We start from the raw sequence: 57020 nt of genomic DNA, 5'->3' as shown, positions 1-57020 counted from the left end.
TGGAATTCGTCGGTCACTTCGGTGCGGTTCTGGATCGAACGGTCGACGTGCGCGTCGCCGAGCACCGCGCGACGCACCTTCATCCCCGCTTCGTAACGTTGCTGGTCGTCCATCGTCGGTGCCTCATGCGGTCAGGAAGTCGAGCAGCGCGCGGTTGAAACCGTCGGTGCACTCGATGTTCGAAATGTGCGCGGCGTCGAATTCGACGTGACGCGCGCCGGGAATCGCGGCGGCCAGCGCACGGCCCTGGTCGGGCGGCGTCGACATGTCCTTCTCACCGGTCACGACGAGCACCGGCAGCGCGATGCCCTTCACTTCCTCGCGCAGGTCGGCCGCGTTCAGCGCGTCGCAGTTCGCCGCGTAACCGTCCTTGTCGGTATGCACGAAGGTGTCGCGGATCGCATCGAACAAACGCGGCTCGCGATCGACGAATGCGTCGGTGAACCAGCGCGGCAGCACGGCGTCTGCCAGCGCGGCCATCCCTTCCGCACGCGCCTTCTGCGCACGCGGCGCCCATACTTCCGGCGAGCCGATCTTCGCGGCGGTGTTCGACAGCACGGCGCGCACGATGCGCGACGGGTAGCGCGCGGCAAGCGCGGCACCGGTCAGGCCGCCCATCGAAATCCCGCAGAAATACGCGCGATCGATGCCGACGTGATCGAGCAGGCCGATCACGTCGCCCGCGAGCTGGTCGATCGTGTACGAGCCGGCCGGCGCTTCGGAATGGCCGTGGCCGCGCGTGTCGTAGCGCAGGATGTTGAAATGCTGCGCGAGCGGGCGAATCTGCGGCGCCCACATCTGCAGGTCGGCGCCGAGCGAGTTCGAGAAGACGAGCCACGGCGCATCGTCGCGCGCGGCACGGTCGATCCGGTAATGCAGTTTCACGCCGTTGACAGTGGCGAAAGGCATCAGTGTTCTCCTGGTTGTGTCGTGCCCGCGTGCAGCGCGAGCACGGCGTCGACGTAGGCCTGCGCCTCGCCGACATAATGTGCGGGATCGAGCAGCCGCGCGAGCGCGTCGCGCGACAGGTGGGCGGATACGGTCGCATCGGCGGCGAGCACGTCGAACAGCGTCGCGCCGGTGCGCACGGCTTCCTTCGACGCCTGCTCGACGACATGATGCGCATCGAGGCGTCCGATCCGGTCGCCGAGCGCGAGCATCACGGCTTCCCCGAGGATCAGCCCGTGCGTCAGGTCGAGGTTCGCGGCGAGGCGCTCGGTGTTCACGTCGAGGCCCGCGACGATCTGCGCGATCTGCGCGAGCGCGCCGCCGGTCAGGCGCGCGAGGTCGGGCAGCGCATCCCATTCGGCCTGCCAGCCGCCGAGCGCGCGCTCATGCTCCTGGACCATCCCGGCAAACACGGTCGCGACGAGGTTCGGCGCGCGCACCGCGGCGGTCAGCACGGCCGCGCAGCCGACGGGGTTGCGCTTGTGCGGCATCGTCGACGAGCCGCCCTTCCCGGCGGCCGCCGGTTCGCCGAGCTCGCCGACTTCGGTCTGCATCTGCAGCGACACGTCGCGCGCGATCTTGCCGAGCGTGCCCGTCAGCATGCCGAAGCACGACGCGGCTTCCGCGATGCGGTCGCGCTGCGTATGCCACGGCACGGCCGGCAACGCGAGCTTCAGGTCGGCCGCGAGCGCCGCGCTCACGCCGGCCGCCTGCTCGCGCAGGCTCGCCAGCGTGCCGGCGGCGCCGCCAAACTGCAGCACCAGCGCGCGCTCGCGCAACTCGGCGAAGCGCGCGCGATGGCGCAGCAGCGCATCGAGCCACTGCGCGAATTTCAGGCCGAGGGTGATCGGCAGCGCCTGCTGCAGCCACGTGCGGCCGATCATCGGCGTCGCGCGATGCGTGCGCGCGAGCGCCGCGAGCGACGTGCACGCTTCATCGAGCAGCGGCTCGAGCACGTCGAGCGTGTCGCGCAGCTGCAGCACGGTCGCGGTATCGATGATGTCCTGGCTCGTCGCGCCCCAGTGCACGAACTTCGCGGCCTCGGGATCGTCGGCCTTCACCTGGGCGGTGAGCTGCTTGACGAGCGGAATCGCGAGATTGCCGCCGAGCGCCGCGCCGCGCGCGAGCGCATCGGCGTCGAGGCGGGCGGCGTCGCACGCGCGTTCGATCGGCGCGACCGCGGCGGCGGGAATCACCTGCCGCGCGGCAAGCGCACGCGCGAGCGCGGCTTCGACGTCGAGCATCCGCTGGATCGTCGCGCGCGGCGACCAGATCCGGTTGAGCGGCTCGGTGCCGCAGATGAGGGAGGTCAGGCGAGCGCTGTCTTCGAGCATGGCATCAGATTGGGGAAACGGCGTGCGCCTATTGTCTACCCAAGCGCGCCGGCGTGCGCTCCATCGCGCCCGCCGGCTCGCTTGCCGTTCAGGCCGCTGCCTTGCGCGTCGCGTCGATCAGCGGCACGCCGGTCAGCTTCTGTAGTTCGTCGAACGACAGGTCGGTGAAGATCTCGCTCACCGCGAGGCCGTCCGCCGTCACGTCGAGCACCGCGAGATCGGTGTAGATACGGCTCACGCACTGCACGCCGGTGACCGGATACGAGCACTGCGCGACGATCTTGCTCTCGCCCTGCTTCGTCAGGTGCTCCATCATCACGAATACCTGCTTCGCGCCGATCGCGAGGTCCATCGCGCCGCCGACGGCCGGAATCGCGTCGGGCGCGCCCGTATGCCAGTTCGCGAGATCGCCGTTCGCCGACACCTGGAACGCGCCGAGCACGCAGTAGTCGAGGTGGCCGCCGCGCATCATCGCGAACGAATCCGAGTGGTGGAAATACGCGCCGCCGGTGAGCAGCGTCACGTGCTGCTTGCCGGCGTTGATCAGCTCGTCGTCTTCCTCGCCGGGCGCGGGCGCCGGGCCCATGCCGAGCAGGCCGTTCTCGCTGTGCAGGAAGATTTCCTTGCTCGGGTCGAGGTGGTTCGCCACCAGCGTCGGCACGCCGATGCCGAGGTTCACGTACGCGCCTTCGGGGATGTCTTGCGCGACGCGCTTGGCCATCTCATCGCGGGTCAGTCGTTTCATTTCGGGTCTCCGGTCTCGGACAAAGTTCGGGCGGTCAGGCGGCTTGCGATGCACGTTCGGCGGCCAGCTCGGCCGCATGCGCGGCCTGCGGCACCTCGACGACGCGCTGCACGAAAATGCCCGGCGTCACGATGTGTTCCGGGTTCAGCCCACCGAGCGGCACGACTTCCGACACCTGCACGATCGCGACCTTCGCGGCGCTGGCCATGATCGGCCCGAAGTTGCGCGCGGTCTTCCGATACACGAGATTGCCCCAGCGATCGCCCTTGTACGCCTTCACCAGCGCGAAATCGGCGTGGATCGGCGTCTCGAAAACGTATGACTTGCCGTCGATCACGCGCGTCTCCTTGCCTTCCGCGAGCTTCGTGCCGAAGCCGGTCGGCGTGAAGAAGCCGCCGATGCCGGCGCCCGCCGCGCGGATCCGCTCCGCGAGGTTGCCCTGCGGGACGAGCTCCAGTTCGATCTCGCCCGCGCGGTACAGCGCGTCGAACACCTGCGAGTCGCTCTGGCGCGGGAACGAGCAGATGATCTTGCGCACCCGCTTCGCCTTGAGCAGCGCCGCAAGACCCGTCTCGCCGTTGCCCGCGTTGTTGTTGACGATCGTCAGGCCGCGCGCGCCCTGCTCGATCAGCGCGTCGATCAGCTCGGACGGCATGCCCGCCGTGCCGAAACCGCCGATCATGATGGTCGCGCCGTCGTGGACGTCCGCGACCGCCGATTGAAGCGATTCGAAAATCTTGTTGACCATGTCTCTTCCTGATACGAACCCGCGGCACGATGCGCGGCCTGTCGAGGGGGCACGCGCGTGTCGCGTGCCGCGTCGAAGGCCGTCGTCGACCTTCGGCATTTGTTCGCTATTCGAACCTTGATTCGATTAGCGAACGATGGCCGATCATAGAGTCGCGCACAGCGCGTTGTCAAGGCGGGATCCTTCGGGGGGCGTCTGGTCGTCGAACGGCAGCCCGACGTAGTTTTCGGCGAGCGACTGCGCGGCGGCCCGCGAGCGGGTCACGTACTTGAGCTCGGCAAACTTCAGGCGATTGACGAACGGCGAGTCCTCCGGCGACGAATGCAGCATGTTCGTCATGAAGTACGAGAAATGCTCGGCGCGCCACACGCGTTCGAGACAGGTCGCCGAGTAGCGCTCGAGCGGCGTCGCGTCGCCGTGGCGATAGCGCGCGCCGAGCGCGCGTGACAGCGCGCGGACGTCGGCCACCGCGAGGTTCATGCCCTTCGCGCCGGTCGGCGGCACGATGTGCGCGGCGTCGCCCGCGAGGAACAGCCGGCCGTGCTGCATCGTCTCCGACACGAAGCTGCGCATCGGCGTCACGCTCTTCTGCGTGATCCGGCCCTCGGTCGGCGTCCAGCCCGTGTCGTTCGAAAAGCGCGTGTGCAGTTCGTCCCAGATCCGCGCGTCGGACCATTCGGCCAGGTCTTCGTCGGGCTTGCACTGCAGGTAGAGGCGCGTGACCGTCGGCGAGCGCATCGAGAACAGCGCGAAGCCGTTGTCGTGATGCGCGTAGACGAGCTCGTCCAGCGACGGCGCCGCATCGGCGAGGATGCCAAGCCATGCGAACGGGTAGACGCGCTCGAACGTGTTCAGGCGCTCGGCGGGAATCGTCTGCCGCGCGATGCCGTGGAAGCCGTCGCAGCCGGCGATGTAGTCGCAATCGATGCGATCGGCGCGGCCGTCCGCGTGCTTGAACGTGACGAACGGGTGCTCGCTTTCGATATCGTGCAGCGCGACATCGCTCACTTCGAAGTGCATCGCGTGACCGTGCTCGACGCCGGCCGCGATCAGGTCGCGCACGACTTCATGCTGGCTATAGACGGTGATCGCGCGCCCGCCGGTGAGCGCGCTCAGATCGATGCGATGCCGCTGGCCGGAGAACAGCAGCTCGATGCCGTGATGTTCGAGCCCTTCGCGGCGCATCCGCTCGCCGAGGCCGGCTTCGTTCAGCGTGTCGACGGTGCCCTGCTCGAGCACGCCGGCGCGAATGCGGTTCTCGCAGTATTCGCGCGAACGCGCTTCGACGAGGATGGAATCGACGCCTTGCAGGCGCAGCAGATGGGAAAGCAAAAGGCCGGACGGACCGGCGCCGATGATGGCGACCTGAGTGCGCATTGTTCGTCTCCTGAACATTGGTTCGAGTAATGGAACACATTTGAGCGCTTTCCCGACTATGCGGCAACGCGATTCAGGAGATATGTTGTATACGTTTTGGAGATACTGGCCCGGCCATGGAAGCGCTCGACCTGAACCTGATTCCCTACCTCGTCGCGCTCGACGACACGCGCAACGTCAGCCGCGCCGGCGACCTGCTCGGCGTGAGCCAGCCGCGCGTGAGCACCGCGCTCGGCCGCCTGCGCGAGTATTTCGGCGATCCGTTGTTCGTGCGCACGTCGCGCGGAATGGAGCCGACGCCGCGCGCGCTCGCGCTGCTGCCGGCCGCGCGCGACGCGCTCGCGCAGATCGAGCGCGGCCTAGTCGCGCCGCACGACTTCGATCCGGCGGCGAGCACGCACACGTTTTCGATCGCGCTGTCGGACGTCGGCGAGATCGTGTTCCTGCCGAAGCTGCTGCAGGCATTCGCGACGCACGCGCCGCATGCGAACCTGCGCTCGGTCTCGCTCTCGCACGATGAAGTCGGCCGCGGCCTCGAAGCCGGGTCGATCGATCTCGCGGTCGGCTACTTCCCCGATCTCGACGGCAACAACTTCTTCCAGCAGCGTCTGTTCACGCACCGCTTCGTCTGCCTGATGCGGCGCGGCCATCCGCTCGAACAGGCACGCCCGTTCACGGCCGAGCAGTTCCTCGCGTGCGGACATGCGGTGGTGCGCGCCGAGGGCCGCAGCCAGGAAGTGCTCGAGAAATACCTCGCGAAGCAACGCATGCAGCGCCGTGCGGTGCTCGAGACGCCGCACTTCATGAGCCTGCCGTTCATCCTGAGCCGCACCGACCTGATCGCGACCGTGCCGCACGCGATCGGCTATGCGTATGCGGCCGAGCATGCGTTCATCGTGCCGGTCGAGCCGCCGTTGCCGCTGCCGCGCTTCGACCTGAAGCAGCACTGGCATCGCAAGTTCCACAACGATCCGCGCACCGCGTGGCTGCGCGGCGTCGTCGCGTCGCTGTTCAACGACGAGCAGGACGAATGGCCGAAGTGACGCGCGGTGTGCGGCAGGCCGCACGCACGACGCGCGAAAGCATGAAACAATGCCCGGATATTCGCGCCGCCGCTGGCGGCCGCATTCGATGGAGCGACCAGATGGGTAAAAAATCCGCGCGGCCCGAGCCGGCCGCATCCCGGCCGAGCCGGGAAGAAGCCGAGGAGGCCGTTCGCGTGCTGCTGCGCTGGGCCGGCGACGATCCGGCCCGCGAAGGGCTGCTCGACACGCCCGCGCGCGTCGTGCGCGCATATGAAGAGTTCTTCGCCGGCTATGCGCTGGAGCCGCGCGACATCCTCGCGCGCACGTTCAGCGAAGTCGACGGCTACGATGAAATGATCGTGCTGAAGGACATCCGCTTCGAGAGCTATTGCGAGCATCACATGGTGCCGATCATCGGTCGCGCGCACGTCGCGTATCTGCCGAATCATCGCGTCGTCGGCATCTCGAAGCTCGCGCGCCTCGTCGACGCGTTCGCGAAGCGCCTGCAGATCCAGGAAAAGATGACGGTGCAGATCGCCGACACGCTGTTCGACGTGCTGCAGCCGAAGGGCGTCGGCGTGATTCTCGAAGCCGCGCATCAGTGCATCTCGACGCGCGGCGTGCACAAGCCGGGCGTCGAGATGGTCACGTCGCGCATGCTCGGCACGTTCCGCACCGATCCGTCGACGCGACGCGAATTCCTGTCGATCGTCGCGAATCCTTCTTCAGTCAACCTGACGAATACGTAATGCAGTCCACGAAGCAAGCGGCTAACGCGCCGGTCGTGCTCGTGACCGGCGCCGCGCGCCGGGCCGGGCGCGCGTTCGCCGAGTATTTCGCCGCGCACGGATATCGCACCGCCGTCCATTACGACCGCTCCGCCGATGCCGCGCAGGCGGCGGCCCGCGCGATCGCCGAACGCGGGCACGATTCGGTCGCGTTGCAGGCCGACCTGTCTGATGCCGGGCAGATCACCGCGCTGATCGACCAGGTGTATGCGCGGTTCGGCCGCCTCGACGTGCTGGTCAACAACGCGTCGGTGTTCTGGCAGGACCATTTCCCGAGCTTCGATCTCGCGGCGTTCGACCAGGCATGGGCCGTCAACTGCCGCGCGCCGATCCTGCTCACGCGCGCATTCTACGAACGGGCACGCGCGGCCGGCACGCAGGGTGTCGTCGTCAACGTGGTCGACCAGAAGATCAAGGAAAACTTCCACCGCGACCATTTCAGCTACACGGTCGCGAAGGCCGCGCTCGGCAACCTCACGCAGATGCTCGCGCTGTCGTCGTCGCCGGTGCTGCGCGTGAACGCGGTGTTCCCCGGGCTGATGCTGCCGAGCGACGACCAGACGCAGGCCGACTTCGAACACGCGAGCCGCGCATCGACGCCGCTCGCGCGCATTGCCGGGCCCGACGACGTCGCAGGCGCGATCCTGTTGCTGACCGGCAGCGCGTACAACGGCGTGGATTTCGTCGTCGACGCGGGGCAGAACCTGATCCGGGTCGACCAGGACGTGCTGTACAAGCATCGCTCGCCAGCCGGCAAGCACTGACCAACGCATGTTGCACGGCATCCGTGTGCGCCGTCGCACATGGATGCGCGGGCATCGACGCATGCTTTCACCCGCGCTGCGCGAACGACGGTCGCGCCGTTCGCGCGACGCCTTACGGCTTCTCGGCGCTGCCGCCTTCGCGGATCTTGCCCTGCGCGACGCTCGTGCCGGGCGGCACGCTGTGCGTGAGCCACACGTTGCCGCCGATCACCGAACCGCGCCCAATCGTCACGCGGCCGAGGATCGTCGCGCCCGCGTAGATGACCACGTCGTCCTCGACGATCGGGTGCCGCGCGTTGCCCTTGACCAGCGCGCCGTCGCCGTCGGACGGGAAGCTCTTCGCACCGAGCGTGACGGCCTGGTACACGCGCACGCGCTCGCCGATGATCGCGGTTTCGCCGATCACGACACCGGTGCCGTGGTCGATGAAGAAGCTCGGGCCGATCTGCGCGCCCGGGTGAATGTCGATGCCGGTGGCCGAGTGCGCGATTTCATTGATGAAACGCGCGAGCAGCGGCACGCCGAGCCGGTGCAGTGCATGCGCGAGCCGATGGTGCATCATCGCGAGCACGCCGGGGTAGCACAGCAAGATCTCGGTGATGTGCTGCGCGGCCGGATCGCCCGCATATGCGGCCTGGATGTCGCTGACCAGCAGCGCGCGAACGGCCGGCAACTGCCGGCCGAACTCGCGCGCGATCTCGAACGCGCGTTCGTCGAGCTCGGCGAACGGCGTATCCGCATGCTCGGGCAGGAACGGCAACGCGCGGCGAATCTGTTCGGACAGGATCCGCAGCGTGCTTTCGAGCGTGTGGCCGACGTAGTAGTCGACGCTTTCGTCGGTCAGGTCCGGCGCGCCGTAATGCGTCGGGAACATCGACGCGCGCAGGCCGGTGACGATCTTGCAGATCGCGTCGCGCGACGGCAGCTCGCGGATGCCGCGCGGATGACGCGTGCGATGAAGTTCCTCGCGCGATTCGCGCAAGCCGGCAACGATTTCTTCGAGGCCCCACTGACGGGCGGGTGATGTCGACATATGCCAATGCGGGCGGCCGCGTTCGATCGCACGGCCGCAAATAAAGTGACGGGTTCCGCAAGATTACCGCGTTTTCGTCCGGCAGCGGCACGACGGGGGATCGGCCGGACGGCCGATGCCGCCACCGCGCGACGGCGTCAGATCGTGATGCTGCTCGCGTCGATCCAGCGCACGGCCCAGTCGCGCGCGTGCGCGATCGCGTCGCCTTCGTCGTTGAACTGGAGCTCGGTCGGAAAAAAGCGGTTCGCGACGAGTTCCCCGTCGCTCGATCGGGAGATCACGACGTAGGGTTTGAACGAACCGTCGCTGGCGCGCGCGGGCGCGCAATTCAACAGATAGCCGCGGTGCGTGAAGGCAGTAGTCGCTTGCATGAGTCCGCCACCTCTAGTCCCTTGATTTGTTGTTCACTACCCGTCTTGAGGGTGCTGCGACGCCCCGGTGCGAGCGGAGGCGGCAAGACCGCATCCCCTGTCGCCGCTTCGCAGGAAAAGAATCATACTCTGTAGAAAACGGGTGTTCTAGCTGAAATAAATCATGACAAATCAGCGCGCGCAACGCGACCGCGGCGATCGATCGCGCGCCGTTTTCCCGTCGTGCCCGGAACGGGATTTGCTTGGATCCGGAGCGCTTCGCCGCGAGGAGAGTCGCGATGAAAACGTCAGCCCACGCGCACGCCGCGCATCCGCGCAGCATCGAACTCGACAACGACGACACGCACGACAGCACCGTCGACACCGACGGCAAGAATCGCGAGGCCGCGCGTCTCGCGAGCGGCGGCGCATTCTCCCCTGATCAGATCACGCGCAGCAACGCATCGCTCGTCAACGCGATGCCCGAGGCCGGCGACGGCTTCGCCGGCTTCGACAGCCGGCCCGGCGGCAATCATCCGGCGCTGGCGCTGCGGGCCGGCTACATGATGATCGAGAAGGGATTCGACGTGCCGCCTCATGCGAGCGACGCGCCGTATGGCCCGGTTCACCGGATGTACGGCAGCGCGTACTGGCCCGGTCATGGACGCCGGCCGGAACGCGTGATCGAAATCACGCCGGTGCCGCGGTGACGCGCGCGGCGTTTGAATCGATCGTTCGATTGGCTGGCGAAGCGTGCCCCACGGCCGACGACCGATGGCGGCGGATCGGCATGCGCGTTCGCGCGCCGGTCCGCCGAATGGGCGCCGCAATCGCTGTCGATGACGGGTTCTGGTTCGGCACCCGGGTTTCGCGATGTCGATGCAGCGACGTTGATCGAAGTCACGCCGTCGCGATACGGATGAGATTCAATGCTCGCTCGCGACGAACGGCACGTCGCTGCAAAGTCCGTGCCGTTCGTTTACCCTGCCTCGCAACGACGCACGGCCTGCCCGGCCGTTCGGCCGACTTCCGTTCAACCCGCCATCTGGAGACACTATGTACAAGCGCATTCTGGTTGCCATCGACGGCAGCGACACCGCCCGCCACGCGTTCGATGCCGCGCTCGCGCTCGCAAAGGAGCACGGTGCGGAACTGCAACCGTTCTACGTCGTCGAAAACGCCGCGATCTACTACAACGTGCCGGGCTACGATCCGTCCGTGCTGCGCGACCAGCTCATCGCCCAGGGCAATGCGCTCGCGGCGGAGTTCAAGACGCTGATGCAGGCGGCGGGTGTGAAGGGCGAAACGCTGACGAGCGAGGCGTCGTCGCTCAACGACGTGTCAACGCTGATCCTCGACGGTGCGAAAGCGTTCGGCGCCGACCTCCTCGTGCTCGGCACGCATGGTCGCCGCGGGTTCCGTCGCCTCGTGCTCGGCAGCATCGCCGAACAGTGCGTGCGGCATGCGACGCTGCCCGTGCTGCTGATCCCGGCCGCCGCGCATACGGACGATCAGGCAGGCTGAGCGGTGCCGGCATCGGGCGGGCGTGCCGCCGCGCGCCCGCGCAGCGGCATGCGTGCGTAAGTGCATGCCACCGCGATGCCCGCGACATGTGCGCACGGTCGCGACGTTTTGTCACCCGCCAGCGGCAACTTGCGGTGGGACAATGATTCGGTCGATTCAATGCCGGAGTAAACAATCATGTTGACGCCCGTCGCCACACGCCCCGCCGCCTCGTCCCATGCAGGCAACTGGGCTCCCCGCCAGGCCCCGCACTGCTCGTCGTGCGCAATGCGGCACCTGTGCATGCCGCAGGGCCTCGCGCCCGAAGCGCTCAGCCGCCTCGAATCGGTCATCTGCGCGGCGCGCCCGGTCAAGCGCGGCGAAGCGCTGTTCCGCGAAGGCGACACCTTCGACAACCTGTACGCCGTGCGCTCGGGTTCGCTGAAAACCGTCGCCACGCGCCACGACGGCCGCGAGCAGGTCACCGGCCTGCACCTGGCCGGCGAAGCACTCGGCCTCGACGGCATCTGCGACGACACGCACCCGCGCACTGCCGTTGCGCTGGAAGACAGTTCGGTCTGCGTGATCCCGTACAGCGCGCTCAAGTCGCTGTGCTCGGAAGCCGGCACGATGCAGCTGCGCATGCACAAGCTGATGAGCGAGCAGATCGTGCGCGAAACGTCGCAAACCATGCTGCTCGGCTCGTTGAATGCGGAAGAGCGCGTCGCCGCGTTCCTGCTCGACGTGTCGTCGCGCTACCTGAAGCGCGGTTACTCGCCGTCGGAATTCAACCTGCGGATGACGCGCGAAGACATCGGCAGCTATCTCGGCATGACGCTCGAAACGGTCAGCCGCACACTGTCGAAGTTCCAGAAGCGCGGCCTGATCGAAATGCACGGCCGCCTCGTACAGATCGTCGACTTCGACGGCCTGCACCACGTCTGACCCCGCGCGGCGTGCAACCTGCGCGCCGCCGCCCGCCCCCCTCCGCCGCGCCCGCTTCGATCAGTCGAGAAACAGCGCGGCGCGCGCCTTCAACGCCGCGCTGAAGTCGTCGAGCCAGCCGATCGACAGGCGCCAGCTCTGCCAATACAGGTCGATATCGACGGTCCGCCCGCGCGACATGTCGATCAGTTCGCCCGCCGCGAGCTGGCGATCGACCATCCGGTCCGGGCACATCCCCCATCCCAGCCCCGTTTCGCACGCACGCAGGTAACCCGCGACGTGCGGGATCCAGTGTTGCGGCGGATCGAGATCCGCGCGAGTCACGCGCCGGATGAAGCGCGCCTGCAAACCGTCCTTCGGATTGAACATCACGCACGGCGCACGGCGCAGCGCGTCGCGTGTGATGCCCGCGCCGAAATAGCGGTCGTAGAACGCCGGCGAGCACACCGCGCGATAGCGGATCCGCCCCAGCCGCGTCGACCGGCATCCCTGGATCGGCTCGGCCTGCGCGGTCACCGCGCCCTGCACGCTGCCGTCGCGAATGCGTGCGGCCGTGTAGTCCTGGTCGTCGATCACGAGATCGAGCAAGGTCTCGCGCTCGGTGCAGAATGGCCCGACCGCGTCGATGAACCAGGTGGCGACGCTGTCGTCGTTGACGGCCACGCGCAACATCGGCCATGCGCTCGCGATCTGACCGGGCAATGCCGGCATCCGGCTGCCCAGTTCGGCTTCGAGCAACTGCACGCGTTCCGTATGCCGGCACAGCAGCGCACCGGAGGTCGTCGCGACGCACGGTTGCCCGCGCTTGACGAGCACGCTGCCGACGCGCTCCTCCAGCAGTTTCACCCGCTGCGATACCGCCGACGGCGTGACGTTCAGCTCCTTGGCCGCCCGTTCGAACGAACCGTGCCGGATCACCGCCGCGAGCGCGTCGAGCAATGCGTAGTCGAGCATTAGATTTCCTTAATCGGCATTAGGTGAATTAGCTTCTCTTATGTCCCAGCTGACCGCAGACTAGCGCCAACCGATTCACTCGTCTACTGCTCCACCATTTCCCATCATGAACTGGATCGCTTTTTCCCACGGCGCCGCCTTGTGCGGGTCGCTCATCGTCACCATCGGCGCGCAGAACGCGTTCGTGCTCCGGCAAGGCATCATGCGGTCGCACGTCGGCAAGATCGTGCTGCTGTGCGCGCTGTCCGACATGATCCTGATCGGTGCGGGCGTCGGCGGCGCATCGGTCCTCGTCGAACGCTATCCGACCTTCGTCCACGTCGTGCTGTACGTCGGCCTCGCGTATCTCGCGTGGTTCGGCATCAACGCGCTGCGCCGCGCGTTCAAGCCGGGACACGAAACGCTCGACGTCCGCGGCGACGCCGCCGCGCCGCCGCCGCAGGGCGCGGTCGCGATCGTGCTGATGACGCTGGCGTTCACGTGGCTGAACCCGCACGTGTATCTCGATACGTTCCTGCTGATCGGCACGGCCGGCGCACGCGAACCCGAAGGCTCGCGGCTTGCGTTCGCGATCGGCGCAATGTCGGTCAGTGTCGTGTGGTTCCTCGGGCTCGGATACGGCGCGCGTCTGCTGGCGCCGTGGTTCCGCAAGGCCGTCGCGTGGCGCGTGCTGGACGGCGCGATCGGCAGCATGGTGCTGTTTCTGGCAGCCGTGCAGTTGCGATAACGGATCGGGGCGCCGATCGATCGCGGGCGGCAATCTTGCCGCCCGTTTTCGTTCCGCTTCGGCGAACGGATGCGATATGCCGATCTCCGCCTGTCTCTGCCGAGTCGCCGAAAATTCAGCTCCAGATCGAACGCAGCCGCACGGATCGACACATCGCGGACGGCGCCTCCGCCACACGCTGCCATTCGTCCGCTGCCACGGCCATGCGCGCGCTGCACGAAATCGCTCGATGGGCGAGAATGTTCCGGCATCCGCGACAACGGCGAAAGCGCTTCCTCCATTCGCCTGCCCGTCGCATTCATCCTGGCCAATCCTGTCGCCCCATCCCGTCATCCCTCAGATTCCGGAGAGCAACATGGCACTACGCACCCTCGGCACATCCGACATCCAGGTTTCCCCGCTCGCCTTCGGCGGCAACGTCTTCGGCTGGACCGTCGACGAGAACGCATCGTTTGCGTTGCTCGACGCGCTCGCCGACACCGGCATCAACTTCATCGACACGGCCGACGTCTATTCGGCCTGGGCCCCCGGCAACAGCGGCGGCGAATCGGAAACGATCATCGGCAAGTGGCTCAAGCGTTCGGGCAAGCGCGACCAGGTCGTGATCGCGACCAAGGTCGGACTGCTCTCGACGCGCGCCGGCCTGACCAAGGACAACATCCTGAAGGCCGCCGACGATTCGCTGCGCCGCCTGCAGACCGACTACATCGACCTGTACTTCTCGCACCGCGATCTCGCCGACACGGCCCCGCTCGAAGAGACGCTCGCCGCCTACCAGACGCTGATCGACGCGGGCAAGGTCCGCATCATCGGCGCGTCGAACTACAGCGGCGCACGCCTGCGCGAAGCCGCCGAGATCAGCAAGCGCCATGGCCTGCCCGCGTATCAGGTGATCCAGCCGGAGTACAACCTGATCGACCGCGCCGAGTACGAGCGCGATCTCGAACCGGTCGTGCGCGAGTTGAAGCTGGGCGTCGTCAACTATTACGCGCTCGCGAGCGGCTTCCTGTCGGGCAAGTACCGCAGCGAGGCCGACCTGAAGAAGAGCGTGCGCGGCGATCGCGTCGCCCGTTATCTCGATGCGCGCGGCCTGCGCATTCTCGCGGCACTCGACGATGTGTCGGCGAAGCACGGCACGCAACCGGCCGCGATCGCGCTCGCATGGCAGATCGCGCGGCCGACGATCACCGCGCCGATTGCAAGCGCGACATCGCTCGCGCAGCTCGCATTGCTCGGCGAAGCGATTCGCGTGCGGCTCGACGACGAAGATATCCGCAAGATCGACGCGGCCAGCGCGGTCTGACGAAGCGGACAACCGCCCGGCGGTCCGAATCGCCGCGTTTTGCGGTTCGTGCTGCCGGCGCATCGCGCGCGTGGCAGCGGCATGCCATCACGCATGTCGGCACGGCGCGGGCGGCTCGACGGCGACGGTTCCGGCGCCGATCAGCGCGCCGCCGGCAGATCAGCCGTGATTCCCGGCTCGGCCACCGGTAGAGGGCGCGTCGCGATTTTCTCCGCCTCCGCGCGTTTCAGTCCCAGCGCCTGCAACACGAGCGCCGCCGCGCGCTCGGGAAATCCTTCATCTTCGATACCCAGCGCTTTCTGTCGCCGCGTGCTCGGCAGGATCGACGCGGCAAAGTGCAATTCGGCTGCAATTGCTGCCAGCACCGTCCCGATGACGGACTGGATGCTCATGAACGGATCGGCGACGACGAATCGCTTCGCCGCGATGCCGCGCCCGCTGTCGCGCAGGAAGCGTTGGCCCAGCCCGCGCTCGAATGCCCGTCTCGAGCAGCCCTCCCGGATCAGGAACTGACCCCACACGCGCTCGCGTCGCGCGCGCATCAGCGTGTGGCGCACCGATACGGCGATCACCTCGGCCGGGTCGGACAACCCGCCGGCAAGGCGGTCGAGCGTATCCGCGAAATCGTCGAAAACCCATTCGATCAATGCGACGACGATCCCCTCCTTCGACTCGAAGTGGTTGTAGAACGACCCGAAGCCGACATCTGCCGCTTCCGTGATTTCGTTGATCGCAACGCCATCCGGGCCTTTCTCGGCCATCAGCCTGAGGGCCGCCTCGAGCATGCGCGTGCGCGTCTCCCGCTTGCGACGCGCGCCGCGCGGTTGACGCGGCTCGCCAGTGCGCGCGGATGCGACGGCGGGTTTCGGATTGCGGGCCACACGGCGCTTGGACGTGTCTTGCATATCGGTAAGTGAGCTCTGCATGGCTCAATTCTAGATCGACCGCTCATACTTGACAACTTTATCAGTTATGAGTTTAATCTCGACTTCGAAAGCGAGCCTGGGCCGAACAGCCTGAAAACAGGGGCACAACCGTGCGTAACAGCAGACAAATCCAGATTCCGAAATCCATTCGCCCATCCGAGTCGAAGCGGATGGACGGGCGCTTCGCCGCGAGGCGCCGGCGCGCCCGGATGGCGGACCGAATCACTGTCGCCCGCGACGGAAGCCGCCTGTCATCGCAGGCGTCAGCAGCCCCGGGCCCTGTCACGGCCCCGGCATGCCGGAACGCCACGACTTCGCAAGCCCTGCTGCTGTGGGGAGGGCACGGCATGCGCTGACAACCGGAAGCCCCGTCAGTTGCCGTCCACATCCCGAAAACGTCGGACTGCTTACTTATCGGATACCGCGGGCTGCTGTTTCACCCGCGACAAAGGTGAATCGTGCGCGGGCGCCGGATGTGCCATCCGCGTCGCACCGTTTCTCAACTCGACCATCACTTGCCCTGGAAAAATCGTGAAACTTCCCGGCCTCAACGCGCGCTCGCCTGCGCGCCCATTTCTGTCACGCATCGCGCACCCGATGAATCGGGCGCCCGTCGTCGCCGCCTGCTGTGCGATCCTGCTCTCGGCCTGCCATTCGCGCGAGCCCGTTGTCGTCGAACCCAAACCCGTCGTCGCGCTGGCGGTCCATCCCGAGGGCGCGCCGTCCGGCAATTCGCTGCCCGGCCAGGTGCAGGCGCGGTATTCCACGCCCCTTTCGTTCCGGGTAGGCGGAAAGATCGTCGAACGGCGCGTGCGAATCGGCGACACCGTCAAGGCCGGTCAGGTCATTGCGCTGCTCGATCCAACCGACCTGCGCAGCAACGTCGCCAATGCCCGCGCACAGCTCGACGAGGCCGAACATCGCGTCGTCTACGCCAAACAACAGCTCGATCGCGATCGCGCGCAGTCCCAGGCGAATCTCATCGCGCCGGCGCAGCTGGAGCAAACCCAGGACGCTTACGCATCGGCGGTTGCGCGGCGCGATTCCGCGCTCGCGCAAATGGCGCTCGCCGGCGACCAGCTCCGGTACGCGTCGCTCGTCGCGGATCACGACGGCGTCATCACGTCGGAAGACGCCGATACCGGGCAGAACGTCCAGGCCGGTCAGGCGGTCTTTCATCTCGACTGGAGCGGCGATCTCGACGTCGTCTGCGACGCGTCGGAGCGCGACCTCCAGGCGTTGGCGGTTGGACGCGGCGCCCGGGTCGTCCTGAGCGCGCTGCCCGGCCAGACCTTCAACGCACGCGTGCGCGAGATCGCCGCCGCTGCCGACCCGCAAAGCCGCACGTGGCGCGTGAAGCTCACATTGATCGCACCGGGCGCGGACGTGCGCGCGGGCATGACCGCCAACATCGCGTTCGACGCCGTCGACGACGGCGCCGCGCAGCGCGCATTCGAACTGCCTGCAACCGCGCTCTTTCATCGCGGCGAGGCGCCGGCCGTCTGGGTCGTACGCAACGGCAGCGACACGCTGGAACTGCGGCCCGTGACCATCGGCCGCTACAACGAAAACTCGATTTCCGTCACCGCCGGACTGCACGACAACGAGCGCGTCGTCGTGCAAGGCGTTCACGCCGTCAGCGCGAATCAGCGCGTGCAGGTTGTCGCGCCGCTTCATCCGGAGGACTTTTCGTCATGAACGCACCCGACCGCGAATCCGCGCACGACCGCGCGCTCGACAAGCCGGCCGATGGCGGCCGCTTCAATCTCTCCGCATGGGCGCTGACCCATCAGCAGCTCGTGATCTTCCTGATCGGGCTGGCGACGCTCTTCGGCGTCATCGGCTATACGCACCTTGCGCAGTCCGAAGACCCGCCGTTCACGTTCCGGACCATGGTGATCCAGACCTATTGGCCGGGCGCGACGGCGCGCGAGGTGAAGGAGCAGATCACCGACCGGATCGGCCGCCAGCTTCAGGCAGCGCCGTACGTCGACAACATCAAGAGCTACTCGCGGCCCGGCGAGTCGATGATCTTCTTCGCGATGAAGGATTCGGCGCCCGTCAAGGAAGTGCCCGAGACCTGGTACCAGGTGCGCAAGAAAGTCGGCGACATCCGGGCGACGCTACCCAAAGGCGTGGTCGGGCCGTTCTTCAACGACGAATTCGGCGACGTCTATACGAACATCTTCGCGCTCGAAGGCGACGGCTATTCGCCCGCGCAACTGCACGACTACGCCGACCGGTTGCGCACCGCGCTGCTCCGGATTCCCGGCGTCGCCAAGGTCGATTACTTCGGCGATCCGGATCAACACATCTTCGTCGAGATATCGAACGCCGAGCTGACGCGGCTCTCGATTACGCCGCAGCAGCTCGCGCAAGCCATCGACGCGCAAAACGCCGTCGCGCCGGTCGGCACCATCACGACCGCGAATGATCGCGTGTTCGTGCGCCCGAGCGGCGCATTCAAGGACGTGCAGGCGCTCTCCGACATGCTGATCACGGTCAACCGGCGCACGTTCCGTCTCGGCGATATCGCGAAGGTCACGCGCGGCTACGACGATCCGCCCGTCACCCAGATGCGTGCGAATGGACAGGCAGTCCTGGGCATCGGCGTGACGATGCAAAAAGGCGGAGACGTGATCGACCTCGGCAAGGCACTCGACGCGAAAGCGGCCGAGCTGCAGGCGACGCTGCCCGCCGGTCTCAAGCTGGCGCCCGTCTCGAGCATGCCGCATGCGGTCAAACATTCGGTCGACGAATTCGTGAGGTCCGTCGGCGAAGCGGTGGCGATCGTGCTGGTCGTGAGCCTCGTGTCGCTTGGCCTGCGGACCGGCATGATCGTCGTGATCACGATTCCGATCGTGCTGGCCGTGACGGCGCTGTGCATGCACCTGTTCGGCATCGGGCTCGACAAGGTTTCGCTCGGCACGCTCGTGCTCGCGCTGGGCCTGCTCGTCGACGATGCGATCATCGCCGTCGAGATGATGGCCGTGAAGCTCGAGCAGGGCTGGAGCCGCATGCGAGCGGCGGCCTTCGCGTATTCGAGCACGGCATTTCCGATGCTGACCGGCACGCTCGTCACGGTGTCGGGCTTCCTGCCGATCGCGCTCGCGAAATCGAGCACGGGCGAATACACGCGCTCGATTTTCGAAGTGTCGGCGATTTCGCTGATCGTTTCTTGGTTCGCAGCCGTCGTGCTCGTTCCGCTGCTCGGCTATCACATGCTGCGCGAGCACAAGCAGCACGATGGCGATGCAAGCCACCACGAGCACGATGTCTACGATACCGGCTTCTATCGCCGCCTGTCCGGCTGGATCATGCGCTGCGTGGAACGCCGCTGGCTCGTTCTCGGCGTCACGGCCGTGCTGTTCGCGATCGCGATGGCGGCCTTCACGCGCGTGCCGCAGCAATTCTTCCCGAACTCGGAACGGCCCGAACTGCTCGTCGATCTCCGGCTGCCGGAAGGCGCGTCGTTCGACGCGACGCTGCGCGAAGCGAAGCGCCTGGAGCAGACGCTCGGCGGTCGCCCCGAGATCGATCATTTTGTCGACTTCGTCGGCACCGGCGCACCGCGCTTCTATCTGCCGCTCGACCAGCAACTTCAACAGCCCAACTTCGCGCAATTCGTCATTACCGCCAAGAATATCGAGGATCGCGAAAAGCTGATGCAGTGGCTCGACGTCAAGCTCGAGAAAACATTCCCCGCCGTGCGCACGCGCGTGGCGCGGCTCGAGAACGGGCCGCCCGTCGGCTTCCCGATCAAGTTCCGCGTGAGCGGCGACGACATCGCCACCGTGCGCGAGATCGCCGGTCAGGTCGCGGAGAAGGTGCGCGCCGACAGCCGCACGAAGAACGTGCAATTCGACTGGGACGAGCCGGCGGAGCGATCGGTTTCGTTCGAGATCGACCAGATGAAGGCGCGCGCGCTCGGCGTGTCGTCGGAAGACGTGTCGAACTTCCTGGCCATGACGCTTTCCGGCTACACGGTCACGCAATATCGTGAGCGCGACAAGCTGATCAACGTCGATCTGCGTGCGCCAAAGAGCGAGCGGATCGATCCGGCAAAGCTCGCGGGCCTCGCCATGCCGACACCGAACGGGCCCGTGCCGCTCGGATCGCTTGGCCACGTGCGCAACACGCTCGAGTACGGCGTGATCTGGGAACGCGACCGCCAGCCGACGATCACGGTGCAGGCCGACGTGCGCGGCAACGCGCCGAGCATCGGCGTCACCCGCGACATCGAGCAAGCGCTCGCCGTGCAACGCGCCAAGCTGCCGGCCGGCTATCGCATCGAAACCGGCGGCTCGATCGAGGAAAGCATGAAGGGCCAGACGTCGATCAACGCGCAGATGCCGCTCATGATCATCGCCGTGCTGACGCTGCTGATGATCCAGCTCAAGAGCTTCTCGCGGACCTTCATCGTCGTGTTGACCGCTCCCCTCGGGTTGATCGGCGTCGTGGCCGCGCTGCTTCTGTTCGGCAAGCCCTTCGGCTTCGTTGCGTTGCTCGGCGTGATTGCGATGTTCGGCATCATCATGCGCAACTCCGTGATTCTCGTCGACCAGATCGATCAGGACATCGCAGCGGGCCATCGGCGTGTCGATGCGATCGTCGGCGCGACCGTAAGGCGATTCCGGCCAATCATGCTGACGGCCGCCGCCGCCGTGCTCGCGTTGATTCCGCTCTTGCGCTCGGGCTTCTTCGGTCCGATGGCGACCGCGCTGATGGGCGGCATCACGATCGCCACCGTACTGACCGTCTTCTTCCTGCCGGCCCTCTACGCGACGTGCTTCAGGGTCCGGCTCGACGAACGTGGTTCGACCGCGACCGACCTCGCCCACTCGGAGAAATGCTCATGAAACTTGCCCGTATGACACTCGTGTCGGCCGCGACCACGGCATTCGTCCTCTCCGGCTGTTCGCTCGCACCCGGCGGCACGCCGCCGGAGATGCCGTCCCCCGCCCACTACGGCGCCACGGCGCAGCCGCTGAAGACCGTCGAAGCGGCCGGCGTCGCACAGCAGTTCGACGTCGGCGCGGCACCGGTTCCGCAATGGTGGCGGCTCTACCGTTCCGATGCGCTCGATGCGCTGGTCGACGAAGGGCTGCGCAACAACCCGACGCTCGCGGCCGCCGAAAAAACGCTCGCCGCCGCGCAACAGGAACTGCGCGCGCAGATCGGCGCATCGACGCTGCCGTCGATCGACGCGAATGCACAGGCCGCGCGTACGCGCACACCCGACATCTCGAGCGCCGGCGCACAAACGCTGCGCTACAACGTGTTCGTCGGACAGCTTCAGGCGAACTACACGTTCGATCTGTTCGGCACGACGCGCTACGCCAATTCGGCAAGCCGCGCACGCGTGGACGTGCAGGGCTGCGAGCTGGAGGCCGCCCGACGCGCGCTCGCGGCCAATATCGTCGGCACGGCGATCAACGCGGCGGCGCTCGATCGGCAGATCGCATTGAGCGAGCGGCTCGTCGCCACCGCCAATGCCGCCGCGCGCGACAGCCAGCAGCGCTACGCGCTCGGCGCCGTCTCGCACGTGGAGTCGCTCGCGTCGGTACAGAACGCCGCGTCGCTCGCGGCCCAGTTGCCGCAGTTGCGCCAGCAGCGCGCCACGGCGGTCCATGCGCTCGCGATCCTGATCGGTCGCACGCCGGACGCCGCGCCGCCGATACCCGACTTCGACAGCCTGTCGCTGCCCGAACACGTGCCCGTCGCGGTGCCGTCGGACCTGCTGAGCGCGCGCCCCGACATCCGCGCCGCCAGCGCCGCCGTGAAGGCGGCCTCGGCCGACGTCGGCGAGGCGACGGCGCAATTGTTCCCGAGCCTGTCGCTGACCGCGTCGATGGGACGCGCCGGCTTCAGCTGGCCCGCGTTGCTGTCGGGCGCCGGCGGAATGTGGGCGATCGGAGCGGGTCTTTCCCAGCCGATCTTCCATGGTGGCGCGTTGCTCGCCCATCGCCGCGCAACGCTCGACCGGTACGACGCCGCCGTTCTTCACTACAAATCGGTCGTCCTGGCCGCGTTCGAGAACGTCGCGAACACGCTCGCCGCCCTGGACAACGACGCGCAGGCGCTCGCGTCCACCGACGTCGCTGCGCAAGCGGCGCATGCCGCATTCGACGAAACCGCGTCGCGCCGCCGAATGGGCGCGCTTCCGGTATCGACGGAGCAGGCGAGCGAGCAGCAATACCTGAATGCGCAGCTCGATGCCGTGCGGGCGGCCAGCCGCCGGATGACCGATACCGCCGCGCTGTTCCAGGCGATGGGCGAATTGCCCGCCGACGCGCAGCAGACTGTCGCGCGGAAGTGACCACCAGCATCGCCGGGCCGGCACGGCACGACTCGCGCACGTCGCGCGGGCCGCTGCCGGCCCGGCGGTTCGTCATGCACGATGCGCGACCGATCGGCGGCCTGCCGGCGCCGAATCATCGATATCGAAACGCCTTTCAGTTTGCCGGATGGAATACGAGAACCTGATTGCCTGCCACGAATGCGACCTGCTGTTTCGCCGGCCGCCGCGCCTTCACCGGCTTGTCGCACACTGTTCGCGCTGCGGCGCGCGCCTCGCGGGCGTACCTCAAAGCCGGCCGACGCTCGATCGCACCTGCGCGATGACCGTCGCGGCGCTGGTCACTTTCCTGATCGCCCAAAGCTTCCCGATCATGGCGCTCGACGCGAACGGCATGACGTCGCACGCCACGCTGTTCGACGCCGTCGCCGGTTTGTGGGCGAACCACCTGTACAGCGTCGCCGCGATCGTATTTTGCTCGACGACGCTGTTTCCTCTGATGGAGCTCGTTGCGCTGCTCTACCTGCTGATTCCGCTGCGCCTCGGTCGCGCGCCGCGTCGCTTCGGCCCGGTACTCCGGTTCGTGCAGCAATTGCGGCCGTGGGGAATGATCGAGGTATTCATGCTCGGCGTATTCGTGACGATCGTGAAAATGGCGAGCCTCGCCCATGTCATCCCCGGAACGGCGCTGTTCGCGTTCGCGGCGTTGACGCTGATGCTGGTCGCCGTGACATCGTTCGATGCCGTTGCCCTCTGGGAAGCGCACAACGAGATCACGACGCACCGCATTTCCGGCGTGGTTCATGCGAAACCGCGCACCGGGCACGGCGCGGCGCGCGTGACGCCGGATTCCGTGCCGCACGACGCGCCGGCCGGCATCACCGCGAATCGCGCGGGATTGATCGCGTGCCATACATGCGGACGCCTGGCGCCGCGAGCGGCGGACCAGCGCTGTTCGCGATGCGGCTCGCGGCTGCACCAGCGCCGGCCGGATAGCATCAAGCGCACCGCCGCGCTCCTGATCTCCGCCGCCCTGCTGTACATCCCGGCGAACCTGCTGCCGATCATGCACGCGACCTCACTGGGCCGGCCGGAAGACGACACCATTCTCGGCGGCGTCGCGTACTTCTGGACCTCCGGCGACTGGCCGCTCGCCGTTGTCGTATTCGTCGCCAGCGTGATGGTGCCGATGCTCAAGCTCGGCATTCTTGCGTTGCAGACGATCGCCGCGCATCGCGGCTCCGGCTGGCGTCCGCTTGAACGGTCGAGGCTGTACCGGATCGTCGAGCTGATCGGACGCTGGTCGATGCTCGACATCTACGTCGTCGCACTGACGGTCGCGCTCGTGCATTTCGGATCCTTCGCCGACATCCGCGCCGGCGCTGGCGCGCTTGCGTTCTGTGCAGTGGTGGTCCTCACGATGCTTGCGTCGATGCAGTTCGATCCGCGGCTCATCTGGGACGATTCGCGATGCAAAGCATCCGTCTCGTCCGAACACCTTTCCTGAGCGGGCTGCGCGCCCGTCACCCTTCACACCAGAAGCTTTCGAGCGATGCATCCCTTCGATCTACCTCAACCCGAAATCAAGCCGCGCCGCCGCTGGATACCTTCCCTCGTCTGGCTCGTCCCTCTCGTTTGTGCGCTCATCGGACTGGCGCTCGTCGTCAAGTCCGTCGCCGAAAAAGGCCCGACTGTCACGGTCACGTTCGCCAATGCCGAAGGGCTCGAAGCCGGCAAGACGAAGGTCAGGTACAAGGACGTCGAGATAGGCTCGGTACAGGCCATCAAGCTGACGAACGATTTCAAACGCGTGGTCGTCACGCTTCAGTTGGCCAAGGAGGCCGACAAATTCGCAACCCGAAATACGCGCTTCTGGGTCGTTCGCCCGCGCGTGGGCGCCACCGGCGTATCGGGGCTGGGGACGCTGCTCTCCGGCGCCTATATCGGCGTTGACGCGGGGCACTCGAACGACCGGCAGACCGACTTCGTCGGTCTCGAGAATCCGCCCGCCGTCACCTCCGATCAGCAAGGGCATCAATACGAGTTGCGAGGCGCGTCGCTGGGCTCGATCGATATCGGCTCGCCCGTTTTCTACCGTCATGTGCAGGTAGGGCAAGTCGTCGGCTTTTCGCTCGACGAGGACGGCGCCGGCGTGAAAGTCCGCGTATTCGTGAATGCGCCCTATGACAAGTACGTCGGGACCAACACGCGATGGTGGCATGCGAGCGGCGTCGATCTGCGGCTCGACTCCAGCGGCCTGAAGCTCAACACGCAATCGCTGGCCACGGTCATCGTCGGCGGCCTCGCGTTTCAGTCGCCGACCGGCCAGGACAGCGGCCCGTTGGCCCCGGACAACGCCGTCTTCCGACTCGCGCCCGACGAAGCCGACGCCATGCGCGAAGCCGACGGCGCACCGCTGATGGTCGTCATGCGCTTCAACCAGTCGCTGCGGGGATTGTCGGTCGGAGCGCCGGTCGACGTGCGCGGCATCGCGCTGGGCCAGGTAACGGATATCGGGATCGAGTATCACGAGAACGCCAGGAACTTCAGCATGAGAGTGACGATGGCGCTTTATCCGTCGCGACTCACGAAACGCAGCAATGCGTCGATCCCCGCGCCCAATACGCCGGGCGGCCACGAACTGCTCGAGCATCTCGTCACGCAGGGGCTGCGCGGCCAGTTGCGAACCGGCAATCTGCTGACCGGCCAGCTTTATGTCGCGCTCGACATGTTCCCGACGGCGCCTCGCGCAACCGTCGACGTACACCACACGCCGATCGAACTGCCGACCGTGCCGAATACGCTCGACGAATTGCAGGTGCAGATTGCCGATATCGCGAAGAAGCTCGATCAGGTCCCGTTCGATCGCATCGGCGCGAACCTGAACGGCGCACTGGAAAACGCGAATCGCCTGTTCGGTCATCTCGATACCGAAGTCGTGCCGCAGGCGCGCGACACGCTGTCGTCGGCGCAGCGCACCTTCAACGCCGCCGAGTCGACGCTTCGTCAGGACTCGCCCATGCAGACGGACATCCACGGCGCGATGCAGGAACTCACGCGAACGCTCCAGTCGCTCAATACGCTCGCGGATTATCTGGAGCGCCACCCTGAATCGCTGATATTCGGCAAGAAAGGAGACAAGCAATGACGTCGCTTCCGTTCCGTACCTTGCGCGTTGTCGTTCGCTCGGCGGCCTGTGTCGGGCTGAGCGTGCTCGCGGCGTGCGCGTCGCCGCCGACGCGGTTCTACACGCTCGCGGGGGACTACCGCACGGACGCCGCTCCCGGCATATCGAACGCGGTGCGGCAGGTCGACGTGCTGGCCGTGCGCGTACCGGCTCCGGTCGCCGGCAGCCGGCTGGTCGTGCAGACCAGCCCGGCCCGGGTCGACATACTCGAGGAAGATCGTTGGGCGTCGCCAGTCGACGACGAGATTCGCACCGCGCTGTCGGCCCTGATCACGCGCCGGTTGAACGGCGTGGACGTGCATCGCGTCCCGCACGACGACAATTTTCCCGTGTATCGCGTCGCGGTCGACGTTCAACGTTTCGAGTCGTGGCCGGGATCGCACGTCCTGATCGATGCGGTTTGGAGTGTCCAAGCGACGCGCGGTCAGCAGACGCTGACGTGTCGCAGCGCGATCCGCGAAAACGTGGCCAACGGCAACGATGCGCTCGTCGCTGGCCACCGCCTGGCACTGGAAGCAATCGCCGTGGAAATTGCCGCCGGCATTCGCGCCGTCGCCGCAAAGCCCAGCTCACTCGCGGCGTTCGCGACGAGCGAATCCGCGACGCCGTCCGCATCGGCCGCGCGTTGCCCGGCCTCGGCCGGCGCCAGCTGACCCGCTCGCGCCGGCGTGGATCAGCCGGGCTGACCGACTGGATTCCTCGCGATGCGCGGATGACGCGGATCAATGCCCGCGCCCCCGGCGCGTTACTGCACCGTATCAGCGGTTTCGACGACCGGCAACGGGCGGCTCGCGATCTTCTCGGCCTCGGCGCGCTTGAGCCCGAGCGTTTGCAGCAACGTCGTCGCCGTACGCTCCGGAAAGTTCTCGCCGCTGAAGCCGAGTGCCTTGAGCACGCTGGTCGCCGGCGCGCCCGGCGCGACGAAGTTGAGTTCGGCGGAAATCGCGGTCAATACCGTGCCGCCGACGGACAGGAAGCCGATGAATGGGTCGGCGACGACGAATCGTTTCGCCGCAATGCCGCGTTCGATGTCGCGCAGCAGCCGCTGCCCGAGGCCGAGCGTCAGCACGCGTGCGGAAAATCCTTCGCGTATCAGGAAATGCCCCCAGACGGGCTCGCGCCGCGCGCGCATCAGCGTATGCCTCACCGAGACGGAAATGATTTCCGCCGGATCGGTCAGGCTGCTGGTCAGCCGATCCAGCCAGTCCGCGAACTCCTCGAACACCGAGTCCACGAGCGTTGCATAGATCGCTTCCTTCGATTCGAAATGGTTGTAGAACGACCCGAAGCCGACGTCGGCGGCTTCCGTGATTTCGTTGATGGCGACGCCCTCCATGCCCTTTTCCGCCATCAACCTGAGTGCGGCATCGAGCAGCCGGGCACGGGTTTCCCGCTTGCGGCGCGCGCCGCGCGGCTCGCGCTCCTCCGCGACCTCGGCCGCGGCTGCGGCCGTGGGGCCGGATGCCTCCGGCTTGGAGCGTCTGGATGTGCGGCGATTCGGTGTGTTCGGCATGACGTTTCCGGTCCTTGTTCGTGCCCAAGTATAGATTCAAATGTCTACGTTGACAAAGTCATCATCTATGACTTTAATGTCATCAAGCAGCCAAACACGGCCTGCACATCCAATCGAAAGACGAATGGAGAAATGGTGGAGACATATGTTCATACGGGCGCCAGTGCGTCCATTCGCGGGAATCCGCCGGCATCGGCGGAGCGCGCACTGCCTGCGGCGGTCGACGTACTGATCGTGGGATTCGGACCGGTTGGCGCCGCAATGGCCAACATGCTGGCGCGTCACGGTGTGAACGTCATGGTCATCGACAAGGCCGCCGAGATGTTCATGGCGCCCCGGGCAATCGCGCTGGACAACGAAGCATTGCGGATCCTGCAGTCGGCCGGCATCGGCGAGCAGGATTTCGAGACGGTCGCGATTCCGTACGTCCGGATGCGATCGCCGCTGCTTGGCGAGTTCGGCCGCGTGAATACGCTCGGCAGCCTGGATGGCCATCCGAGGCTCGTGACGTTTTACCAGCCCGACCTGGAACGCTGCCTGCGCAACCGCTTGCGCACGTACGCGTGCGCCCATGTCGCACTCGGCACGACGCTCACCGGCTTCACTACGGAGCCCGATCACGTGCTCGCGTCGCTCGATGCCGGGCACGGGCGCACGCACGTCGTGCGCGCCCGTTACATCGTCGGCGCGGATGGCGCGAGCTCGCTCGTGCGCCAGCTGATCGGTCAGGAATTCAAGGGCAAGACATATGCCGAGGACTGGTTGATCGTCGACGCCCACCATGTTCCGCGCCCGATCGATCATGTCGAGTTCATCTGCGATCATCGCCGGCCGACACCGCACATGGTCGCGCCGGGTGGGCGAGAGCGCTGGGAATTCATGCTCCATCCCGACGAAAGCCGCGACGAAATGGAGTCCGATGCGCGCATCCGCGAGTTGCTCGCGCCATGGGGCAACGTCGACGACATCACCATCGAGCGCAAGGCGGTCTACCGTTTCCACGCGAGAACCGTCGACGCGTTCAGCAAGGGGCGCGTCTTCCTGGCCGGCGACGCGGCGCACATTACGCCGCCGTTCGTCGGCCAGGGGCTCGTCGCCGGCTTGCGCGACGCGGCCAACCTGAGCTGGAAGCTCGCCTGGGTCATCCTGGGCAGGGCCGATCCGCGGATTCTCGACACCTACGACGAAGAGCGCCGCCCTCACGCGAAATCGATGATCAATCTCGCGAAATTCATGGGTCGCCTCGTCATGCCGCGCAACGGCGCAATCGCATTCGCGACGCATGGCCTGATGCGGCTGTCTCGGCTGGTGCCCGGCCTGCGCGCGCAATTCGAGGAACTGCGCATCAAGCCGAAGAACGCGTTCCGGTCCGGACTTTTCGTCAAAGGTTGCACGCGCACGAAGCTGGTTCGCGGCGCGACCATCCCGCAGGGCTGGCTGAGAAGTGCCGACGGCACCGCGCGCCTGAGCGACGACGTGCTGGGCGACGGTTATGCGCTGGTTGGATTCGGCTGCGATCCTCGCGCATCGCTCGATCCCGGCACGGCGACGGCGTTGGCGCAGACGGGCGGCGCCATTGTCCAGATCGCGCATCGCGGGCAGCGACTGCATCTTTCCGGGCGCGACCACTGGGAAGACCTCGACGGCACCTTCCTTCCCCGGTTCGCGCCTCTCGGCTGGATCGCGGTCGTGCGTCCCGACAAAACCATCGTCCACGACGGGCCGGTTGCAGATGCAGACCGCATCGTGCACGAAAGCCTGACGTTGCTCGGAATATCCCGTGATGCGACGACGCCCTCCGTCGCGCTTGCCCTCTGATCCGCCTGACTGTTATCCGCCATGAAACTGACCACTGCACAGCCGGCCCGCCACCCGCACCCGACGACGAAGGCATCGGCGCTGGCTTACCTGATCTTCGATCGCCCCGATCTCGGCGAGGCCGAGCGCTTCCTCAACGACTTCGGCCTTCGGACGGTTCAGCGAGACGAATCGGTACTGCTGTTGCGCGGAACGGAAGCCGCACACTTTTGCTATGTGGTTCGTCGCGCACCGAAAGCCCGGTTCGTGGGCTTGGGATTGCGGGTCGCGAGCCGCGCCGATCTGGATGCGCTCGCTCGGGTCCCCGGCGCATCGGACGTCGAGGCATCGGATTGGCCTGGCGGCGGCTACCGCGTGCGGCTCGTCGATCCTTCCGGTTTCCGCGTCGATGCGATCGCGGACCAAATGCCGGCCAGCGCGTTGCCGCACCGCGCACCGCTGCCGTTCAATTCGGTCGACACACCCGTGCGGATCAACGAGACGCAGCGGCCACCGGCAAGCGCGCCGGAGATCGTCCGGCTCGGTCACGTCGTGCTCGAGCTGGCCGACTACCAGGAGACGTGCGCATGGTACACGCGGCATTTCGGGTTCATCCCTAGCGACGTCCAGGTGCTGCCGGATGGCTCGCCTGCCGTTGCGTTCATGCGGCTCGATCTTGGCGACCAACCGGCCGATCACCATACGCTCGCACTCGCCCAGGGCTTCGTGCCGACCTACAGCCATAGTGCGTACGAACTGATCGATGCCGATGCGGTCGGCATGGGGCAGCGCATGCTGCGCGACAACGGTTGGACGCATGCGTGGGGCATCGGGCGCCACATTCTCGGCAGCCAGATCTTCGACTACTGGCAGGACCCGTGGGGTGACAAGCACGAACACTACTGCGACGGCGATCTGTTTACCGCCGACGAGCCGACAGGCGTGCATGCGGTCAGCCGGGAAGCGATGGCGCAGTGGGGGCCGTCGATGCCGCGCAGCTTCACGAAGCCGCGCATGACGCCATCGAGCCTGGCGGCGCTGTTGCGCAACCTGCGCCGCAGTCCCGATCTGACGCTGAGCAAGCTGGTCACGCTGGCCAGGATTTTCGCCTGATCTACAACCGCTTTCCGAAACACGAGAGACGCACTCATGTCACTGCACGTCCTGCATTTCCGGCATCAAGGCCGCGCCCGATGGGGCGTGGTCGCCAACGGCGCCGTCACGCCGATCCCCGGCGACTTCGAGACAACGGCGAGCTTTCTCGCGGCGAATCCGGTGGAGCGCCTCGTCGCGCTCGACGGCCCGACCATTCCCGAGCGCGACGTCGAATGGCTGCCTCCGGTCACGGCCAACCAGCAATTCGTTTGCCAGGGCGCGAACTACCGCCGGCACATGATCGAATCGGGCATGGATCCGGATGCGAAGAAGTTCAACATGATCTTCACGAAGGCGACGAGCTGCATCGTCGCGGCCGATTCACCCGTCGTCAAGCCACGGCACGTTCGATTTCTCGACTACGAGATCGAACTCGGACTCATCCTCAGGCGCGACATCACCTCCCATCAGCACATCACGGACGCGAACCTGCACGACTATATCGCCGGCATCGTGACCGTGAACGATTACTCCGCGCGCGACGTGCAGATTCCGCAGATGCAGTTCTACAAGGGCAAGAGCTATCGGACCTTCGGCCCGGTCGGCCCTTATCTGTGCCTGCTCGAGCGACGGGACTTCCCGAAGCTGAAGGCGCTCGATCTGACGCTGACCGTCAACGGCGAGGTCCGTCAGCAGGATTCGACGGCCAACCTGGTCTTCGGTCCGGCGGAAACCTTGACCGAGCTGTCCGGCGTGCACGACCTGCACGCAGGCGATCTGCTCGCGACCGGCACGCCGGCCGGCTGTGCGCTCAGCATTCCTTCGCCGCTCAAGCAGCGCGTCGTCGCACTGTTTCCCGAGGCCGTGAAGTGGCAGATGTTCATGAAGGTGCAGGCCGCGCGGACGCAATACCTGAAGGCCGGAGACATCGTCGAAGCGCGGATCGCAAGTCGCGACGGAACGATCGATCTCGGCGTACAACGCAACATGATCGTGGGAGAAGCGGCATGAGCGGCATCGCGACCCTGGACGACGTACTGGCCATCGAAGCACGGGGCCTGCCGCACGACTTGCCGGCCAGCACGTACGAATTGATCCGCGCCGGCGCGGCAATCGATCCTTCCGCCCCCGCGCTCTCGTTCTTTCCGACTGTCGACGCGCATCGCGACGCCGAGCGCTGGACCTATCGAGAGCTGGTGCACGACATTACGCGCACGGCCAACATGTTCGTCCGCCTCGGCGTGAACGCGGACTCCGTGATCGCCTATGTCCTTCCCAACCTGCCCGAAACGCATTTCGTGATCTGGGGCGGCGAGGCCGCCGGCATCGTCTGCGCGATCAATCCGCTGCTGGAAAGCCGGGCGATAGGCGATCTGCTCAATGCCGCGGGCGCCAGCGTGCTCGTGACGCTCGCGCCATTCCCCGGCACCGATCTCTGGCAAAAAGTCGCCGCCATTCTTCACGAGATCGAGTCGCTCGAGCATCTCGTGCTGGTCGATCTGGTCGATCGCGCCGGCGGCCCGGCGGCGTCACGCACGCGCCAACGCGACACGTGTGCAACGCCGCATGAAGATGGCAATCTGCGGCGTGCGGTACCTGCTCGCGTGCGGATCCACGACTTCGCCACGGCAATCGCGCGCGAATCCGGGGAAGCGCTCGACAGCGCACGGCACTTTCGGTCCAGTGACCCGTCGTCCTTCTTCTGCACCGGAGGAACGACAGGATTGCCGAAAATCGCGATGCGTAGTCACGGCAACGAAGTGGCGAACGCGTGGAGCGCCGGCCAATTCCTCGGCGACAGCATCGGCCCCGGCAAGACCACGTTTTGCGGATTGCCGCTCTTCCACGTGAATGCGGCGATGGTGACCGGCCTTCTGCCATTTTCCCGAGGCGCTCATGTCGTGCTCGGCACCCCGCAAGGCTACCGGGGCGACGGCGTCGTCAAACGCTTCTGGGAAATCGTCGAACATCATCGCATCAACTTCTTCAGCGGCGTCCCGACACTGTACGCGTCGCTGCTCGACGTGCCCGTCGGCGACCACGCCATCGACTCGCTCGAATACGGCCTGTGCGGTGCGGCGCCGATGCCCGTCGAGGTCTTTCGTGCGTTCCAGGAAAGGACGGGCATCAAGATTCTCGAAGGCTACGGCCTGACCGAGGGAACGTGCGTGAGCAGCGTCAATCCGCCCACCGGCGAGCGCAAGCTCGGATCGATCGGGTTACGGATTCCCTTTCAGGCAATGAGGACGGTCGTCGTCGACGATGCCGGACGTTACCTGCGCGAATGCGCGGTTGACGAAGTCGGGCTGCTCGTCATTTCGGGGCCGAACGTGTTTGCCGGTTACACGAATCCCGACCAGAACGCCGGCCTGTGGCTCGATCTCGGCGACGGCGAGCGCTGGCTCAACACCGGCGACCTCGCTCGATGCGACGCCCACGGCTACTTCTGGCTGACTGGCCGCAGGAAGGACCTGATCATTCGCGGCGGCCACAATATCGACCCGGCGGCCATCGAGGAACCGCTGCATCGACATCCGGCCGTCCAGATCGCCGCGGGAATCGGGCGCCCCGACGCGCATGTCGGCGAAGTGCCGGTCGCGTACGTTCAGCTCAAACCGGGCGCGACGGCCACCGAGCAGGACTTGTCCACATTCATGCGCGAGCAGATTACCGAGCGGGCCGCGCTACCCAAACACGTCCGAATCGTCGAAGCAATTCCGCTCACCGGCGTCGGCAAGATCTTCAAACCGGAACTCAAGCGCCGCGAGACGGGTGACGCACTCCGCTCGGCGTTGGACGAAGCTGGCGTTGCGGGTGCATCTGTCGAGGTCGCCACCGATCAGTCGAGCGCGATGCTGATCTCGGTTGAGCTTACCGATCCACGATTTGAACCTGCGGCGCGCGCCGTGCTGGGACGCTTCCCGTTTGCGTTTTCGATCTCGGCCGCACGGCAAACGAGCGAGCGAACGACGGGTACATCGAATGACCGTGCGGCAAGCGGCGAGAGCGACTGAAGTTCAATCGACCCGCAGAGGCTTCAAATCGTTTTATCGGATTTCACATGGAATCTGCGAAGTAGATAAATGAATTGACACGCGCGCCGCCGAGATATCCGTTGATATCGGCGCGACGAGTGTGCACGCAACACGAAGTCTGTGCACTCGGCAACTGCGCATCGATCGCATCGTTCTACACGAAATAATCAGGTATCCAGAGTAAATATCGTCACGCAGTTGTTAGCAACCGCATTCCAATAACAAAACCCTTCCATACAGACAGGATGAGACATATGACGTTCAGCAAAACAATCCGCTCGGTCGGCATGCTGGCTTGCATCTGCTCGGCATCGGCTATCGACAACGCAAATGCCCAAACGGCGGGAAGCATGACGATGTCGGTCGGATGGCTTCATGTCGCGCCTCAGGGCAATGCGACGCCGTTGACCGTGGAGAGCGTTGGTGGCGTCATGGTCAATCATCAACTGGCCGGCACCGGGGCGCATGCGACCTCGACCGATACGATGGGCATTACCACGGAGTACTACATCACCGACAACATCGGTGTCGCGATGCTGTTTGGACTGCCACTCAAAGTCGACCTGGTGGGCGACGGGACGCTCCATAAGTACGGCAACCTCGGTTCTACGAGGCCCATGCCGCCTGCCGTCGATCTTCGATATCACCTGTTTTCGGCGGAATCGAAATTCCGGCCATTCATCGGACTAGGCGTGAACTACACATGGTTCACCCAGGTCCGGGCGACCAACAGCCAGTTCATTACCGACAGCTACGGCCCCGGCGGATCGGCGCACGCAACGCTTAGCTCATCGTGGAATCCGGTATTCGAAATCGGTGCGAATTACAAGGTCGCGAAGCATTGGGGTGTCGGTGTCGCTCTGAACTACATCCCGGTCAAGACAAACCTGACGGTATACGGGCAGACCGCAACCGGAACGCCGATCGTTTCGAAATCCACGCTCCGACTCAATCCACTTAGCGTCTTCTTGAACGTCGCCTATACGTTCTAGCAGACATGAAAAGGGCCTGACGCATCGAATTCGGCGATGCGCGCAGCAGCACCACTTGCGCCATCGGCCGGCTCATTCACTGTATGTCGACGACCTGCCATTCCGACGGAAAATGCATCATGAAACACGGCCGCATCACACGCGAACAACGCAAATCCGACACACGTAGTCGCCTCATCGCGGCCAGCCGGACAGTATTCATCGAGAAAGGCATTGCCGCTGCGAGTCTCGACAATATCGCGCGGGCCGCTGGCTACACACGCGGCGCGTTCTACGCGAACTTCGTCAGCAAACGCGATCTGCTGATCGAATTGCTTCGCCACGATCACGACCGAATGCTCGCCGGACTTGAAGCTGTCGTTGCCGATGGCGCGCCCGAGGAATCGGCATCGCGTGTGCTCGCGTATTGTGCGAACTTACTGAGCAGTCGCGATTGCTTTCCGATATGGGTGGAGGCGTTGGTCCTATCCATCCGCGACGACGAGATTCGCGCGGTCCTTGATGCGCTATGGGTGGAGCTACTCGACGCCTTCGGCCGTTGCATGCGCCACGCACGCGAGTGCGTTGGCACAACGTTGCCCACGACAACGGATGCTACGTTGTTCGGCTTGCTGATCCTGTGTAGCGGCAGCCGGCTCGCGCATACGAATGATCGCAAGTCGGTAGGTGACGATATGACGGAAGTGCTGCTCAATACACTATCCACTCGCGTGTTTTCGTGCCGGGGAGGATGTGTCGATGTGCAAGCGCAGCGGACAAATTCGTAAAAGCGCGGGTCCGCGTTGACACGATTCGGTTGAGACACACCGCTGCGGATACCTCGCGGAAAGTGTCGCGCACCTGTTGCACATCGCGAGGACATTGCTCATCGATCGCGACATCCGCAGCCGCAATGCGCTGTGCAAACGCGAACACGTCGATGGTTTCGTCCATTCCGGTGTCACGGATCTCGACCGCAAGTTTCGCGAAGACGCTTGAACCGAGTCGGATATGCGTCGAACACAATCACGCACGACGCAGCCTCCCAAAACGGCGCTCCGGGACGCCCCTTCGCTGAGCCGCCGGAATGCAATGCGCAACCACGGGCGCCAACCGTCGATAGCCGCGGACGAAGAACGGAAAAATGACTCGTTTTTGCGAAGCCACAGCCGTCGTTCACCCACACCCACCATCATCCGGCCCTAAATAATCCTCCTTGACACCCTATCTTTCGATATATATCTTTAGATATGTTTTTCGACATATAGGACACGATCATGCGACACAACCCCTCCCGCGGCCATGCCCGATGCGACGGTCATGGTGCGCATGCCGGCCCTGACTGGTACGCCAGAGTGTGGCAAGCGATCGGCCGCCATCGGCGCGGCCACGATCCCTTCGGCGGCGGCCCGTTTGGTGGCCGTGGCGGACGCGGCGGCTTTGGCGACTTCGGCGACGATGGCATGCCGCGCGGCCGCCAGTTCAGCTCCGACGACCTCCAGTTGCTGCTGCTCGCGCTGGTCGCCGAGCAGCCGAGCCACGGTTACGAGCTGATCAAGGCGCTCGACACGCGTTCGAACGGTTTCTACAGCCCGAGCCCCGGCATGGTGTACCCGGCACTGACGTATCTCGAGGAAGTCGGCTTCGTTGCCTCGCAGGCGGAAGGCAACCGCAAGCGCTATGCGCTGACCGACGCCGGGCGCGCGCATCTCGATGCGCAGCGCGAGCGCGTCGATACGTTGTTCGCGCGCCTCACGCACCTCGCACGCAAGATGGAATTCATGCGTCGCGCATTCGCCGGCGAATCGGCGGGCGGCGAAGCACAGGACGAAACGCAGCCCGGCTGGTTGCCCGAGTTCGTCGAAGCCCGCCTTGCCCTGAAGCGGGCGCTGCTCCACAAGAGCGCCGCCGATGCCGACGAACAGCGGCGCATCGCGGCGATCATGCGCCGCGCGACGGCTGAAATCGAAGGCGGTACCGGCGCGTGATCCGCGCCGCCTCGCTCACCCCAAGGAGAACCGATCGATGCAGAACACCTCCGAACGCGCCGTCACCCGTGTGCGGCACACCCTCAAATTCCGCCTGCTGCAGGTCGTGCGCGTGCACGCGGTAACGCCGCACCTGCTGCGCGTCACGCTCGGCGGCCCCGACCTCGCGGATTTCGAATCGTCGTCGTTCGACGATCACGTGAAGGTATTCTTCCCGCCGCCCGGCGCCGAGCGTCCCGCGATGCCGACGCTCGGCGCGAATGGCCCCGAGTTTCCCGAAGGCCAGCCGAAGCCGGTCGCGCGCGATTTCACGCCGCGCCGCTTCGATCGCGCCGCCTGCGAACTTGATCTGGAATTCGTGCTGAACCATCCGGGCCCCGCGTCGCAGTGGGCGGCGCAGGCGCGCGTCGGTCAATGGCTCGGCATCGGCGGCCCGCGCGGTTCGTTCGTGGTCCCGATCGATTTCGACTGGCATTTGCTGATCGGCGACGATACGGCGCTGCCCGCGATCGCTCGGCGTCTCGAGCAATTGCCGGCCGGCGCGCGTGCGGCCGTCGTGCTGGAAGTCGCGGATCGCACCGCGCAAATCGCGTTCGACACGCGTGCCGACGTGCATGAAATCTGGCGCTTTCGCGCCGAAGCCGATGCGGCCGACGGCGACGTGCTGCTCGATGCGGTACGCGAATTGCCGCTGCCGTCCTCCGGCGACGGTTACGTGTGGGCGGCGGGCGAAGCGCAGTCGATGCGTGCGGTGCGGCAGCATCTCACCGCCGAACGCGGTGTCGACAAGTCGCGCATCCGCGCGGCGGCATACTGGAAGCGCGGCGCGACGGCCGTGCACGAAACGCTGGAAGACTGACGCGGACGGGCGCCCGCGCATCGGCGGGCTTGGCATCGGCGGGGCGGCTGGTATATATGTATGTCTGCGACGCCGCTGTCGGGCGACAGCCGCCGCAGCCTGCCCAGGAGCGCCCGGTCATGACAAAAGAAAACCACGCTTCGCCTTTCCTTCGCAACCTGAAGATCGCCGGCTATTGCGGCCTAGCGGCCGTCGTGCTGGCGCTGTTCGTTGCGATGTGCGCAATCCTGAAGGAAAGCGCACTAGAACGCGACGCCGCACGGCATCCGGGCGAGACGCCCGAATTGCACGAAGCGGGCGGCGGCCCGTCCGCTTCGGCTGAAGCGGCCAAGACGCCCGGTTGACGGCGTCCGGCCGCAATACTCCGCTTGGTATTCCCGCTCAGGGCGCGCGTTCGCGCCCCATCATCACCGCGTGCACCGCGTCGCCGATCCGTTCGAGCAGCTCGACCACGCGTTGCCCGTACAGGTGCGCGGCCAACGCGCCGGCGGTGCCGACCAGCACGCCGCCGGCCATGTCGAACGGCCAGTGCACGCCCGCATAGATGCGGCCCCAGGCAATCGCTGCCGCCATCGCGGCCATCACGAAGCCAGTCAGCCGCGTGCTGCCGGCGAGCATCATCCCGACCGCGAGACTCCACGCGAACGTCATGTGATCGCTCGGAAACGAGCTGTCCGGCGCATGCGGAATCAGTTGCGTGCCGACGCCGGCCATGAACGGCCGCGGCGAAAACCAGAAATGCCCGATCACCTGTGCGAGCGCCAGCGCCACGCACGTGCCGACGCCGGCCTCGATCGCCTGGCGGCGCGTCGGACGTTCGCCGAAGATCCAGGTCAGCAGCAGCATCGCGGGCAACGCATAGACGAGCCAGTCGGCGGCGAAGATGGCGGCGCGCGCCACGCCGGGGTGCGGCACGGCGCCGGCATTGACGGCGGAAAACAGGATGAGATTGAGGTTCTGCATGAATGCGGTTGCGTGGGGGCGTAACGTTTGGACCGGCGTGCCGGTCGGGTGGAACGATGCTAGTGCTCACTCGCTTAAGCAATGCTTAATGCGTCGGGGCCGGCCGGTAATCCGGTTCCGGTCCCGGGAGTCGCGCGCGAACGCACTTAGAGCCTGCACTGCAACACAAGTTCACACAATTGACACATTCCCGCGCGACCGTCTCCCGTAAAAGCTCACCGGTCATCCTGTAAAGGCTCACCTTTTTCACATCGCGGCGTCATCGACACGTGCGAGTATCGGGCCGCCGCGCTCGCTCGGCGCGGTCTGCACCGTTCGCCTCAATATTTGCGTTGCAAATAATTCGAAATCGGCAACAATTAATTCCAAATGCGGCATCGCACAACGGCAACGCACAGGCATAGGATTACGAGCTTACGAGCACTCATCCACGAAGCGATCAACAACAAGGAGTCCGCATGAAACCCAGCGATGTCCGATCGAAAGCGTTTGCGATGCCGTTGACCAGCCCTGCCTTTCCGATGGGCCCGTACCGTTTCGTCGATCGTGAGTTTCTGATCATCACGTATCGAACCGATCCGGACCGTCTGCGTGAAATCGTCCCCGAGCCGCTGCAGGTCACCGAGCCGCTCGTCCATTACGAATTCATCCGCATGGCCGATTCGACCGGCTTCGGCGACTACACGGAAAGCGGCCAGGTGATCCCGGTCGAGTACAACGGCCAGGCCGGCGGCTACACGCTCGCGATGTATCTCGACGATCACCCGCCGATCGCCGGCGGCCGCGAGCTGTGGGGTTTCCCGAAGAAGCTCGCGTCGCCCACGCTGCACGTGAACACCGATCACATCCTGGGCACGCTCGACTACGGCAAGGTGCGCGTCGCGACGGGCACGATGGGCTACAAGCACAAGGAACTCGACATCGACGAGCAGACCAAGCGCCTCGCCGGCCCGAACTTCCTGCTGAAGATCATCCCGCACGTCGACGGCACCGCACGCGTGTGCGAACTGGTGCGCTACTACATGCAGGACATCAAGATGAAGGGTGCGTGGACGGGCCCCGCGTCGCTCGAACTGGCACCGCACGCGCTCGCGCCGGTGGCCGACCTGCCGGTGCTCGAGATCGTCGAAGCGCGCCACCTCGTCGCGGATTTGACACTCGGCCTCGGCGAAGTCGTCTACGATTACCTGGCTCAGTAACACGTCCGCAGCCCTATCTCCCTGTCAATCCTTTCACTACGGGAATTCGAAATGAGCAACCTGAATGGCAAGACCGCAGTCGTCACGGGCGCCGCGAGCGGCATCGGCAAGGAAATCGCACTGGAACTCGCGAAGGCGGGTGCCGCCGTCGCGATCGCCGACCTGAACCAGGACGGCGCAAACGCGGTTGCCGACGAGATCAACAAGGCAGGCGGCAAGGCGATCGGCGTCGCGATGGACGTGACCAGCGAGGAAGCGGTCAACAGCGGTATCGACAAGGTGGCCGAAACGTTCGGCTCGGTCGACATCCTCGTATCGAACGCGGGCATCCAGATCGTCAATCCGATCGAGAACTATTCGTTCTCCGACTGGAAGAAGATGCAGGCGATCCACGTCGACGGCGCGTTCCTGACGACCAAGGCCGCGCTCAAGCACATGTACAAGGACGATCGCGGCGGCGTCGTGATCTACATGGGTTCGGTGCACTCGCACGAAGCGTCGCCGCTGAAGTCGGCGTACGTGACGGCCAAGCACGGGCTGCTCGGCCTCGCGCGCGTGCTGGCGAAGGAAGGCGCGAAGCACAACGTGCGCTCGCACGTCGTGTGTCCGGGCTTCGTGCGCACGCCGCTGGTCGACAAGCAGATTCCGGAGCAGGCGAAGGAGCTCGGGATCAGTGAAGACGAAGTGGTGAAGAAGGTGATGCTCGGCAACACGGTCGATGGCGTGTTCACGACGGTGCAGGACGTCGCGCAGACGGTGCTGTTCCTGTCGGCGTTCCCGAGCGCCGCGCTCACGGGCCAGTCGTTCATCGTCAGCCACGGCTGGTTCATGCAGTAACGGTCACGTCCTCGCCTTCCTCACGGGAGGCGATTTTTTCGCACCACGTCCATTCTCACGACTCACGACGGCGTGCCATTCCCCGACGGCACGCCATCGGTCTCCGCCAACCATGGCGGGATTTCTCGGAGCAACTGATGAAACCGCACGCGCGTACAGAAAAGCAGGCCGTCGATGCGGCGGACCTGCATCACGAAGCCGGCGCACCGGCCGCTGCGCGGACGCTGCCGTACGAAACGATCGCGCTCGTCCTGCAGGGCGGCGGCGCGCTCGGCGCGTATCAGGCCGGCGTGTTCGAAGGGCTGCACGAAGCGGGCATTCCGCTCGACTGGATCGCCGGCATCTCGATCGGCGCGCTCAACACCGCGCTGATCGCCGGCAACGCGCCCGAGCATCGCGTCGAGCGGCTGCGCGAATTCTGGGAAACGATCTGCCAGCCGGCGTTCTTTCCCGCGATTCCGGCCGCGTTCGAGTTCGCGCTGTTCAACAGCATCGACCAGATCCGCACGTTCTTCACCGCGTCGCAGGCCGCGAGCGCGATGATGCAGGGCCAGCAGGGATTCTTCGTGCCGCGCTTCCCGCCGCCGCTGCCGGGCGTGTCCGATCATCCGGAAAAGATCAGCTGGTACGACACGTCGCAGCTGCGCGCGACGCTGCTCAGGCTGTGCGATTTCGACCGGATCAACTCGGGCGAAACGCGCGTGTCGGTCGGCGCGGTCAACGTCGGCACCGGCAACTTCGTGTACTTCGACAACTCGCGCATTCGGCTCGCGCCCGAGCACTTCATGGCGTCCGGCGCGCTGCCGCCCGCGTTCCCGCCAGTCGAGATCGACGGCGAGTATTACTGGGACGGCGGCGTCGTGTCGAACACGCCGCTGATGGAAGTGCTGCGCGCAAGGCCGCGTCGCGACACGCTGGCGTTCCAGGTCGACCTGTGGAGCGCGCGCGGGCCGCTGCCGCGCACGATGGCGGACGTCGCGGAACGCACGAAGGACGTGCAGTATTCGAGCCGCACGCGTTTCGTCACCGACACGCTGCAGCGCGAACAGCGCTACCGCAACGTGCTGCGCCACGTGCTCGAGCAGGTGCCGGAAGAGCAGCGCAAGAACGACCCGTGGTGCGTCGAGGCCGAAGCGATGTCGAGCGGGAAGAAGTACAACATCCAGCACCTGATCTATCAGCAGAAGGCATACGAGCACCATTACAAGGACTATCAGTTCGGTCTGTCGACGATGCGCGACCATTGGAGCGCGGGGCTCGACGACATCCGCAAGACGCTCGCGGTCAAGGACGGCCTCGCGCTGCCCACCAACGACGCGGGCTTCGTCACGCACGACATTCACCGCCGCCGGTGATGCCGCGCGCAACGGACCGGCGCGTCGCCTGCGCCGGTCCGTCCTTTTTTCAGATTCAACATGCCGATTTTCATTGCGCTATTCGCGCTCGTCGCCCTTGGATGGGGCGCGGTTCACCTGTTTCACGTCATTGCCGCGCAGTTCGGCCAACCGGTCGCGATTGCGGCCGCCGTGCTCGCCGCCGCAATCCTGATCGCGCTCATTGCATGGTGGATCAAACGCCGTCGCGACATCGCGCCGAACACGAAGGAACAAGGCTGGACCCACATCGTGCATCGCGCGTGGGGCGAGGTGCGCGTGTCCGCGACGCAGGGGCTGCTCTGGCTGTCGCACGACGGCGCGGACGGCCGCTATACGTTGTCGCAGCTCGACGGCTGCGAAGCCGCGCCGATCGGCGGCCGCTGGCATCTGGTCGTGCGTGTGCGCGACGCCATACACGGCGAATGGAAGCTGCCGATGATGGACAAGCGCGATGCGCAGCGCTGGGCGCGTGTGCTGATGCTCGCAAAGGACCACCGGCTGTAATGGCCTTCACCCGCACACCGGTGCCGGCACGATCGCGCGCAATGCGTGTCGCCCCGGCGAACCGGAATGTCATCCTCTGCGTTCTAGCGCGCGCCAAGCGCCCATAACGCATCGAGCACGTGCTGCGTCGACCGCTCGATCGGGCCGGCCCGATGGGCGATCCCCAGTTCGCGCCACAATGCCGGACGCAGCGGCCGCATCTCGATGCGTGCGTCGGGCAACGGGGCACCGGCCTCGTGCGGCAGCAGCGTCGCGCCGTAGCCCGCCGCGACCAGACTCTTGATCGCATCGTTGTAATTGAGCTCGATGCGCGGCTCGGGGCGGTGGCCGCCGAGCGCGAACCATTCCGTCGTGAGCCGCGACAGGCGGGTGGTCGCATCGTTGAGAATCAGCGGACGCGCGGCCAGATAGGCCGGCGTCACACGTGCCGGAAGCCGCCAGTCCGCGGGCAGAAAAGCCAGCACCGGATCGCGCCGCCACGCGCGGATCGACAGTCCTGCGACCGCCGGCTGCGGCAGCGCCACCAGGCCGACGTCGAGCGAGCCCTGCGCAATGCGCGCCAGCGTGTCCTGCGACGTGAGCACCGCGATCTGGACATCGATGTCCGGATGCTGCTCGCGCAAGCGCGCCACCGCCTGCGGCAACAGATGAGCGATCGCCCCGGTCGACGCCCCGAGCCGCACCCGCCCGGTCAGCCCCTGCACTTGTCGCTCCACGTCGTCGAGGGTCGACTCGACCTCGGCCAGCAGACGGCGCGCCCGTTCCACCAGCACGGCACCGATGGTCGACGGCTGCACGTTGCCGCGCGTGCGCGACAGCAACGGCGCACCGATGCGACTTTCGAGTTCGGCGACATGAAGGCTGACGGTTGGCGGCGCGAGATGAAGCAATTGCGCAGCGCCCACGAAGGATCCCTGGTCGGCGATCGCGACCAGCGTACGCAGTCGATCCAGACTGATCTCGCGCATCCCCACCTCTCGTTCAGGAATTCTGAATCTCGCCATCAGGAAATTCAACTTTTCCTATTCTAGGCGTTCGATGGACGATACGGCTTTCCCGACGTCCGAAACGAGGAACGCGACCATCATGAGCCTCTCCACTGTCTACATCGACGGCGACCAAGGTACGACCGGACTGCAGATCCACGAACGCCTGCGGGATCGCACGGACCTGCGGGTCGTCACGCTGCCGGATGCCGAGCGCAAGAACCCGGCGCGCCGCGCCGAAGCGATCAACGCTGCCGATATCGCGATTCTGTGTCTGCCCGACGCCGCCGCACGCGAAGCGGTCGGCTTCATCCGCAATCCGGCGGTACGCGTGATCGACGCGAGCTCGGCCCATCGCACCGATCCGGAATGGGTCTACGGTTTTCCGGAGATGATCGATGGACATGCGGGGACGATCGCGCACGCCAGACGCGTCACCAATCCGGGCTGCTATCCGACGGGTGCGATCGGCCTGCTTCGGCCGCTGCAACAAGCCGGCCTGCTGCCGCGCGACTACCCGGTGAGCATCCATGCCGTGTCCGGCTATTCGGGCGGCGGGCGAGCCGCCGTCGACGAATTCGAATCGAACGGGGCTGCACGCACGAAACCGCTTCAGGTCTACGGACTCGCGCTCGCGCACAAGCACGTCGCGGAAATCCAGCTGCACGCCGGGCTCGCACACCGTCCGCTGTTCGTGCCGGCTTATGCCGCGTACCGGCAGGGCATCGTGCTCACCGTGCCGATCGAGCTGCGTCTTCTCCGTGCCGGCGTGACCGGTGAGTTGCTGCATGCATGTCTCGCGCACCATTACGCCGGCGCCCGCCACGTCGACGTCATGCCGCTCGCGGATACGCGCACGATCACGCACCTCGATCCGCAAGCGCTGAACGGTACGAACGACCTGCGGCTCGGCGTGTTCGTGAATGCGGATCATGGTCAGGTGCTGTTGTCCGCCGTGTTCGACAATCTCGGCAAAGGGGCATCCGGCGCGGCGGTGCAGAATCTCGACCTGATGCTCGGTGCAACGAGCATCGCGACAGCAGCGTAGGCCGGCAGCGTGCGTCATCATCGGCCGGCGCGGCGCATCGCGGCCGCCCGTGCCTGCCGGACGCGCACGGCTCACGGCGCCGTTGCGAGCCATCACGGACATCACGTCCGCCAGCGCTGCTCGCATGGCCCCCGTAAAAGCTCACCTTTGGCCGAATTCAGCCCGCGTCGTTACCGGCCGCGGCATTCAATCCGGCGAGCGCCTCCGCGAGAAAATCGACGCACACGCGCACTTTCGCCGAAGCCGCGACGCGTTCCGGATACACCGCCCAGATATTCGCCGGCTGAATCGCGTCCGGCAGCACGCGACGCAGCGCGCCGCGTTCGATCAGCGGCCCCACTTCCCAGATGGAGCGCAGCACGATCCCGCGCCCGGCCAGCGCCCATTGCACGGCCACCTCGCCGTGGTTGGTCGACAGTGCGCCGCCAACCTTGACCGTGGCGGTTTCGCCGCGCAGGTTCAGCCGCCAGACGCCGAACGGATGATCACGCTCCTTGATTGCGAGACAGTCGTGCGATGCGAGATCCGCGAGCGTGCGCGGCGTACCGCGCCGGGCGAGATAGTCCGGCGACGCGCACAGCACGCGATAGTTCGCGGCAAGGCGGCGTGCGATCAGGTGATCGGCAATCTCGTCGCCGATGCGCACGTCGAGATCGTAGCCTTCGCCCGCGACGTCGACGAGCCGGTCGAACAGATCGAGCCGCACGTTGAGCTGCGGGTAGCGCGCGGAGAAATCAAGCAACGCCGGCGCAACGACATGACGGCCGAAGCCGAAGCTGGTCGAGATGCGCAGCGTGCCGCGCGGCACCGTGCGCGTGGTCGACACGTCCTCGACGAGATGGTCGACGTCGTCGAGAATCTTCTCGGCACGCGCGAACACGCGCTCGCCGGCCTCCGTGACCGTCACGCGGCGCGTCGAGCGATGCAGCAGCCGCGTGCCGAGCTGCGCCTCGAGCAGCGCGATGCGCTTGCTCACATAGGCCGGCGACACCGCGAGCTGTTCGGCGGCCATGCTGAAGCTCGTCAACCGGACGACCAGGCTGAAGACGCGCAGGTCGTCGAGATTCGGCGATTTATTCACGATTCGTGGAAAGTCGATTAACGTTTCGCACGATTTTAATCTGAATGGAAATAAATAAAATGGCGACGTGTTCCGCTGCGCACGCTGCCGGCGGCCCGACCAGCCAAGGAGACTTGCATGAGCGACAAGACGTACAAGATTGCCGTCATCCCCGGTGACGGCATCGGACGTGAAGTGATGCCCGAAGGCCTGCGCGCGCTCGACGCGGTGACGGCGCGCTTCGGCATCCGTTTCCAGTTCGAGCAGATCGACTGGGCAAGCTGCGACTACTACGCCCGGCACGGCAAGATGATGCCGGACGACTGGAAGGCCCGGCTCTCGGGCATGGACGCGATCCTGTTCGGTGCGGTCGGCTGGCCCGCGACGGTGCCCGATCACATTTCGTTGTGGGGTTCGCTGCTGAAATTCCGCCGCGAATTCGACCAGTACATCAATCTGCGGCCCGCGCGCCTGTTCGACGGCGTGCCGTCGCCGCTCGCCGGCCGCAAGGCGGGCGACATCGACTTCATGATCGTGCGCGAGAACACCGAAGGCGAATATTCGTCGGTCGGCGGCACGATGTTCGAAGGCACCGAGCGTGAAGTGGTGATGCAGCAGTCGATCTTCACGCGTCACGGCACGGAGCGCGTGCTGAAGTTCGCGTTCGAGCTCGCGCAGCGCCGCGCGAAGCGCCTGACTGTCGCGACGAAGAGCAACGGCATCGCGATCAGCATGCCGTGGTGGGACGCGCGCGCGGCCGAGATGGGCGAGCGCTATCCCGAAATCGCCGTCGACAAGCAGCACATCGACATCCTGTGCGCGCGCTTCGTGCTGCAGCCGGACCGCTTCGACGTCGTCGTCGCGTCGAACCTGTTCGGCGACATCCTCTCCGATCTCGGGCCGGCCTGCACGGGCACGATCGGCATCGCGCCGTCGGCGAACCTGAACCCCGATCGCAAGTTTCCGTCGCTGTTCGAACCGGTGCACGGCTCCGCGCCGGACATCACGGGCCAGTACATCGCGAACCCGATCGCGATGATCTGGTCGGCGGCAATGATGCTCGACTTCCTCGGCAACGGCGCGGGTCGCGAACGCGAAGCGCACGATGCGATCGTCGCGGCGATCGAGGACGTGCTGCGCACCGGGCCGCGCACGCGCGATCTCGGCGGTCAGGCGGGGACGCAGGAAGTGGGTGAGGCGATCGCGTCGCGGATCGCCGGCTGATAGAACGATCCGACGGGGCGCGGAGCGAAGCGGTCGATCGGCGTCGTGCTCAAGGTGGCGCGGCGCGATTGAGTGTGGCTAGACCTTCGCCGATTACGGCGCGCACGCGTGCAGGCGTGCGCGTCGATGTCGATGTCGATGTCGATGTCGATGTCGGGCGGTGAGCGGTGAACAATGCGATTGGGCAGCGCGCACTGTTGCGTGTCGACCCATTCTCCGTGATCTGAATCACATCGAAGTCGAGCGGTGAGCTGCATCGCACATCGCTACACACCGATTGATTCTCACCACCGTGCATGGATGCAGCACGCGCGGCGTCGATGTCGCATTCGATCCGCATGCGAGCAATGAAAGCGCGTGCACGCCCATGCGTGCGGCGCTTGGGTCGGTGCAACCCGCGCCGTTTCCATCGTTTCCTGCGACGATTGATCGGTGAGATGCAGCGCGTGAAACATCACACCGTCCGGCACGAAATGTGTCCTCTCCCGAAAACACTCACCTTAACGCGCGACTCCCGTATTTCCTCACCATTGAGCACGGGCGTCGCGCTCGATACACGATCGGGCGCGTCCACGCGCCGTCATCGCGATGCGTCACAGGCCGAGATCGGACAGGCCGGGATGATCGTCCGGACGGCGACCGAGCGGCCAATGGTACAGGCGGTCCGCTTCGCGAATCGGCAGGTCGTTGATGCTCGCGTGGCGATATGCCATCAAGCCGTTCTCGTCGAACTCCCAGTTTTCGTTTCCGTATGAGCGGAACCAGTTGCCTGCGTCGTCATGCCATTCGTATGCGAATCGCACCGCGATGCGATTGCCGCCGAACGCCCACAGCTCCTTGATCAGCCGGTAGTCGAGCTCGCGCGTCCATTTCCGCTGCAGCAATCCGACGATCTCGTCGCGACCCGTCACGAACTCCGCGCGATTGCGCCAGCGGCTCTGCGGAGTATAGGCAAGCGAGACGCGCTGCGGGTCGCGAGTGTTCCACGCGTCCTCCGCGGCACGCACTTTCTGGCGCGCCGTGTCGAGCGTGAAGGGCGGGACGGGCGGACGAACTTCCGGGGAAGCGGACATGGGATGCTCCTGTTCAAGGTTGGGGCCGCGCACGAACGCAGCCGTTTGGGATGCGTTACTTCGACGCGCGAGACACCATATCCAGCACGAGTTCGGCGGTTGCACGCGCATCGCGCGCCGCAGTCGCATCGCCGCTGACGAGCGCGACGCCGATCGCGCCGTCGATCAGCACCAGCCATTGGCGCGCGACCCGGGCCAGCCGGCGACGCTCGATGCCGGCATCGTCGGCATACGCATCGCACCGCTCGCGTACGAACGCAAGCAGGCGCGCCTTGTGCATGCGCGCGACGACGCGTACCGGATCGTCGGCATCGGCAATCTCGCCCGACGCGTTCAGGAACGCGCAGCCGTGAAATTCCGGTTGCAAGAACCAGTCGCGCAGCACGTCGAACATGCCGAGCAAGTGGGCACGTGGCGACTTGCCGCGCGCCAGCGTGGCGTCGACGAACCAGCGCATCCAGCGCTCGTCGCGACGCTCGAGGGCGGCGACGACCAGCGCCTCCTTCGATTCGAAATGCGAATAAAAGCTCTTTCGTGCGGCGCCCGCTCGCTTCACGATCGCATCGACACCCGTCGCGTGGATACCGCCCGAGTAGATCAGCGCTTCGGCCGCGTCGAGAAGCCGGTCCCGAACGGCCGGTTCGCCGGAAAAATCATCATGTGCGTTCATGGGTTTACGGTAGAACGATCGTTCTCCATCGTCAACACACACGTGAAAAGGCCATGTCGGCGGAAGGGCCGAATGCTGCATGGTTCCGATCGCGAGCAGCGCATTTCAGGCTGCGCTGCGATGCGCGCTGGTGAAGCTGGCGGTGTTCGCGGTCGCGAAGCGGGACGGCTAACCGGTGAGCGAATCAAATGGCGGGCAGCGCACCGATCGATGCAGTCGGGCAGGCTGACGGGTGAGTTCGATCGTTGTTGATTGGCTCACGGATCGATGAGGTGCCGTGCCAGCGTTGTGTGACGACGTGCTGTCGTACGAAGGCACGGCCAGGGCGAGCGCAAGCGCGCGATGCCAGGGTCTGGCTGCTCAGGCCGCGACGAATGAACCGGAGGGGCAGGAAGAAAGACACGTGCCGAGCGACGCTAAAGTGCGGACGCGAGAGCGATACTGGCCGGTGACGCGTATGAGCATTTGCCGATCACCGATGCATGCTGCGGAACCGGAGCGCGATCGTCGTCATGTCGTCAAGGAGCCGCGACGTGCCGTCGTTGAATTTCTCGATTGCGCGCCACACGAAAGCACGATCGAGCCATCATTCGGCGCGCGAACACAGCTCCCGAATAATCTCACCTCACGCGTTCGTCGAAGCCGTCGTGCGTCGTCGAACGCTCATGCCGACACGAGCGGAGCAGTCGGCAAACGCGCCGACCGCCCGCCCTCCGCACTCAAACCGTCCAGTCGAGGATCACCTTGCCGCTTTCGCCGGACAGCATCGCAGCAAAGCCTTTTTCGTAATCGTCGGCCGCAAAACGATGCGTGATGATCGGCGACAGATCGAGGCCGCTTTGCAGCATCGCGACCATCTTGTACCAGGTCTCGAACATCTCGCGACCGTAGATGCCCTTGATCTCGAGTCCCTTGAAGATCACCTGATTCCAGTCGATTGCCGTCTGCGCGGGCGGAATGCCGAGCAGCGCGACCTTGCCGCCGTGATTCATCGCCTCGAGCATGCTGGTGAACGCGCTCGGCACGCCCGACATCTCAAGGCCGACGTCGAAGCCTTCCGTCATGTGCAGGTCGGCCATCACGTCGCGCAACGACTCGCGTGCGACGTTGACCGCGCGCGTCGCGCCCATCTTGCGCGCGAGTTCGAGCCGGTAATCGTTGATGTCGGTGATCACGACGTTGCGCGCGCCGACGTGCTTCGCGATCGCGACGGCCATGATGCCGATCGGGCCCGCGCCGGTGATCAGCACGTCCTCGCCGACGAGATTGAACGACAGCGCCGTGTGCGTCGCATTGCCGAACGGATCGAAGATCGACGCGAGATCGTCGGAGATCTCGGGCGGAATCTTGAACGCGTTGAAAGCGGGAATCGCCAGGTACTCGGCGAACGCGCCCTCGCGATTCACGCCGACGCCGATCGTGTTGCGGCACAAATGCCGGCGGCCGGCGCGACAGTTGCGACAGAAGCCGCACGTGATGTGGCCTTCGCCGGACACGCGATCGCCGATCGCGAAGCCGCGCACTTCCTGCCCCATCTCGACGATCTCGCCGACGTATTCGTGGCCGACGTGCATCGGTACGGGAATCGTCTTCTGCGCCCAGTCGTCCCACTTCCAGATATGGATGTCGGTGCCGCAGATCGCCGTGCGGCGAATCTTGATCAGCACGTCGTTGTGTCCGACTTCGGGGCGCTTCACGCGCGTGAGCGTGAGGCCGGGGCCGCGCTCGAGCTTTGCCAGTGCTTTCATGTTCGCAGCCTCCGTCAGATGATGCCGAGCGACTTGCCGACGCGCACGAACGCAGCGACCGTCTGATCGATCTGTTCGGGCGTATGCGCGGCGCTCATCTGTGTGCGGATGCGTGCGCGACCGCGCGGCACGACCGGGAACGAGAAGCCGATCACGTAGACACCTTCTTCGAGCAACTTGTCCGCCATGTTGGTTGCAAGCTGGGCGTCTCCGAGCATCACCGGGATGATCGGATGCGCGCCCGGCACGAGCGTGAAACCCGCGGCAGTCATCTGCTCGCGGAAACGCGCGCCGTTCTCGCGCACGCGTTCGCGCAGCTTCGCGCCTTCGTCGCTGCCGAGCAGTTCCAGCACCTTCAGCGACGCCGCCGCAATGCTCGGCGTCAGCGTGTTCGAGAACAGGTACGGGCGCGAACGCTGGCGCAACAGTTCGACGATCTCGCGGCGAGCCGCGACATAGCCGCCCGATGCACCGCCCAGCGCCTTGCCGAGCGTGCCGGTGATGATATCGACGCGGCCGTCGACGCCACAGTGCTCGGGCGTACCGCGGCCATGCGCGCCGATGAAGCCGACCGCGTGCGAATCGTCGACCATCACGAGCGCGCCGTAACGATCGGCGAGGTCACAGATGCCTTTCAGGTCGGCGATGATGCCGTCCATCGAAAACACGCCGTCGGTCGCGATCAGCTTGTGGCGCGCGCCCGCTGCGTCGGCTTCCTTCAGCTTCGCCTCGAGATCGGACAGATCGTTGTTCTTGTAGCGGAAACGCTTCGCCTTGCAAAGGCGGATGCCGTCGATGATGCTCGCGTGGTTCAGCTCGTCGCTGATCACCGCGTCGTTCTCGTCGAGCAGCGTCTCGAACAGGCCGCCATTCGCATCGAAGCAGCTCGAATAGAGGATGCTGTCTTCCGTGCCGAGAAACGACGCCAGCGCACTTTCGAGCTGCTTGTGCACGGTTTGCGTACCGCAGATGAAGCGCACCGACGCCATGCCGAAGCCGTCCTGGTCGAGGCCGGCCTGCGCCGCGGCGATCAGGCGCGGGTCGTTCGCCAGGCCGAGATAGTTGTTCGCGCAGAAATTGAGCACGCCGGCACCGCTGGCCAGCCGCACGGCCGCCGCCTGGGGACTCGCGATCTCGCGCTCGGTCTTGTAAAAACCGTCCGCGCGGATCTGGTCGAGCGTCCCGCGCACCTGGGCGAGAAAGGCATCACGCATCGCAAAGCTCCTGACAGGAATTCGCAATCCGCCGCGCGCCGCTCGTGGCGGCAGCCCAACGGCCTGCTACTGTTATAGTCGGTCGTTCGGTTGACCGCATTTATCCGATATTCCGAACTCAAATTCGAAATACCGAACAACTCTAAGCGAACGGAAATCAAATGGCAAGTTCCTCCGCGTCGCGGCGCACGCCTGCCGGCGCCGCACCGCAGCAGCCGGGCGTGACCCCGCCGCGCGTCGGCGAGCAAATCCAGCGCCTGCGCAACGAACGCAGGCTGACCCTCGACGACCTGTCGCGCGCAGCCGGCGTATCGAAGTCGATGCTCTCCGAGATCGAACGCGACAAGGCCAATCCGACGATCGCGGTCGCATGGCGGCTCACGAATGCGCTCGGCATCACACTCGACGAGCTGTTCTCGCAACCGAAAGCGCCGGAGGCGATCCGCGTGGACGGCCCGCACGACATCCCGACGCTCGCCGGCCACGAGGGCCGCTATCAGTTGCGCGTCTGGGGCCCGATCGAGCTGGCCGGCAAGTTCGAGTGGTACGAGCTGACGCTGCCGGGCGGTGGCGCGCTCGTGTCGAACGCGCACGAACCCGGCACGCGCGAACACCTCACCGTGCTGCAGGGCGCGATGGAAATCGAAGCCGCAGCGGCCAGCCGGCGCCTGAAGGCGGGCGATACCGCACGCTACCCGGCCGACACGCCGCACGCGATCCGCAACCCCGGCAAGGCCGAAGCGCGCGCATTACTGATCGTGATTCATCGCTGACGATGCGGCTAGCTGGCCGAAAGGCCAGTTGCGGAAAATACTGTATGTTTGTACAGTATACGGACATTCCGCCATGCATTGGCCGGGGTCGGGGCACCGAGGCGCCCGCTCCGGTCGACAGGAGCCTGCGATGATAGAAGAACAAGACTTGGCCGCGCTCAGCTTCAAGGCTGCCGCGCACGACCTGGAACTGATTGTCCGCCATATAGCCGGGCGCTACATCCAACAGCGCGTCCCGCTGTCGTGGCGCCTGCTGCACGCCATCGAAGCCGAAGCGCTCGCCGATCTCGGCTTTGCCAGCCGGCACGAAGCCGGCATGCGCCAGCTGTTCGAACGACCGTCGGACATGACCTTTCCCGAAACGGATGAACCCATCGACTTCGGACAATCGAACGCGCTGCCCGCTGTCTTCTCGTTCGCGGTCCTTGCGTATGAAGCCGCGGCCAAATCGCAGGAAGCGCCTTCACGCGAGCGCATTCATCGTCCGTCCAAGGCATGGGGCGACTGACGACAGGCCCCGGCCGATCGACACGGCGGCCGGCTCCCGCATCCTGCTGCCCGCGACGTTGCGAATAGGGCTACCATATACGCAACTAACGGAATAAATCACATGTCCCTTCCAACATCCTCCGACACGCCCATACGCCCGGAAGAAAAGGATCTGTTCGACCGCGGCGCGTCCGACTGGATCGTCTCGCCCGAAACCGCGTTCGACGCCTGGCTTGCCATGCAGGACTACCGCCGTTCGTCGGCCGACGTCTATCGCGCACAATGGGGCGCCTTCCTCACATGGTTGCGCGCACATCAGAAAAACCTCGCGACGGTCGATACCGCTACGATCGCGAATTTCGTCGGCGAGCTTCCCATCCGGAAGACCCAGCGATTGCGCTATCTCCGGCTGATCGAACGCGTTCTCGACCACATCCGGCGGACCGAGCTCGCATCCACCAACCCGGCGCGCTTCATTGCTCAGGATGGCGAAGCGAACTGGCGTCAGGCACGTGACAATGAACCGACCGGTTTCCTGACACCGGCGGAACGCGCGAAGTTGTTGGCCTACCTGTTTTCGCCGATTGGCGTATCCGGCTCCGCATACTGGAAGGAGCGGCGCGACCGCGCGCTCGTCGCCGCATTTCTCGGTGCCGGCGTGAAGACCGGCGAAGCACGCGTGCTCACGATTAGTTGCATCAATACGAGCGGAACGTCGCTGCAGATCCCGTCGACGCATCCCGATTTCGCGCGCGAAACCCATCTGGCCTCGTTCGCGATCGCGTTGCTCGAAGCATGGCTCGTCGAGCGCAAGCGCCAGGAGATTCCGGGCGAGCTCGTGTTCCCTGCATCGCATGCCGGGCGGCCGATGCACAAGGCGACGATGCTGCGCGCGATCGATGCGATCGTCGAATCCGCAGGCCTCACGTCGTCACGCACCGCGCGCGCGAGCCCGCAAACGCTGCGCAACACTTACGCAGCCGAACTGTTCGAGCATGACGTGCCGCCCGAGCGGGTCGGTAAATGGCTCGGCTTCATGCGGCCGATCTCGTCGAACCGCCTTCACCGCGCATGGAAAAACTGGCGCGATGATCTCGCCAATGGTGACGCGTCCGAGCAGGACGAAACTCACTGATGCCGAACCGGCTGCTCACGCGACATGATCCGTGAGCAGCCTTGCGTGGCGGCGCCTCACCGTTTCACAGCTCCCGAAAAACCTCACCTCACGCATCCCGGATCTCCTCACCTGTGAGATCTCTGTGCCGAGCGACACGTCAATCGCGCGCAAAGCGCGCGACCGCTTCGAATCGGGAAGGCCAAGGCCCTGAAGCATGTTCGCATTCGGGGCACGACACTTCGAAGCCGTCGTCGCCATGCGACAACTCCGGTTCGCCGTCGCAATGCGGGCACTGGGTCGGCACCGGAGTCTCATGGTCCAGTGACGTCCCGATCACGGAAAACGCCTCTGCATCGAGCTGGCCTGCATCGGCCAAGCGCCGAATCAGCGCCGAAATCTCCGGATTCATCCCGCGGCTGGCACGCAGCGTATTCACCTCGCGTGTGGCACGGTCCAGTTCGTCGCTTTGGGTGCGGAGTTGTTCCTCGAGTCGGTCCGCCCGGGCCTTGGCCGAACTCAGCTGTTGGAGAAAATCGAATTCCTTGCGCTGCACGTCGCGCAGACCGCTCTGGTAGGTCGACGCCATGCTGCGTAGCGAGTCCAGCTCGACCAGCATCGGTTTCACGCGGCGTTCGGCTTCGGCTACCGCATCCTTGATCTGCTGCGCATAGTGTTCGGTGCGCTGCTGCAATTCGGCTTGGAGCGTGTCGATGCGGTCGCGCAGCGTCGCGTTCTGCGTCTGCTCGGTGTCGACTCGGCCAGCCATGGCGGCCAATTCCTTTTCAAGCCGCGCGATAGTGGTGAGCAGCGTCGCCTCGTTCGCCGAACCGTGCGTCGATTGCGACGCGAGCTGCACCTCGAGTTCGGTCACACGCGCCTGCAGTTGCTCGTTTCGCGTTTCACTGCGCGTCAGTGCACTCTCGAGGGTTTCCTGGCGAACCATGGCGTCGCGCAGCCGCTGTTCCACATCGGCCAGGCCCGCGCGAACCTGTTCGCGATCGATATCGAGGCTTTCCCTGGCCGCTTTCAACGCCTCTTCGTAGAGTGCGCCGAGCAACGCACCTGCCTTTTCCTCGACCGCTTTCGGGATCGCCGCACCATCGAGCCGAATTTTCGAGGCGGAACGGATGCGTTCCCAGAAATGGTCGATGTCCTTCGGGATGTCGCTGGCACTACCGGTCTGGGTCAGGTCGCGAACGTTCGCAGCCGACGGTCGGATACCGAGATCGAAAAACAACCGTTTGCACGCATGCAGCGACAACTCCTGGCGTCGCGCGCCGCTCGCGCGGAGCGATTCCAGTTCTTGTCGAATGACTTCACGCATTTCATCCAGCGTCATGGCAGGACTCACAGACATTGACATGTTGCAATCATAACGAAATACGTATTTTTTGATACTTAATCTCGGGAAGCGTGGCGAATTTACGTCGGTCTGTGCAGAAAGCTGGCCTGGGAGTCAATCCTGCTGAGCCAGTCCTTCAATTCCGTGAAACAAAGCGAAGAAAGCACCGCAAGTCTTTGTCTCGAAAGCGATTTCGAGCGAGCCCCGAAAAAGTGCACTTGTTTCACACGCGGAGCGTCATCGTAGCCATTTGGTGTTCAGGGTTCGGCTTCTCTGTGGAAAACTCGAAGGCCGAGGTCTTGAGAGTATTAGAAGTAAACACCCTTGAACCCTTAGTTAAAAACGTTAACGCCACGGCTCAGCCTTATGTAGCAAGGCTTTCGAGCCGACAAGGTGAAGTTTTACGGGAACCAAGGTGACCTTCTGCGGGAGCTGAAGTGATGGGGTTCGGGGGCCTGCGTGAGCCAATGCGGGAAAGATCGTGAGCGGATTCGGGATCACAGTGAAACACGAGATTCCTCAAAGGTGAGATTTTTCGGGGCCGCACAGCCATGGAACCCATGCTGTGTCTGCTCTCACAGTTTTCTGCCTGTGCAGACATAGGTGAGAATTTGCGGGACCTTCTTCGTGCCCCCATTCTGCCCATCTTTTGGGCAGTTTTCGACAAAGGTGAGGTTTCACGGGACTCCACAGGGATTTGCTGTGAGGATTTCCGGGAAACGGCCCTCGTTTTGCACAGCAAAAGTGCGCTGTGGTGCCGGTGGAGGCCGAAAGGTGAGGCTTTTCGGGAGCGAAATCCGGGTTTTCCTGCCCGGATCCCGATAAGGTGAGCTTTTTCGGGGCATCGATCACAGGTCGTCGGTCGCCTTCAAGGTGAGGTTTTTCAGGAGAGGTATTTGCTGAAAAATTCGTCACAGGTGAGACTTTCCGGGATCCGAAGCGTGGGGAATTGGCCGAAAGGCCCACCGGGACTGGCGGAAATCCGATTTTCGCTGTGCCAGTTTTTGGCACAGGTGAGAATTTTCGGGAGTCGGCGTCCGGCTGCCGCCTACACTGGAATGCCGTAAAGGTGAGGCTTTTCGGGGGACGATCGCCCGGCACAGCCGCACACAGGACGCGCATAAGTATCGGATGCCATTGACATTTTTGATACCGCGGCGGTTACGGTGAGAGTTTTCGGGAGCAGCTTTCGCGTCCGTTCGAACGCCGCTTTTATCATTAAGGTGAGGTTTTTCGGGAGGCGCTGGCTGCGGGTCCCGCGTGTGTCGGGGGTGTATCGGTATCCAGGTCACAGAATGTCGAGCCGATAAGGTGAGGATTTTCGGGACCCGCTGGTTTCTGTGCACTGTACAATGCGCGCCCGGGCATGTGGAACGGTATCGAGCGCCGCCACGAATCCGCGCTTCGATGCCGGTTTTCGGTACCGGATGCCGCCGCGACCGCCTCGTCGGCCGCGCCTGTACATGCATACAGGGCGTTACGGGTCCCCGCCGAGCGATGCCACGACAGCCAGTGGCACCCCTGTGATGAAGACCGGAGCGTGCAGTCGTAAAATTACGACAAATGGAAAGGTGAGCCGATACGGGAGCACGTTACGCACGTATCGGGCACAGGTGAAAATCTGTGAAGCCGCGCATCCCGCGACACGTCTGGACGAGTCCGAAAGGCTTTAAATCCGGACCGGTGAAGGTTTTCGGGAGAAGGTTGGGGTGAGTGCCATTTTGCATGCGCCCTTCACCGGCTATGGTGAGCATGTCGTTCTGGACGCACATCACCACAGGCGCTATCCTTCCGTGAAACTTCTCCTCCGACCTGACGCATGGCCACGAAGCGCGCCAAGAAAACCGATGTGGATGTGGTGAGTGCCAGTTCAGCCGAATTGCGAAAGGCCGTCGAGGCGATCGCAATTCAGCCGAAGAGCGGCAAGATCACGCTCCTCACCCGCAAGCTGTTCAACGTCCTGCTCGCCGTCGCGCAGCAGGCCGACGACTCGGGCGATACCTATCGCGCGCTGTTGTCGGACATCGTTGCCAACTCCGCCTTCGATTCGAACGACACCGCTCTGGTGAAGGAACACCTGCGCCGCATGGTGTCGGTCCAGGTCGAATGGAGCACGGGGACGTCGAGCCAGAAGCCGGGCCGCAAATGGGGGATCTCGACGCTGATCGCCGATGCCGAAATTCTCGAGGATCCGGCCACCCGCCGCGTGTGGGTCGAATTTTCATTTGCACCGAAGATCAAGAAGAAGCTGCTCGACCCGGTCCAGTACGCGCGTCTGAGCCTGCAGTTCCAGAGCCAGCTGCGCAGCAGCGCTGGCCTTGCGCTCTACGAAATCTGCGTGCGCTATCTGACCAACCCGAGCCATCTGACGATGCGCGAGCCGTGGGAATGGTGGCGGCCGATCCTGTCGGGCACGCCCGATACGGAGGCCGGCGACGAGGCGAAGCGCGAGTACAAGTATTTCAAGCGCGACTACCTGCGTCCGGCAATCGCCGAGGTCAATGCGGTCACGAACATCTTCGTCGAGCTGATCGAGCATCGCGAAGGGCGGCGGGTCGCGGAGATCCAGTTCCGCGTGACCGAGCGCAAGCAGCCGATGCTCGCGCTCGACGAGCATCCGAACGTGTTCGACAGCACGCTGGTCGACCGGATGGTGAAGCTCGGGATTCCGCTCAAGGAAGCGCAGACGCTCTACGCGGACAGCGAGGAAAACCGGATTCGCGCCGCACTGCAGATGACCGAGCAGCGGATGCGCAGCACGACGCTGCCGCCGGTGCGCAGTGCGCCCGCGTTGTTCAAGGACGCGCTCAAGAAGGGTTATGCGCCGCCGGTCGAGCCCGTCGACGCGCTGCCTTCCGACACGCCCGCCACGAAGGCCGTAGCGGCGCAGCCCGACGACCTGAAGGCGCGTCTGTTGAGCGAATTCGCTGCGTTCCGCCGCAAGGAAGCGAAGGTGCTGTACGAGGAGCAGGGCGACGCGGAGCGCGAAGTGGCGCGCGAGTCGTTCGAGTCGGAGGTGTTGCCGACGATGGGCTCGCACCTGCGCGATGACTGGCGCAAGCGCGGTCTCGATTCCAAGCTGGCCGAGACGGCGTTTTTCGACTGGCTTGCCCAGAAGACCTGGGGCGAGCCGACCGACGGCGACCTGCTGTCGTTCACCCTGAATCAGTCACGGGCCGCCTGA

The 57020-nt window shown here is 65.2% G+C and carries 52 protein-coding genes (1 of these 52 running past the window's edge); 33 read left to right on the top strand and 19 right to left on the bottom strand.

Annotation, left to right across the window (positions count from 1 at the left end; genetic code table 11):
- The 6 genes from pcaC to pobA all read right to left on the bottom strand — a co-directional run.
- Positions 1–113, bottom strand: partial view of a 4-carboxymuconolactone decarboxylase gene (pcaC, locus tag WS51_RS00265; protein ID WP_059447463.1) — the start only. It extends 274 nt beyond the left edge of the window; the window shows 113 of its 387 coding nt (coding positions 1–113); the start codon lies at positions 111–113; its stop codon lies off the left edge, out of view.
- A gap of 10 nt (positions 114–123) precedes the next feature.
- Complete coding sequence (gene pcaD, locus WS51_RS00260; protein ID WP_059507990.1) at positions 124–909, bottom strand: 3-oxoadipate enol-lactonase; 786 nt, start codon at positions 907–909, stop codon at positions 124–126.
- On the bottom strand, positions 909–2282 hold the full coding sequence (locus WS51_RS00255) for a 3-carboxy-cis,cis-muconate cycloisomerase (RefSeq protein ID WP_059791487.1): 1374 nt from the start codon (positions 2280–2282) through the stop codon (positions 909–911). The genes pcaD and WS51_RS00255 overlap by 1 nt, the downstream gene beginning before the upstream one ends.
- 88 nt (positions 2283–2370) lie before the next feature.
- Entirely contained in the window at positions 2371–3027 is a 657-nt protein-coding gene (locus WS51_RS00250) for a CoA transferase subunit B (protein ID WP_012365076.1), read from the bottom strand.
- Positions 3028–3061: 34 nt separating this feature from the next.
- Positions 3062–3775 (bottom strand): 3-oxoacid CoA-transferase subunit A, encoded by a 714-nt coding sequence (locus WS51_RS00245; RefSeq protein WP_014900666.1) that lies wholly within the window; start codon positions 3773–3775, stop codon positions 3062–3064.
- 144 nt (positions 3776–3919) lie between these two features.
- The gene (pobA, locus tag WS51_RS00240) at positions 3920–5152 is read right to left on the bottom strand and encodes a 4-hydroxybenzoate 3-monooxygenase (RefSeq protein WP_059447460.1); all 1233 of its coding nucleotides are present in this window, start codon (positions 5150–5152) and stop codon (positions 3920–3922) included.
- 116 nt (positions 5153–5268) lie between these two features.
- On the opposite strand from pobA, the gene WS51_RS00235 reads away from it, so the two are divergent.
- The 3 genes from WS51_RS00235 (at position 5269) to WS51_RS00225 (ending at position 7729) form a co-directional block, all read left to right on the top strand.
- Positions 5269–6195, top strand: a complete 927-nt coding sequence (locus tag WS51_RS00235; protein ID WP_059507987.1) for a LysR family transcriptional regulator — start codon at positions 5269–5271, stop codon at positions 6193–6195.
- 101 nt (positions 6196–6296) lie between these two features.
- A complete protein-coding gene (folE, locus tag WS51_RS00230; protein ID WP_059447632.1) occupies positions 6297–6926 on the top strand; it encodes a GTP cyclohydrolase I FolE in 630 nt (209 codons plus the stop codon).
- Positions 6926–7729, top strand: coding sequence for an SDR family oxidoreductase (locus WS51_RS00225; RefSeq protein ID WP_059542353.1), 804 nt, complete (start codon positions 6926–6928; stop codon positions 7727–7729). Before folE ends, WS51_RS00225 begins: the two co-directional genes overlap by 1 nt.
- A 112-nt stretch (positions 7730–7841) precedes the next feature.
- Here WS51_RS00225 and epsC read toward each other — a convergent pair whose 3' ends face one another.
- Both epsC and WS51_RS00215 read right to left on the bottom strand, forming a co-directional pair.
- The gene (gene epsC / locus WS51_RS00220; RefSeq protein ID WP_059447457.1) at positions 7842–8762 is read right to left on the bottom strand and encodes a serine O-acetyltransferase EpsC; all 921 of its coding nucleotides are present in this window, start codon (positions 8760–8762) and stop codon (positions 7842–7844) included.
- Between the two features lie 137 nt (positions 8763–8899).
- On the bottom strand, positions 8900–9133 hold the full coding sequence (locus tag WS51_RS00215) for a hypothetical protein (protein ID WP_011659947.1): 234 nt from the start codon (positions 9131–9133) through the stop codon (positions 8900–8902).
- Positions 9134–9411: 278 nt separating this feature from the next.
- Here WS51_RS00215 and WS51_RS00210 point away from each other — a divergent pair, with 278 nt between their 5' ends.
- The 3 genes from WS51_RS00210 to fnr all read left to right on the top strand — a co-directional run bounded on the left by WS51_RS00210 (position 9412) and on the right by fnr (position 11560).
- A complete protein-coding gene (locus tag WS51_RS00210; RefSeq protein ID WP_059507986.1) occupies positions 9412–9822 on the top strand; it encodes a DUF3005 domain-containing protein in 411 nt (136 codons plus the stop codon).
- 346 nt (positions 9823–10168) lie between these two features.
- The gene (locus WS51_RS00200) at positions 10169–10636 is read left to right on the top strand and encodes a universal stress protein (protein WP_059447454.1); all 468 of its coding nucleotides are present in this window, start codon (positions 10169–10171) and stop codon (positions 10634–10636) included.
- Between the two features lie 177 nt (positions 10637–10813).
- Complete coding sequence (gene fnr / locus WS51_RS00195) at positions 10814–11560, top strand: fumarate/nitrate reduction transcriptional regulator Fnr (protein ID WP_059447453.1); 747 nt, start codon at positions 10814–10816, stop codon at positions 11558–11560.
- A gap of 60 nt (positions 11561–11620) precedes the next feature.
- Here fnr and WS51_RS00190 read toward each other — a convergent pair whose 3' ends face one another.
- Positions 11621–12514, bottom strand: a complete 894-nt coding sequence (locus tag WS51_RS00190) for a LysR family transcriptional regulator ArgP (RefSeq protein ID WP_059447452.1) — start codon at positions 12512–12514, stop codon at positions 11621–11623.
- A gap of 106 nt (positions 12515–12620) precedes the next feature.
- Here WS51_RS00190 and WS51_RS00185 point away from each other — a divergent pair, with 106 nt between their 5' ends.
- Positions 12621–13241: a LysE/ArgO family amino acid transporter gene (locus WS51_RS00185; RefSeq protein WP_059945125.1), complete on the top strand. Its 621-nt coding sequence runs from the start codon at positions 12621–12623 to the stop codon at positions 13239–13241.
- 355 nt (positions 13242–13596) lie between these two features.
- Positions 13597–14544 carry an aldo/keto reductase gene (locus WS51_RS00180; protein WP_059809862.1) on the top strand — a complete coding sequence of 316 codons (948 nt, stop codon included), beginning with the start codon at positions 13597–13599 and terminating at the stop codon, positions 14542–14544.
- Between the two features lie 140 nt (positions 14545–14684).
- Here WS51_RS00180 and WS51_RS00175 read toward each other — a convergent pair whose 3' ends face one another.
- On the bottom strand, positions 14685–15449 hold the full coding sequence (locus WS51_RS00175; protein ID WP_059542349.1) for a TetR/AcrR family transcriptional regulator: 765 nt from the start codon (positions 15447–15449) through the stop codon (positions 14685–14687).
- Positions 15450–16067: 618 nt separating this feature from the next.
- Between WS51_RS00175 and WS51_RS00170 the strand changes: the two genes are divergently transcribed.
- From WS51_RS00170 to WS51_RS00145, 6 genes are all read left to right on the top strand, one after another.
- Positions 16068–17168, top strand: coding sequence for an efflux RND transporter periplasmic adaptor subunit (locus WS51_RS00170; protein ID WP_081053805.1), 1101 nt, complete (start codon positions 16068–16070; stop codon positions 17166–17168).
- Positions 17165–20329, top strand: coding sequence for an efflux RND transporter permease subunit (locus WS51_RS00165; RefSeq protein WP_069228394.1), 3165 nt, complete (start codon positions 17165–17167; stop codon positions 20327–20329). The genes WS51_RS00170 and WS51_RS00165 overlap by 4 nt, the downstream gene beginning before the upstream one ends.
- Positions 20326–21789 carry an efflux transporter outer membrane subunit gene (locus WS51_RS00160; RefSeq protein WP_059980817.1) on the top strand — a complete coding sequence of 488 codons (1464 nt, stop codon included), beginning with the start codon at positions 20326–20328 and terminating at the stop codon, positions 21787–21789. The genes WS51_RS00165 and WS51_RS00160 overlap by 4 nt, the downstream gene beginning before the upstream one ends.
- A 148-nt stretch (positions 21790–21937) precedes the next feature.
- Positions 21938–23275: a paraquat-inducible protein A gene (locus WS51_RS00155; protein ID WP_069228393.1), complete on the top strand. Its 1338-nt coding sequence runs from the start codon at positions 21938–21940 to the stop codon at positions 23273–23275.
- A 45-nt stretch (positions 23276–23320) separates the two neighbouring features.
- Positions 23321–24916, top strand: coding sequence for a PqiB family protein (locus tag WS51_RS00150; protein WP_059846970.1), 1596 nt, complete (start codon positions 23321–23323; stop codon positions 24914–24916).
- Between the two features lie 62 nt (positions 24917–24978).
- Positions 24979–25608, top strand: a complete 630-nt coding sequence (locus WS51_RS00145; protein ID WP_236872357.1) for a PqiC family protein — start codon at positions 24979–24981, stop codon at positions 25606–25608.
- A gap of 92 nt (positions 25609–25700) precedes the next feature.
- Here the strand turns inward: WS51_RS00145 and WS51_RS00140 are convergent, their stop codons facing one another.
- Positions 25701–26468, bottom strand: coding sequence for a TetR/AcrR family transcriptional regulator (locus WS51_RS00140; protein ID WP_069228391.1), 768 nt, complete (start codon positions 26466–26468; stop codon positions 25701–25703).
- A 132-nt stretch (positions 26469–26600) separates the two neighbouring features.
- On the opposite strand from WS51_RS00140, the gene WS51_RS00135 reads away from it, so the two are divergent.
- The 9 genes from WS51_RS00135 to WS51_RS00095 all read left to right on the top strand — a co-directional run bounded on the left by WS51_RS00135 (position 26601) and on the right by WS51_RS00095 (position 36557).
- Complete coding sequence (locus tag WS51_RS00135) at positions 26601–28286, top strand: bifunctional 3-(3-hydroxy-phenyl)propionate/3-hydroxycinnamic acid hydroxylase (RefSeq protein ID WP_059800581.1); 1686 nt, start codon at positions 26601–26603, stop codon at positions 28284–28286.
- 21 nt (positions 28287–28307) lie between these two features.
- The gene (locus WS51_RS00130; protein WP_059542335.1) at positions 28308–29378 is read left to right on the top strand and encodes a VOC family protein; all 1071 of its coding nucleotides are present in this window, start codon (positions 28308–28310) and stop codon (positions 29376–29378) included.
- Positions 29379–29414: 36 nt separating this feature from the next.
- On the top strand, positions 29415–30371 hold the full coding sequence (locus tag WS51_RS00125) for a fumarylacetoacetate hydrolase family protein (protein ID WP_059447439.1): 957 nt from the start codon (positions 29415–29417) through the stop codon (positions 30369–30371).
- Complete coding sequence (locus WS51_RS00120; protein WP_069228390.1) at positions 30368–32374, top strand: acyl-CoA synthetase; 2007 nt, start codon at positions 30368–30370, stop codon at positions 32372–32374. Before WS51_RS00125 ends, WS51_RS00120 begins: the two co-directional genes overlap by 4 nt.
- A gap of 275 nt (positions 32375–32649) precedes the next feature.
- The gene (locus WS51_RS00115; RefSeq protein WP_059542329.1) at positions 32650–33387 is read left to right on the top strand and encodes an OmpW/AlkL family protein; all 738 of its coding nucleotides are present in this window, start codon (positions 32650–32652) and stop codon (positions 33385–33387) included.
- A gap of 119 nt (positions 33388–33506) precedes the next feature.
- Complete coding sequence (locus tag WS51_RS00110) at positions 33507–34154, top strand: TetR/AcrR family transcriptional regulator (RefSeq protein WP_069228389.1); 648 nt, start codon at positions 33507–33509, stop codon at positions 34152–34154.
- 489 nt (positions 34155–34643) lie between these two features.
- A complete protein-coding gene (locus tag WS51_RS00105; protein WP_059447428.1) occupies positions 34644–35354 on the top strand; it encodes a PadR family transcriptional regulator in 711 nt (236 codons plus the stop codon).
- A gap of 37 nt (positions 35355–35391) precedes the next feature.
- Positions 35392–36213 (top strand): siderophore-interacting protein, encoded by an 822-nt coding sequence (locus WS51_RS00100; RefSeq protein ID WP_059507959.1) that lies wholly within the window; start codon positions 35392–35394, stop codon positions 36211–36213.
- Positions 36214–36332: 119 nt separating this feature from the next.
- On the top strand, positions 36333–36557 hold the full coding sequence (locus tag WS51_RS00095) for a hypothetical protein (RefSeq protein WP_059508133.1): 225 nt from the start codon (positions 36333–36335) through the stop codon (positions 36555–36557).
- 37 nt (positions 36558–36594) lie between these two features.
- Here WS51_RS00095 and WS51_RS00090 read toward each other — a convergent pair whose 3' ends face one another.
- Positions 36595–37176: an undecaprenyl-diphosphatase gene (locus tag WS51_RS00090; protein WP_069228388.1), complete on the bottom strand. Its 582-nt coding sequence runs from the start codon at positions 37174–37176 to the stop codon at positions 36595–36597.
- Positions 37177–37634: 458 nt separating this feature from the next.
- Between WS51_RS00090 and WS51_RS00085 the strand changes: the two genes are divergently transcribed.
- From WS51_RS00085 to WS51_RS00070, 4 genes are all read left to right on the top strand, one after another.
- Positions 37635–38375, top strand: coding sequence for an acetoacetate decarboxylase (locus tag WS51_RS00085; protein WP_006485181.1), 741 nt, complete (start codon positions 37635–37637; stop codon positions 38373–38375).
- Positions 38376–38426: 51 nt separating this feature from the next.
- A complete protein-coding gene (locus WS51_RS00080) occupies positions 38427–39212 on the top strand; it encodes a 3-hydroxybutyrate dehydrogenase (RefSeq protein WP_059794969.1) in 786 nt (261 codons plus the stop codon).
- Positions 39213–39349: 137 nt separating this feature from the next.
- Complete coding sequence (locus WS51_RS00075; protein WP_059501262.1) at positions 39350–40567, top strand: patatin-like phospholipase family protein; 1218 nt, start codon at positions 39350–39352, stop codon at positions 40565–40567.
- Between the two features lie 60 nt (positions 40568–40627).
- Entirely contained in the window at positions 40628–41092 is a 465-nt protein-coding gene (locus WS51_RS00070; protein WP_059772555.1) for a hypothetical protein, read from the top strand.
- A gap of 83 nt (positions 41093–41175) precedes the next feature.
- On the opposite strand, the gene WS51_RS00065 is transcribed toward WS51_RS00070, so the two are convergent.
- The gene (locus WS51_RS00065; protein WP_059501265.1) at positions 41176–42060 is read right to left on the bottom strand and encodes a LysR family transcriptional regulator; all 885 of its coding nucleotides are present in this window, start codon (positions 42058–42060) and stop codon (positions 41176–41178) included.
- A 118-nt stretch (positions 42061–42178) separates the two neighbouring features.
- On the opposite strand from WS51_RS00065, the gene argC reads away from it, so the two are divergent.
- Positions 42179–43126 carry an N-acetyl-gamma-glutamyl-phosphate reductase gene (argC, locus tag WS51_RS00060; protein WP_059977507.1) on the top strand — a complete coding sequence of 316 codons (948 nt, stop codon included), beginning with the start codon at positions 42179–42181 and terminating at the stop codon, positions 43124–43126.
- Positions 43127–43283: 157 nt separating this feature from the next.
- On the opposite strand, the gene WS51_RS00055 is transcribed toward argC, so the two are convergent.
- Complete coding sequence (locus WS51_RS00055; RefSeq protein ID WP_069228387.1) at positions 43284–44207, bottom strand: LysR substrate-binding domain-containing protein; 924 nt, start codon at positions 44205–44207, stop codon at positions 43284–43286.
- Positions 44208–44324: 117 nt separating this feature from the next.
- Here WS51_RS00055 and WS51_RS00050 point away from each other — a divergent pair, with 117 nt between their 5' ends.
- On the top strand, positions 44325–45410 hold the full coding sequence (locus WS51_RS00050) for a tartrate dehydrogenase (RefSeq protein ID WP_069228386.1): 1086 nt from the start codon (positions 44325–44327) through the stop codon (positions 45408–45410).
- A gap of 593 nt (positions 45411–46003) precedes the next feature.
- Here the strand turns inward: WS51_RS00050 and WS51_RS00045 are convergent.
- From WS51_RS00045 to WS51_RS00030, 4 genes are all read right to left on the bottom strand, one after another.
- Positions 46004–46483, bottom strand: coding sequence for a nuclear transport factor 2 family protein (locus WS51_RS00045; RefSeq protein WP_059772561.1), 480 nt, complete (start codon positions 46481–46483; stop codon positions 46004–46006).
- Positions 46484–46538: 55 nt separating this feature from the next.
- The gene (locus tag WS51_RS00040; RefSeq protein WP_059501273.1) at positions 46539–47153 is read right to left on the bottom strand and encodes a TetR/AcrR family transcriptional regulator; all 615 of its coding nucleotides are present in this window, start codon (positions 47151–47153) and stop codon (positions 46539–46541) included.
- 719 nt (positions 47154–47872) lie between these two features.
- Complete coding sequence (gene tdh, locus WS51_RS00035) at positions 47873–48901, bottom strand: L-threonine 3-dehydrogenase (protein ID WP_059501276.1); 1029 nt, start codon at positions 48899–48901, stop codon at positions 47873–47875.
- Positions 48902–48915: 14 nt separating this feature from the next.
- Entirely contained in the window at positions 48916–50115 is a 1200-nt protein-coding gene (locus WS51_RS00030) for a glycine C-acetyltransferase (RefSeq protein WP_059794962.1), read from the bottom strand.
- 161 nt (positions 50116–50276) lie between these two features.
- Between WS51_RS00030 and WS51_RS00025 the strand changes: the two genes are divergently transcribed.
- The 3 genes from WS51_RS00025 to WS51_RS00015 all read left to right on the top strand — a co-directional run bounded on the left by WS51_RS00025 (position 50277) and on the right by WS51_RS00015 (position 52512).
- Positions 50277–50888: a helix-turn-helix domain-containing protein gene (locus WS51_RS00025; RefSeq protein ID WP_059501280.1), complete on the top strand. Its 612-nt coding sequence runs from the start codon at positions 50277–50279 to the stop codon at positions 50886–50888.
- A gap of 130 nt (positions 50889–51018) precedes the next feature.
- On the top strand, positions 51019–51396 hold the full coding sequence (locus WS51_RS00020; protein ID WP_069228385.1) for a DUF2471 family protein: 378 nt from the start codon (positions 51019–51021) through the stop codon (positions 51394–51396).
- A 102-nt stretch (positions 51397–51498) separates the two neighbouring features.
- Positions 51499–52512, top strand: coding sequence for a tyrosine-type recombinase/integrase (locus WS51_RS00015; RefSeq protein WP_059543506.1), 1014 nt, complete (start codon positions 51499–51501; stop codon positions 52510–52512).
- A gap of 139 nt (positions 52513–52651) precedes the next feature.
- Here the strand turns inward: WS51_RS00015 and WS51_RS00010 are convergent, their stop codons facing one another.
- The gene (locus WS51_RS00010) at positions 52652–53833 is read right to left on the bottom strand and encodes a DNA-binding protein (RefSeq protein ID WP_069228384.1); all 1182 of its coding nucleotides are present in this window, start codon (positions 53831–53833) and stop codon (positions 52652–52654) included.
- 1822 nt (positions 53834–55655) lie between these two features.
- Here WS51_RS00010 and WS51_RS00005 point away from each other — a divergent pair.
- Entirely contained in the window at positions 55656–57020 is a 1365-nt protein-coding gene (locus tag WS51_RS00005) for a replication initiation protein (protein ID WP_069228383.1), read from the top strand.

Source organism: Burkholderia territorii (assembly GCF_001718335.1).
In the GTDB taxonomy this organism is placed as follows: Bacteria; Pseudomonadota; Gammaproteobacteria; order Burkholderiales; family Burkholderiaceae; genus Burkholderia; species Burkholderia territorii.
This window is presented reverse-complemented; position numbering and strand designations above follow the sequence as displayed.

What these genes read in the sequence shown, in the direction of transcription:
- pcaD (WP_059507990.1), bottom strand. Translation starts at nt 909, where the DNA reads ATGCCTTTCGCCACTGTCAACGGCGTGAAACTGCATTACCGGATCGAC.
- WS51_RS00255 (WP_059791487.1), bottom strand. Translation starts at nt 2,282, where the DNA reads ATGCTCGAAGACAGCGCTCGCCTGACCTCCCTCATCTGCGGCACCGAG.
- WS51_RS00250 (WP_012365076.1), bottom strand. Translation starts at nt 3,027, where the DNA reads ATGAAACGACTGACCCGCGATGAGATGGCCAAGCGCGTCGCGCAAGAC.
- WS51_RS00245 (WP_014900666.1), bottom strand. Translation starts at nt 3,775, where the DNA reads ATGGTCAACAAGATTTTCGAATCGCTTCAATCGGCGGTCGCGGACGTC.
- pobA (WP_059447460.1), bottom strand. Translation starts at nt 5,152, where the DNA reads ATGCGCACTCAGGTCGCCATCATCGGCGCCGGTCCGTCCGGCCTTTTG.
- WS51_RS00235 (WP_059507987.1), top strand. Translation starts at nt 5,269, where the DNA reads ATGGAAGCGCTCGACCTGAACCTGATTCCCTACCTCGTCGCGCTCGAC.
- folE (WP_059447632.1), top strand. Translation starts at nt 6,297, where the DNA reads ATGGGTAAAAAATCCGCGCGGCCCGAGCCGGCCGCATCCCGGCCGAGC.
- WS51_RS00225 (WP_059542353.1), top strand. Translation starts at nt 6,926, where the DNA reads ATGCAGTCCACGAAGCAAGCGGCTAACGCGCCGGTCGTGCTCGTGACC.
- epsC (WP_059447457.1), bottom strand. Translation starts at nt 8,762, where the DNA reads ATGTCGACATCACCCGCCCGTCAGTGGGGCCTCGAAGAAATCGTTGCC.
- WS51_RS00215 (WP_011659947.1), bottom strand. Translation starts at nt 9,133, where the DNA reads ATGCAAGCGACTACTGCCTTCACGCACCGCGGCTATCTGTTGAATTGC.
- WS51_RS00210 (WP_059507986.1), top strand. Translation starts at nt 9,412, where the DNA reads ATGAAAACGTCAGCCCACGCGCACGCCGCGCATCCGCGCAGCATCGAA.
- WS51_RS00200 (WP_059447454.1), top strand. Translation starts at nt 10,169, where the DNA reads ATGTACAAGCGCATTCTGGTTGCCATCGACGGCAGCGACACCGCCCGC.
- fnr (WP_059447453.1), top strand. Translation starts at nt 10,814, where the DNA reads ATGTTGACGCCCGTCGCCACACGCCCCGCCGCCTCGTCCCATGCAGGC.
- WS51_RS00190 (WP_059447452.1), bottom strand. Translation starts at nt 12,514, where the DNA reads ATGCTCGACTACGCATTGCTCGACGCGCTCGCGGCGGTGATCCGGCAC.
- WS51_RS00185 (WP_059945125.1), top strand. Translation starts at nt 12,621, where the DNA reads ATGAACTGGATCGCTTTTTCCCACGGCGCCGCCTTGTGCGGGTCGCTC.
- WS51_RS00180 (WP_059809862.1), top strand. Translation starts at nt 13,597, where the DNA reads ATGGCACTACGCACCCTCGGCACATCCGACATCCAGGTTTCCCCGCTC.
- WS51_RS00175 (WP_059542349.1), bottom strand. Translation starts at nt 15,449, where the DNA reads ATGCAAGACACGTCCAAGCGCCGTGTGGCCCGCAATCCGAAACCCGCC.
- WS51_RS00170 (WP_081053805.1), top strand. Translation starts at nt 16,068, where the DNA reads ATGAATCGGGCGCCCGTCGTCGCCGCCTGCTGTGCGATCCTGCTCTCG.
- WS51_RS00165 (WP_069228394.1), top strand. Translation starts at nt 17,165, where the DNA reads ATGAACGCACCCGACCGCGAATCCGCGCACGACCGCGCGCTCGACAAG.
- WS51_RS00160 (WP_059980817.1), top strand. Translation starts at nt 20,326, where the DNA reads ATGAAACTTGCCCGTATGACACTCGTGTCGGCCGCGACCACGGCATTC.
- WS51_RS00155 (WP_069228393.1), top strand. Translation starts at nt 21,938, where the DNA reads ATGGAATACGAGAACCTGATTGCCTGCCACGAATGCGACCTGCTGTTT.
- WS51_RS00150 (WP_059846970.1), top strand. Translation starts at nt 23,321, where the DNA reads ATGCATCCCTTCGATCTACCTCAACCCGAAATCAAGCCGCGCCGCCGC.
- WS51_RS00140 (WP_069228391.1), bottom strand. Translation starts at nt 26,468, where the DNA reads ATGCCGAACACACCGAATCGCCGCACATCCAGACGCTCCAAGCCGGAG.
- WS51_RS00135 (WP_059800581.1), top strand. Translation starts at nt 26,601, where the DNA reads ATGGTGGAGACATATGTTCATACGGGCGCCAGTGCGTCCATTCGCGGG.
- WS51_RS00130 (WP_059542335.1), top strand. Translation starts at nt 28,308, where the DNA reads ATGAAACTGACCACTGCACAGCCGGCCCGCCACCCGCACCCGACGACG.
- WS51_RS00125 (WP_059447439.1), top strand. Translation starts at nt 29,415, where the DNA reads ATGTCACTGCACGTCCTGCATTTCCGGCATCAAGGCCGCGCCCGATGG.
- WS51_RS00120 (WP_069228390.1), top strand. Translation starts at nt 30,368, where the DNA reads ATGAGCGGCATCGCGACCCTGGACGACGTACTGGCCATCGAAGCACGG.
- WS51_RS00115 (WP_059542329.1), top strand. Translation starts at nt 32,650, where the DNA reads ATGACGTTCAGCAAAACAATCCGCTCGGTCGGCATGCTGGCTTGCATC.
- WS51_RS00110 (WP_069228389.1), top strand. Translation starts at nt 33,507, where the DNA reads ATGAAACACGGCCGCATCACACGCGAACAACGCAAATCCGACACACGT.
- WS51_RS00105 (WP_059447428.1), top strand. Translation starts at nt 34,644, where the DNA reads ATGCGACACAACCCCTCCCGCGGCCATGCCCGATGCGACGGTCATGGT.
- WS51_RS00100 (WP_059507959.1), top strand. Translation starts at nt 35,392, where the DNA reads ATGCAGAACACCTCCGAACGCGCCGTCACCCGTGTGCGGCACACCCTC.
- WS51_RS00095 (WP_059508133.1), top strand. Translation starts at nt 36,333, where the DNA reads ATGACAAAAGAAAACCACGCTTCGCCTTTCCTTCGCAACCTGAAGATC.
- WS51_RS00090 (WP_069228388.1), bottom strand. Translation starts at nt 37,176, where the DNA reads ATGCAGAACCTCAATCTCATCCTGTTTTCCGCCGTCAATGCCGGCGCC.
- WS51_RS00085 (WP_006485181.1), top strand. Translation starts at nt 37,635, where the DNA reads ATGAAACCCAGCGATGTCCGATCGAAAGCGTTTGCGATGCCGTTGACC.
- WS51_RS00080 (WP_059794969.1), top strand. Translation starts at nt 38,427, where the DNA reads ATGAGCAACCTGAATGGCAAGACCGCAGTCGTCACGGGCGCCGCGAGC.
- WS51_RS00075 (WP_059501262.1), top strand. Translation starts at nt 39,350, where the DNA reads ATGAAACCGCACGCGCGTACAGAAAAGCAGGCCGTCGATGCGGCGGAC.
- WS51_RS00070 (WP_059772555.1), top strand. Translation starts at nt 40,628, where the DNA reads ATGCCGATTTTCATTGCGCTATTCGCGCTCGTCGCCCTTGGATGGGGC.
- WS51_RS00065 (WP_059501265.1), bottom strand. Translation starts at nt 42,060, where the DNA reads ATGCGCGAGATCAGTCTGGATCGACTGCGTACGCTGGTCGCGATCGCC.
- argC (WP_059977507.1), top strand. Translation starts at nt 42,179, where the DNA reads ATGAGCCTCTCCACTGTCTACATCGACGGCGACCAAGGTACGACCGGA.
- WS51_RS00050 (WP_069228386.1), top strand. Translation starts at nt 44,325, where the DNA reads ATGAGCGACAAGACGTACAAGATTGCCGTCATCCCCGGTGACGGCATC.
- WS51_RS00045 (WP_059772561.1), bottom strand. Translation starts at nt 46,483, where the DNA reads ATGTCCGCTTCCCCGGAAGTTCGTCCGCCCGTCCCGCCCTTCACGCTC.
- WS51_RS00040 (WP_059501273.1), bottom strand. Translation starts at nt 47,153, where the DNA reads ATGAACGCACATGATGATTTTTCCGGCGAACCGGCCGTTCGGGACCGG.
- tdh (WP_059501276.1), bottom strand. Translation starts at nt 48,901, where the DNA reads ATGAAAGCACTGGCAAAGCTCGAGCGCGGCCCCGGCCTCACGCTCACG.
- WS51_RS00030 (WP_059794962.1), bottom strand. Translation starts at nt 50,115, where the DNA reads ATGCGTGATGCCTTTCTCGCCCAGGTGCGCGGGACGCTCGACCAGATC.
- WS51_RS00025 (WP_059501280.1), top strand. Translation starts at nt 50,277, where the DNA reads ATGGCAAGTTCCTCCGCGTCGCGGCGCACGCCTGCCGGCGCCGCACCG.
- WS51_RS00020 (WP_069228385.1), top strand. Translation starts at nt 51,019, where the DNA reads ATGATAGAAGAACAAGACTTGGCCGCGCTCAGCTTCAAGGCTGCCGCG.
- WS51_RS00015 (WP_059543506.1), top strand. Translation starts at nt 51,499, where the DNA reads ATGTCCCTTCCAACATCCTCCGACACGCCCATACGCCCGGAAGAAAAG.
- WS51_RS00010 (WP_069228384.1), bottom strand. Translation starts at nt 53,833, where the DNA reads ATGACGCTGGATGAAATGCGTGAAGTCATTCGACAAGAACTGGAATCG.
- WS51_RS00005 (WP_069228383.1), top strand. Translation starts at nt 55,656, where the DNA reads ATGGCCACGAAGCGCGCCAAGAAAACCGATGTGGATGTGGTGAGTGCC.